53 protein-coding genes and 1 other RNA gene (1 of these 54 running past the window's edge) are annotated in these 57671 nt (G+C 45.8%); 22 read left to right on the top strand and 32 right to left on the bottom strand.

What is annotated here, in order from left to right:
* Window positions 1-401: the 5' end (the start) of a flagellar motor protein MotB gene (locus tag VCHENC03_RS15540; RefSeq protein WP_005440148.1), read on the bottom strand. It extends 544 nt beyond the left edge of the window; 401 of the gene's 945 nt are visible here — the first part of the coding sequence; its start codon is at window positions 399-401; the stop codon falls past the left edge of the window.
* A gap of 15 nt (window positions 402-416) precedes the next feature.
* Window positions 417-1178 (bottom strand): flagellar motor protein PomA, encoded by a 762-nt coding sequence (gene pomA / locus VCHENC03_RS15545; RefSeq protein WP_005440154.1) that lies wholly within the window; start codon window positions 1176-1178, stop codon window positions 417-419.
* Window positions 1179-1443: 265 nt separating this feature from the next.
* Between pomA and xseB the strand changes: the two genes are divergently transcribed.
* The 3 genes from xseB to dxs are packed head-to-tail and all read left to right on the top strand — an operon-like array spanning window position 1444 to window position 4478.
* A complete protein-coding gene (gene xseB / locus VCHENC03_RS15550) occupies window positions 1444-1686 on the top strand; it encodes an exodeoxyribonuclease VII small subunit (RefSeq protein WP_005427560.1) in 243 nt (80 codons plus the stop codon).
* Between the two features lie 21 nt (window positions 1687-1707).
* Window positions 1708-2592 carry a (2E,6E)-farnesyl diphosphate synthase gene (gene ispA / locus VCHENC03_RS15555; protein WP_005440174.1) on the top strand — a complete coding sequence of 295 codons (885 nt, stop codon included), beginning with the start codon at window positions 1708-1710 and terminating at the stop codon, window positions 2590-2592.
* 20 nt (window positions 2593-2612) lie between these two features.
* The gene (dxs, locus tag VCHENC03_RS15560) at window positions 2613-4478 is read left to right on the top strand and encodes a 1-deoxy-D-xylulose-5-phosphate synthase (protein WP_009705625.1); all 1866 of its coding nucleotides are present in this window, start codon (window positions 2613-2615) and stop codon (window positions 4476-4478) included.
* Between the two features lie 91 nt (window positions 4479-4569).
* On the opposite strand, the gene pgpA is transcribed toward dxs, so the two are convergent.
* From pgpA to VCHENC03_RS15630, 14 genes are all read right to left on the bottom strand, one after another.
* Complete coding sequence (gene pgpA / locus VCHENC03_RS15565) at window positions 4570-5073, bottom strand: phosphatidylglycerophosphatase A (RefSeq protein ID WP_009705624.1); 504 nt, start codon at window positions 5071-5073, stop codon at window positions 4570-4572.
* Between the two features lie 58 nt (window positions 5074-5131).
* Window positions 5132-6097, bottom strand: a complete 966-nt coding sequence (gene thiL / locus VCHENC03_RS15570; RefSeq protein WP_009705623.1) for a thiamine-phosphate kinase — start codon at window positions 6095-6097, stop codon at window positions 5132-5134.
* A gap of 78 nt (window positions 6098-6175) precedes the next feature.
* Window positions 6176-6643 carry a transcription antitermination factor NusB gene (nusB, locus tag VCHENC03_RS15575; protein WP_005440182.1) on the bottom strand — a complete coding sequence of 156 codons (468 nt, stop codon included), beginning with the start codon at window positions 6641-6643 and terminating at the stop codon, window positions 6176-6178.
* Entirely contained in the window at window positions 6643-7113 is a 471-nt protein-coding gene (gene ribH, locus VCHENC03_RS15580) for a 6,7-dimethyl-8-ribityllumazine synthase (RefSeq protein WP_005440184.1), read from the bottom strand. Before ribH ends, nusB begins: the two co-directional genes overlap by 1 nt.
* A gap of 169 nt (window positions 7114-7282) precedes the next feature.
* Window positions 7283-8392 carry a bifunctional 3,4-dihydroxy-2-butanone-4-phosphate synthase/GTP cyclohydrolase II gene (ribBA, locus tag VCHENC03_RS15585; RefSeq protein ID WP_005440186.1) on the bottom strand — a complete coding sequence of 370 codons (1110 nt, stop codon included), beginning with the start codon at window positions 8390-8392 and terminating at the stop codon, window positions 7283-7285.
* Window positions 8393-8550: 158 nt separating this feature from the next.
* Window positions 8551-9204, bottom strand: coding sequence for a riboflavin synthase (locus VCHENC03_RS15590; protein ID WP_005440188.1), 654 nt, complete (start codon window positions 9202-9204; stop codon window positions 8551-8553).
* A gap of 11 nt (window positions 9205-9215) precedes the next feature.
* The gene (ribD, locus tag VCHENC03_RS15595) at window positions 9216-10340 is read right to left on the bottom strand and encodes a bifunctional diaminohydroxyphosphoribosylaminopyrimidine deaminase/5-amino-6-(5-phosphoribosylamino)uracil reductase RibD (RefSeq protein ID WP_009705622.1); all 1125 of its coding nucleotides are present in this window, start codon (window positions 10338-10340) and stop codon (window positions 9216-9218) included.
* A gap of 7 nt (window positions 10341-10347) precedes the next feature.
* Complete coding sequence (gene nrdR / locus VCHENC03_RS15600) at window positions 10348-10797, bottom strand: transcriptional regulator NrdR (RefSeq protein ID WP_005424846.1); 450 nt, start codon at window positions 10795-10797, stop codon at window positions 10348-10350.
* Window positions 10798-10923: 126 nt separating this feature from the next.
* Window positions 10924-12174 (bottom strand): glutamate-5-semialdehyde dehydrogenase, encoded by a 1251-nt coding sequence (locus VCHENC03_RS15605; RefSeq protein WP_032802602.1) that lies wholly within the window; start codon window positions 12172-12174, stop codon window positions 10924-10926.
* Window positions 12175-12189: 15 nt separating this feature from the next.
* Window positions 12190-13329, bottom strand: a complete 1140-nt coding sequence (proB, locus tag VCHENC03_RS15610; protein ID WP_005440196.1) for a glutamate 5-kinase — start codon at window positions 13327-13329, stop codon at window positions 12190-12192.
* Window positions 13330-13451: 122 nt separating this feature from the next.
* Window positions 13452-13841 (bottom strand): sigma factor-binding protein Crl, encoded by a 390-nt coding sequence (crl, locus tag VCHENC03_RS15615; RefSeq protein WP_009705620.1) that lies wholly within the window; start codon window positions 13839-13841, stop codon window positions 13452-13454.
* Between the two features lie 118 nt (window positions 13842-13959).
* Window positions 13960-15207 carry an esterase FrsA gene (gene frsA / locus VCHENC03_RS15620; protein WP_009705619.1) on the bottom strand — a complete coding sequence of 416 codons (1248 nt, stop codon included), beginning with the start codon at window positions 15205-15207 and terminating at the stop codon, window positions 13960-13962.
* A gap of 90 nt (window positions 15208-15297) precedes the next feature.
* Entirely contained in the window at window positions 15298-15762 is a 465-nt protein-coding gene (gene tet(34), locus VCHENC03_RS15625) for an oxytetracycline resistance phosphoribosyltransferase domain-containing protein Tet(34) (RefSeq protein ID WP_005440202.1), read from the bottom strand.
* Window positions 15763-16066: 304 nt separating this feature from the next.
* A complete protein-coding gene (locus VCHENC03_RS15630) occupies window positions 16067-17356 on the bottom strand; it encodes an NCS2 family permease (protein ID WP_005440204.1) in 1290 nt (429 codons plus the stop codon).
* A 1033-nt stretch (window positions 17357-18389) separates the two neighbouring features.
* Here VCHENC03_RS15630 and VCHENC03_RS15635 point away from each other — a divergent pair.
* On the top strand, window positions 18390-19862 hold the full coding sequence (locus VCHENC03_RS15635) for an aminoacyl-histidine dipeptidase (protein ID WP_009705618.1): 1473 nt from the start codon (window positions 18390-18392) through the stop codon (window positions 19860-19862).
* Window positions 19863-19938: 76 nt separating this feature from the next.
* Here the strand turns inward: VCHENC03_RS15635 and VCHENC03_RS15640 are convergent, their stop codons facing one another.
* On the bottom strand, window positions 19939-20478 hold the full coding sequence (locus tag VCHENC03_RS15640) for a DUF3332 domain-containing protein (RefSeq protein ID WP_005440209.1): 540 nt from the start codon (window positions 20476-20478) through the stop codon (window positions 19939-19941).
* A gap of 330 nt (window positions 20479-20808) precedes the next feature.
* Between VCHENC03_RS15640 and VCHENC03_RS15645 the strand changes: the two genes are divergently transcribed.
* Both VCHENC03_RS15645 and VCHENC03_RS0125690 read left to right on the top strand, forming a co-directional pair.
* Window positions 20809-21879, top strand: coding sequence for a succinylglutamate desuccinylase/aspartoacylase family protein (locus tag VCHENC03_RS15645; protein WP_005440211.1), 1071 nt, complete (start codon window positions 20809-20811; stop codon window positions 21877-21879).
* A 169-nt stretch (window positions 21880-22048) separates the two neighbouring features.
* Window positions 22049-22456 carry a hypothetical protein gene (locus VCHENC03_RS0125690; protein ID WP_032802601.1) on the top strand — a complete coding sequence of 136 codons (408 nt, stop codon included), beginning with the start codon at window positions 22049-22051 and terminating at the stop codon, window positions 22454-22456.
* An 85-nt stretch (window positions 22457-22541) separates the two neighbouring features.
* Here VCHENC03_RS0125690 and VCHENC03_RS15650 read toward each other — a convergent pair whose 3' ends face one another.
* Window positions 22542-22844, bottom strand: a complete 303-nt coding sequence (locus VCHENC03_RS15650) for a DUF3622 domain-containing protein (RefSeq protein WP_009705616.1) — start codon at window positions 22842-22844, stop codon at window positions 22542-22544.
* A 505-nt stretch (window positions 22845-23349) separates the two neighbouring features.
* The gene (gene purL, locus VCHENC03_RS15655; protein ID WP_009705615.1) at window positions 23350-27246 is read right to left on the bottom strand and encodes a phosphoribosylformylglycinamidine synthase; all 3897 of its coding nucleotides are present in this window, start codon (window positions 27244-27246) and stop codon (window positions 23350-23352) included.
* A gap of 323 nt (window positions 27247-27569) precedes the next feature.
* Between purL and mltF the strand changes: the two genes are divergently transcribed.
* Window positions 27570-29174 (top strand): membrane-bound lytic murein transglycosylase MltF, encoded by a 1605-nt coding sequence (gene mltF, locus VCHENC03_RS15660; protein ID WP_009705614.1) that lies wholly within the window; start codon window positions 27570-27572, stop codon window positions 29172-29174.
* A 287-nt stretch (window positions 29175-29461) separates the two neighbouring features.
* Complete coding sequence (locus tag VCHENC03_RS28100; protein WP_005447629.1) at window positions 29462-29596, top strand: hypothetical protein; 135 nt, start codon at window positions 29462-29464, stop codon at window positions 29594-29596.
* Between the two features lie 100 nt (window positions 29597-29696).
* Here the strand turns inward: VCHENC03_RS28100 and tadA are convergent, their stop codons facing one another.
* From tadA to VCHENC03_RS15690, 6 genes are all read right to left on the bottom strand, one after another.
* Complete coding sequence (tadA, locus tag VCHENC03_RS15665; RefSeq protein WP_009705613.1) at window positions 29697-30230, bottom strand: tRNA adenosine(34) deaminase TadA; 534 nt, start codon at window positions 30228-30230, stop codon at window positions 29697-29699.
* 363 nt (window positions 30231-30593) lie between these two features.
* Window positions 30594-32153 carry an AbgT family transporter gene (locus VCHENC03_RS15670; RefSeq protein ID WP_005440222.1) on the bottom strand — a complete coding sequence of 520 codons (1560 nt, stop codon included), beginning with the start codon at window positions 32151-32153 and terminating at the stop codon, window positions 30594-30596.
* Between the two features lie 289 nt (window positions 32154-32442).
* Entirely contained in the window at window positions 32443-32853 is a 411-nt protein-coding gene (locus VCHENC03_RS15675) for a type IV pilus modification PilV family protein (protein WP_009705612.1), read from the bottom strand.
* Window positions 32843-34147, bottom strand: coding sequence for a hypothetical protein (locus VCHENC03_RS15680; RefSeq protein ID WP_009705611.1), 1305 nt, complete (start codon window positions 34145-34147; stop codon window positions 32843-32845). The genes VCHENC03_RS15675 and VCHENC03_RS15680 overlap by 11 nt, the downstream gene beginning before the upstream one ends.
* Window positions 34147-34773 (bottom strand): PilW family protein, encoded by a 627-nt coding sequence (locus VCHENC03_RS15685; protein ID WP_009705610.1) that lies wholly within the window; start codon window positions 34771-34773, stop codon window positions 34147-34149. Before VCHENC03_RS15685 ends, VCHENC03_RS15680 begins: the two co-directional genes overlap by 1 nt.
* 9 nt (window positions 34774-34782) lie before the next feature.
* Window positions 34783-35298: a GspH/FimT family pseudopilin gene (locus tag VCHENC03_RS15690; protein ID WP_009705609.1), complete on the bottom strand. Its 516-nt coding sequence runs from the start codon at window positions 35296-35298 to the stop codon at window positions 34783-34785.
* Between the two features lie 103 nt (window positions 35299-35401).
* Here VCHENC03_RS15690 and VCHENC03_RS15695 point away from each other — a divergent pair, with 103 nt between their 5' ends.
* Entirely contained in the window at window positions 35402-35839 is a 438-nt protein-coding gene (locus VCHENC03_RS15695; protein WP_009705608.1) for a type IV pilin protein, read from the top strand.
* A 96-nt stretch (window positions 35840-35935) separates the two neighbouring features.
* Here the strand turns inward: VCHENC03_RS15695 and dnaJ are convergent, their stop codons facing one another.
* Together dnaJ and dnaK are read right to left on the bottom strand one after the other, a co-directional pair.
* Window positions 35936-37084, bottom strand: coding sequence for a molecular chaperone DnaJ (gene dnaJ / locus VCHENC03_RS15700; RefSeq protein WP_005440230.1), 1149 nt, complete (start codon window positions 37082-37084; stop codon window positions 35936-35938).
* A 204-nt stretch (window positions 37085-37288) separates the two neighbouring features.
* On the bottom strand, window positions 37289-39205 hold the full coding sequence (dnaK, locus tag VCHENC03_RS15705) for a molecular chaperone DnaK (RefSeq protein WP_005440231.1): 1917 nt from the start codon (window positions 39203-39205) through the stop codon (window positions 37289-37291).
* 331 nt (window positions 39206-39536) lie between these two features.
* Between dnaK and VCHENC03_RS0125685 the strand changes: the two genes are divergently transcribed.
* A complete protein-coding gene (locus VCHENC03_RS0125685) occupies window positions 39537-39884 on the top strand; it encodes a four helix bundle protein (protein ID WP_032802598.1) in 348 nt (115 codons plus the stop codon).
* Between the two features lie 95 nt (window positions 39885-39979).
* Here the strand turns inward: VCHENC03_RS0125685 and VCHENC03_RS15710 are convergent, their stop codons facing one another.
* Together VCHENC03_RS15710 and grpE are read right to left on the bottom strand one after the other, a co-directional pair.
* Complete coding sequence (locus VCHENC03_RS15710; protein ID WP_009705607.1) at window positions 39980-41254, bottom strand: dicarboxylate/amino acid:cation symporter; 1275 nt, start codon at window positions 41252-41254, stop codon at window positions 39980-39982.
* Window positions 41255-41674: 420 nt separating this feature from the next.
* Complete coding sequence (gene grpE, locus VCHENC03_RS15715; RefSeq protein WP_009705606.1) at window positions 41675-42271, bottom strand: nucleotide exchange factor GrpE; 597 nt, start codon at window positions 42269-42271, stop codon at window positions 41675-41677.
* A 145-nt stretch (window positions 42272-42416) separates the two neighbouring features.
* Here grpE and nadK point away from each other — a divergent pair, with 145 nt between their 5' ends.
* The 6 genes from nadK to VCHENC03_RS15745 all read left to right on the top strand — a co-directional run bounded on the left by nadK (window position 42417) and on the right by VCHENC03_RS15745 (window position 49161).
* Window positions 42417-43301: an NAD(+) kinase gene (nadK, locus tag VCHENC03_RS15720; protein WP_005440235.1), complete on the top strand. Its 885-nt coding sequence runs from the start codon at window positions 42417-42419 to the stop codon at window positions 43299-43301.
* Window positions 43302-43537: 236 nt separating this feature from the next.
* A complete protein-coding gene (locus VCHENC03_RS15725; RefSeq protein ID WP_032802594.1) occupies window positions 43538-44725 on the top strand; it encodes a DUF3103 domain-containing protein in 1188 nt (395 codons plus the stop codon).
* Between the two features lie 168 nt (window positions 44726-44893).
* Complete coding sequence (recN, locus tag VCHENC03_RS15730; protein ID WP_009705604.1) at window positions 44894-46558, top strand: DNA repair protein RecN; 1665 nt, start codon at window positions 44894-44896, stop codon at window positions 46556-46558.
* A gap of 28 nt (window positions 46559-46586) precedes the next feature.
* Window positions 46587-47069, top strand: a complete 483-nt coding sequence (locus tag VCHENC03_RS15735; protein WP_009705603.1) for a GNAT family N-acetyltransferase — start codon at window positions 46587-46589, stop codon at window positions 47067-47069.
* A 247-nt stretch (window positions 47070-47316) separates the two neighbouring features.
* Entirely contained in the window at window positions 47317-47676 is a 360-nt protein-coding gene (gene bamE, locus VCHENC03_RS15740; protein ID WP_005440242.1) for an outer membrane protein assembly factor BamE, read from the top strand.
* Between the two features lie 219 nt (window positions 47677-47895).
* Window positions 47896-49161 (top strand): erythromycin esterase family protein, encoded by a 1266-nt coding sequence (locus VCHENC03_RS15745; protein WP_009705602.1) that lies wholly within the window; start codon window positions 47896-47898, stop codon window positions 49159-49161.
* Between the two features lie 56 nt (window positions 49162-49217).
* On the opposite strand, the gene VCHENC03_RS15750 is transcribed toward VCHENC03_RS15745, so the two are convergent.
* Window positions 49218-49574 (bottom strand): RnfH family protein, encoded by a 357-nt coding sequence (locus tag VCHENC03_RS15750; protein ID WP_005440246.1) that lies wholly within the window; start codon window positions 49572-49574, stop codon window positions 49218-49220.
* Complete coding sequence (locus tag VCHENC03_RS15755) at window positions 49564-50007, bottom strand: SRPBCC family protein (RefSeq protein ID WP_005424743.1); 444 nt, start codon at window positions 50005-50007, stop codon at window positions 49564-49566. The genes VCHENC03_RS15750 and VCHENC03_RS15755 overlap by 11 nt, the downstream gene beginning before the upstream one ends.
* Before the next feature lie 118 nt (window positions 50008-50125).
* Here VCHENC03_RS15755 and smpB point away from each other — a divergent pair, with 118 nt between their 5' ends.
* From smpB to VCHENC03_RS15780, 6 genes are all read left to right on the top strand, one after another.
* Complete coding sequence (gene smpB, locus VCHENC03_RS15760) at window positions 50126-50611, top strand: SsrA-binding protein SmpB (RefSeq protein ID WP_005440253.1); 486 nt, start codon at window positions 50126-50128, stop codon at window positions 50609-50611.
* Window positions 50612-50679: 68 nt separating this feature from the next.
* Window positions 50680-51047, top strand: a transfer-messenger RNA (tmRNA) gene (gene ssrA, locus VCHENC03_RS26820).
* A gap of 125 nt (window positions 51048-51172) precedes the next feature.
* Window positions 51173-52066, top strand: a complete 894-nt coding sequence (locus tag VCHENC03_RS15765) for a LysR family transcriptional regulator (RefSeq protein WP_009705601.1) — start codon at window positions 51173-51175, stop codon at window positions 52064-52066.
* A gap of 99 nt (window positions 52067-52165) precedes the next feature.
* Window positions 52166-54208 (top strand): FUSC family protein, encoded by a 2043-nt coding sequence (locus VCHENC03_RS15770; protein WP_009705600.1) that lies wholly within the window; start codon window positions 52166-52168, stop codon window positions 54206-54208.
* Between the two features lie 145 nt (window positions 54209-54353).
* Window positions 54354-54929, top strand: coding sequence for a DedA family protein (locus VCHENC03_RS15775; protein ID WP_032802591.1), 576 nt, complete (start codon window positions 54354-54356; stop codon window positions 54927-54929).
* A gap of 179 nt (window positions 54930-55108) precedes the next feature.
* Window positions 55109-56476, top strand: coding sequence for a Na+/H+ antiporter NhaC family protein (locus tag VCHENC03_RS15780; RefSeq protein WP_009705598.1), 1368 nt, complete (start codon window positions 55109-55111; stop codon window positions 56474-56476).
* Window positions 56477-56904: 428 nt separating this feature from the next.
* Here VCHENC03_RS15780 and VCHENC03_RS15785 read toward each other — a convergent pair whose 3' ends face one another.
* Window positions 56905-57189, bottom strand: coding sequence for a GIY-YIG nuclease family protein (locus VCHENC03_RS15785; RefSeq protein WP_009705597.1), 285 nt, complete (start codon window positions 57187-57189; stop codon window positions 56905-56907).
* Between the last annotated feature and the right edge of the window lie 482 nt (window positions 57190-57671).

The raw sequence follows: 57671 nt of genomic DNA, 5'->3' as shown, positions 1-57671 counted from the left end.
GTTGACGTTTCTGGTGATTGACCACCCGTTAACTTGCCTTGGTCGCGCTTGGTGCCACCCGCTCGGTCAGATTCTCCCTCGTGAAATTCTAACGTCTGCTGGGTGATGTCCATGGTCTGCTGCATGATGACATCAATTGGCGTTGGTTCCGGACGACCCGGTCTAAACTCTTGGGCAATGATGCTGGTGCCTTTTGGAATGTCCTTCACCTCAAGTTGATTCTGAACACCGAAAGCAAACTTCATCGACCCCGCGATCTGTTTGAACTTCAGTACGTCCATTTCCGAAAACGAAAGCAGTAGTACGAAGAAACACATCAGCAATGACATCAAGTCAGCGAACGTCCCCATCCACTGGGGGAGGCCGGGTGGCGGACAATCACATTTATTATCTTCATCCATCAGATGACCTCCAGATTAGTCGTCAATCTCAAGGGCGCGTTTGCCCTCGTTGAGGTAGTTCTTCAGGTAACTATCGATAACTCGCGGGTTTTGACCATCTTGAATGGCAAGCACTCCGTCCATGATCAAACGACGGTTTAACGTTTCTTGATCACGTCGCAGTGATAATTTGTCCGCAATCGGGAAAAACAGCATGTTAGAAAGCACCGCACCGTAAAGCGTGGTCAACAAGGCAACCGCCATCGCAGGACCGATCGCTTTTGGGTCATCCATATTCGAAAGCATGGCAACCAGACCAACTAACGTACCAATCATACCCATCGCTGGCGCTACGTCACCAAATGCGCGAAATACACCAGTACCTTGAGTGTGACGCTCGTCAGTTAACGCGATGTCTTTTTGTAGCGCGGCACGCACTACATCGGCATCATGGCCATCCACCAACAAGTCGATGCCTTTTTGCATAAAACTGTTGTTGATTTCCATCTCTTCTAAAGCAAGGAAGCCGCCTTTACGTGCTGCGTCTGCCATTTCTACAATCTTCGCGATCAAGTCTTCCGGCTCGTCCGCTTTAAACATGAATGCTTTGCCCGCAATTTTGGTTGCGCCGAAGAACTGCCCTATGGTGAACTTCATCAATACTACAAACGTTGAACCACCAACGACGATTAGGATTGAGGTGACGTCGATGAACATGCTGATGCTGCCACCTAGCACCATCGCCATGATGACGAATGCAAAACCACCAATCAAACCTATTAGGGTTGCTAAATCCACAAAGCACTCCTCTCGCTATACTCAAATATTGCCTAGTCAGGCGAATTATTACTTGTATCGACAACTAGAACAGTTTTTTTAGAAAAATCTTGGTCAATACATCACAAAATGATCGTTTAGGCTCGAACTAAATGATCGAGATTGTCTTATCAGACCCGTTGAGCGCTAATTTTGTGACAATTATGTAAGGTTAAATTTGACCAACTTAGTAGGCTAAGGTAACTTGCGTGCATTCTATTAGAGGCTTGATTAAGGCAGATAAAAGATGGCGGTCAAGAAACCAGAAAACATGACCTTCGAAGCGACCATTGAAGAGCTAGATAGCTTGGTTGATCAACTAGAGAATGGCGATCTTGCCCTAGATGATGCTCTACGTAAATTTGAACGTGGCATTGCACTGGCTCGTGCTGGTCAAACTAAACTGAGCGACGCCGAACAGCGCGTAAGCATTCTTCTTAGCGAAGATGATGAAGCACCACTGAGTGACTTCAACCCTGAGTCAGAATAATAATCAGTAGTGAGCAATGTGATGCAAGAGACATTGACGTCTTATCAACAAAGAAATAACCAACAATTAAACCTGTGGCTGGAGCAACTGCCTCATCAAGAACAGCCGCTGATTCAAGCGATGAAATACGGCCTGTTGCTAGGCGGAAAACGTGTTCGTCCATTTCTTGTTTACATCACAGGTCAAATGCTGGGTTGTAAGCCAGAAGATCTCGACACTCCCGCTTCTGCGGTTGAGTGTATTCACGCCTACTCTCTTATCCATGATGACCTGCCTGCGATGGATGATGATGAACTGCGCCGTGGACAACCTACTTGCCACATCAAATTTGATGAAGCGACAGCGATTCTCACTGGCGACGCACTCCAAACTCTTGCCTTTACTATCCTTGCAGAAGGTGAACTGAATCCGAACGCTGAAAGCCAGCGTATAAAAATGGTACAGGCACTGGCGCAAGCGTCTGGCGCGAGTGGCATGTGTCTTGGACAAGCGTTGGATTTAGGTGCAGAAAATCGTCGTGTTTCTCTCGCAGATTTGGAAGAAATTCATCGCAATAAAACCGGAGCGCTGATTAACTGTGCGGTAAAATTAGGTGCTTTAGCCGCTGGTGAAAAAGGCCTAGAAGTTTTGCCACACTTAGAACGTTATTCAAAAGCGATCGGTCTGGCGTTTCAGGTTCAAGACGATATTCTTGATATCATCAGTGACACTGAAACACTGGGTAAGCCTCAAGGTTCAGACCAAGAGCTGAACAAGAGCACTTACCCATCGTTGCTGGGTTTAGAGGGAGCAATGGAGAAAGCTCACACTCTGCTACAGGAAGCGCTTCAAGCATTGGAAGCAATCCCATACAATACTCAGTTACTCGAAGAGTTCGCCCGATATGTCATCGAGCGCAAGAACTAACACAATAAGCGCGCATTTATATGACTCTTGATATTTCAAAGTACCCAACACTGGCGTTAGCAAATACACCGGAGGAATTGCGTCTTCTTCCGAAAGAAACATTGCCGACTTTGTGCGATGAACTACGCACGTATCTGCTAAATTCAGTGAGTCAGTCTAGCGGACACTTAGCGTCTGGCTTAGGCACGGTAGAGCTAACTGTAGCTCTGCACTATGTTTACAACACCCCGGTTGACCAGTTGATCTGGGACGTGGGCCATCAGGCTTACCCACACAAGATTCTCACTGGTCGTCGTGATCAGATGCCAACTATCCGTCAGAAAGACGGTCTTCACCCATTCCCATGGCGTGAAGAGAGCGAATACGACACCCTTTCTGTTGGTCACTCCTCTACTTCTATCAGTGCTGGTCTTGGCATGGCCATCAGTGCGCAAAAAGAAGGTGAAGGTCGTAAAGTCGTGAGTGTGATTGGTGATGGTGCAATCACAGCAGGTATGGCATTCGAAGCCATGAACCATGCTGGTGACGTTCATCCGGACATGCTAGTGATTCTGAACGACAACGAAATGTCGATCTCAGAAAACGTCGGCGCGCTGAACAACCATCTTGCTAAAGTGCTTTCTGGCAGCTTGTACACTTCTATCCGTGAAGGCGGTAAGAAAGTGCTGTCTGGCGTTCCACCAATTAAAGAGTTGGTGCGTCGTACTGAAGAGCATCTAAAAGGCATGGTGGTACCAGGAACTCTATTTGAAGAGCTTGGCTTTAACTACATCGGCCCAATCGACGGCCATGATGTGAATGAGCTCGTCAAAACGCTGAAAAACATGCGTGAGCTAAAAGGACCTCAATTCCTGCACATCATGACCAAGAAAGGTAAAGGTTATGAGCCAGCGGAGAAGGATCCGATCGGCTACCACGGCGTACCAAAATTTGACCCATCACACAGCAGCCTACCTAAGAGCAGCGGCGGTAAGCCGACCTTCTCTAAGATCTTTGGTGATTTCCTATGTGATATGGCAGCTCAAGATCCTAAGCTAATGGCAATCACACCAGCGATGCGTGAAGGCTCTGGCATGGTGCGTTTCTCGAAAGAGTACCCAAGCCAATACTTCGATGTTGCCATCGCAGAGCAACACGCGGTGACGCTTGCTACTGGTATGGCGATCGCAGGTGATAGCCCAATCGTTGCGATCTACTCAACCTTCCTACAGCGTGGTTATGATCAACTGATCCACGATGTTGCGATTATGGACTTGCCGGTGATGTTCGCTATCGACCGTGCTGGTCTGGTTGGTGCAGATGGTCAAACTCACCAAGGTGCGTTCGACTTAAGCTTTATGCGTTGTATTCCGAACATGGTGATCATGGCACCAAGTGACGAAAACGAATGCCGTCAAATGCTGTACACAGGTCATAAGCACACAGGTCCAAGCGCCGTTCGTTACCCACGCGGTAGCGGTATGGGCACAGAAATCGAAAAAGACTTCACTGCACTTGAAATCGGTAAAGGTCGTATCGTTCGTAAAGGTGAAAAAGTGGCGATTCTAAGCTTCGGTACCTTCTTAGGTAACGCGCTAGAAGCGGCTGAAAACCTAAACGCAACGGTAGCAGACATGCGCTTTGTAAAACCACTTGATGAAGCCTTGATTCGTCAACTAGCCGTTGAGCACGATGTTCTGGTTACGCTAGAAGAAAACGCGATTGCAGGTGGTGCTGGCGCGGGTGTGATTGAGTTTATGATGAAAGATAAGATCATCAAGCCAGTACTCAACCTTGGCTTGCCAGATCGCTTCGTTCCTCAAGGCACACAAGACGAGCTACATGAAGAGCTTGGCTTAGATGCAAAAGGCATCGAGAAGTCGATCAACGATTACTTAGCCAAGTAAGCGAACCTAACACAACGAAGTAAACACAGAAAAGGGATGCCGTGGCATCCCTTTTGTTTATCTGTCACTTTTAGATCTTTAAAGATAAGTATTACATCCAACCTGCGTATTTCGCCACTAAGAACAGCGCGATGCCCGCCATAATGCCTGCCACGATATCATCAATCATGATACCTAAGCCGCCATGAACACGTTTGTCTAACCAACCGATTGGCCACGGTTTTACCATGTCAAAGAAGCGGAACAAGATGAAACCGGTGAGTAACCATTTCCACTCTGTTAGCGGAATATTCAATGCAGGTACTAAACTCATGGTGATCCAAAAACCTGCAAATTCATCCCACACGATCGAACCATGGTCGTGCACACCCATATCATCGGATGTCACCTGACAAATTTTAATGCCAACCAAACAAGAGACAAGCACAACAACCACATAAGCAGGGAAAGGCAATTGAGCAAGCAACAAGAACAATGGAACCGCCGCAAGCGTCCCCATAGTGCCGGGAACAACAGGCGATAAGCCGCTACCAAAACCTGTCGCTAATAAGTGCCACGGGTTCTTTAATGAAATCAGAGAGAGAGGGTTGGTCATTTCCTTTAAACCTATACTGCGAGTTTGGTTTCAATCTTAGGCTAGAGCCTAGCTCAGATCATTTGAAGTGGTCAAAGCCACTGAGATCCCAATCAAGAGGTTGATTGTTATCATGCAGCTCAAACGTACCTTTTGGTCGTATCTGGCCAATGCACGTTACTTTACACCCAGTGTGCGACAAAGCACTTTGTAGTGAGCCATGGTTTTGCTCTGGCACGGTAAAGCACAGTTCGTATTCTTCACCACTGGATAAAGCATACTGCTGCGCGCTCACCTTATCATCTAAAAACTGAACCAATTCTGAAGATATTGGCAGTTGGGAAACATCCAAACTGACTCCAACCTCAGAGCGCTTAAGAATGTGCTTAATATCAGATATCAAACCATCAGAGATATCAATCGCCGACGACGCGAGCCCAACCAATGCTTGCCCTGCCAAAACTCGAGGCGTACTGAGATAATGTGCTTTTTCTAACTCTGGCGCAGCAACTCGAGTGCGTAATGTGTTATCGAGCACAACATCGAGCCCCGCTTTCGCATCGCCAAGGTTACCCGTCACGTAAACCCAATCTCCGACTTTTGCCCCTGAGCGAGTCAGTGCTTTACCCTCTGGAACAAAGCCTTGCACCGTCAAGGTTAGGCTTAATGGCCCCTTTGTCGTGTCACCGCCGATTAACTGAATCCCGAAGTAATCAGCTAGGTCAAAAAACGCATCACAGAAAGGCGCTAACCATGCTTCGTCAGGCTCTGGCATCGTCAATGCAAAACTGACCCAAGCCGGCGTTGCTCCCATTGCCGCTAAATCACTGATATTAGAGGCAAGCGCTTTGTGAGCGACCCAAGCAGGATTCGCCTCTGCGAGAAAATGAGTCCCCGCCACCAGCGTATCGGTACTAATAGCTATCTGCACATTCGCAGGCGCCTTTACTAACGCACAATCGTCACCTGCAGCGAGGTGTACGTCTTTACGCTGGCTTTGACGCCCAACAAAATACTTATCGATTAAACTGAATTCACCAGACATTGTTCACTGACTTTTTGATGTAAAAGTTTTTGATACAAAAAAGGTCAGCATGTGCTGACCTTTTTAATGAAGAAATCGTTATTTCTTACGTACGTGTGGCGCCGCTTTATCTAGCACACCATTCACAAATTTGTGGCTGTCTTCTGCCGCGAATACTTTAGCAAGTTCAATCGCTTCGTTGATTACCACTTTGTAAGGAACATCTTCGCGACGAGTCATCTCGTACATAGCAAGGCGAAGAAGAGCAAGTTCCATCATGTCTAGATCCTGCATTGGACGAGACACGTATGGACGGATTTTGCTATCTAGCTCAGAGTGGCTAAGTACAACACCGCTTAGTAGTTCACGGAAGTAAGCTACGTCTGTTTCTGGAGCAGCTAGTGCAGGCTCAGATGCGTGAAGTTCTTCTTCATCGTATTTGTCGCCAGACAAAAACTGTTCTTCGATCGTGGCAACATTATCTTTAGTAATTTGCCATGAATAGATCGCTTGTAGCGCGAATTGACGTGCGTTACGACGTGCGGCTGGTTTCACACTGGCCCCCATTAGGAATCAATTTCAGATAGTACATTAATCATTTCAAGTGCGCTTAGTGCAGCCTCTGCACCTTTATTACCAGCCTTGGTTCCTGCGCGTTCAATCGCTTGATCGATAGTATCAACAGTCAATACGCCAAATGCTACTGGAAGGCTGTATTCCAGAGAAACTTGTGCAAGACCCTTGTTACATTCACTACAAACATAATCAAAGTGTGGAGTACCGCCACGGATTACTGTACCTAGAGATACGATAGCATCGTACTTACCAGTTTTAGCAACACGTTGAGCTACTAGAGGTAGTTCTACGGCACCTGGACAACGAACAACAGTGATGTTGTCTTCGCTTACTTGTCCGTGACGCTTTAGTGTATCGATCGCACCAGAAAGTAGGCTTTCGTTAATAAAACTGTTGAAACGAGAAATAACGATAGCAATTTTTGCATTTGGCGCTGGGAAGCCACCCTCGATCACTTTCATAAGCTTTCCTTTAACTCTATTTATAAGTGAAAATTGTTCATCAAGTGAGAATCGCCGGATTCTATCACAAATTTGTGAGCAATATCTAATGGAAATTGGAGACGAATCACGAGTTCCTAGCCACCACTATGCTAAGTGAGCTGACGACTAGGAACGGATCGCTTGGTAATTATTCGCAGATGTACTCAACGACGTTGAGACCAAATCCGCCAAGTGCGTGGTATTTCTTGTTAGTAGAAGAAAGCAGACGCATATCGTGGATGCCTAGATCAGCAAGGATTTGCGAACCAACACCAACACGACGAGACGTACCTTGCTTCTTCGCTAACGTTGGCGCTTCGCCTTTGTCTTGTGCTTCGAACATTTTCACACGATGGATAAGCAGGTCTGTTGACTCCTCGTTACCAAGGACAACCAATACACCACCTTCTTCGCCGATGCGTTTCATTGCCTTCTCAAGAGTCCAGCTGCGCTCTGCATTACGGTCGCTGCGAAGCACATCCGTAAATACGTCTTGTAGGTGAACACGAACTAGCGGCGCTTCAGACGCTAAATCACCTTTACACATTGCGTAGTGTACTTGGTTGTCGATCGTGTCTTTGTAGGTCACAAGTGTGAATTCGCCAAATTCCGTTGGTAGCGCACACTCAGCAACGCGTTCAATCGTTGTTTCTGTGTTATTGCGGTATTCAATAAGATCCGCAATGGTGCCTAGCTTAAGATCGTGCTTTTCTGCAAACACTTCTAGGTCTGGGCGGCGTGCCATCGTGCCATCGTCATTTAGAATTTCTACGATAACCGATGCAGGCTCAAATCCCGCAAGACGAGCCAAATCACAACCCGCTTCTGTATGACCAGCACGAGTTAGAACGCCACCATCTTGAGCAGCAAGAGGGAAAATATGACCCGGCTGCACTAGGTCAGCCGCTTTCGCGTTTGGCGCAACCGCAGCTTGAACAGTGCGAGCACGGTCAGCAGCAGAAATACCCGTTGTTACACCTTCAGCCGCTTCAATAGAAACGGTAAAGTTCGTGGTGTATTGCGCGTTGTTGTCTTGCACCATCGGCGGAAGACCTAGGCTTTCACAACGAGCTTTAGTCATAGTAAGACAGATCAAGCCACGACCATGCGTAGCCATAAAGTTGATAGCTTCCGGCGTAATGTGCTCGGCAGCCATGATCAAATCACCTTCGTTCTCACGATCTTCATCATCCATTAGGATGACCATTTTGCCCGCGCGAATATCATCAATAATTTCTTGTGGCGTGCTGATAGGCATATTCTGTTTCCCGTTATTCAAAAATTTATTATTGCAGCAGCAATGTGTTTAACGTCTTGGTTAGGCATGAATGCTGGCTTTAGTTAGCAACGAGTTTGAACCTAACCTTTATTAAGTCAATTAACCTGATAACGTTCTGTGATTATGGTCTGCTTCGCTTAAGCAAAACCATTTTGCTGCAAGAATTCCATCGTGATGCGAGATTCTTGCGTCTCTTCCTTTTGACCTTGTAACAAGCGTTCCATGTAGCGAGCTAATACGTCTACTTCTAGGTTCACTTTACGGCCAACTTGGAACTGATCGATGGTCGTTTCTTCACTGGTGTGAGGAACAATCGTCAGTTTAAAACCATTCTTACGTAAGTCATTCACAGTCAGACTAATGCCGTCTACCGTGATAGAGCCTTTCTCTGCCACATACTTAGTGATTTCGGCAGGCATCTCTACCCAGAACTCAATCGCACGACCCACTTGGTTACGTTCAACAATCACACCCACGCCATCAACATGGCCTGAAACAATGTGACCACCAAAACGTGTCGTCGGCAACATGGCCTTTTCTAGGTTCACTTTATCGCCAACTTGGTATGCAGCAAAACCTGTTTTGTTCAGCGTTTCCAGTGATAAGTCAGCACTGTAATAGTTGCTACCGAAGTCTACGACCGTCAAGCAGACACCATTAGTAGCGATACTGTCGCCTAACTTCACGTCAGCCATATCCAACTTGCCAACTTCTACCGTTACGGTGATGTCCTCGCCTTTTGGCGTAATCGCAGTTAGTTTGCCAACTGCTTCTACAATTCCTGTAAACATAATGCTTCTTTCTAGCTTTGGTTGCGTTTGACGGTTGCGGTGATGCGAATATCCACACCCACCATTCGAACGTCGGTAATAGTTAAGTCGATAACGTGCGCCATCTCAGTCAGGCCAAGTGCGCCAATCAAACCTCGTCCATCGCTGCCCATCAACTTAGGCGCAAGATAAACGATAAGTTCATCTACAAGGTTAGCTTTGATTAGTGAGCTCGCGAGTGTCGCCCCTGCTTCAACCCACAAATGATTAATATGAGTTCCGCTTGCGACCGCTTTAAGTGTTGCCGCCAAGTCGACTTGGCCGTTTTTATCTAGCTCAGGTGCAATATCGCCACCTTGGCTAACAATAATACGCTCACCGTCAGTATTGAATAGCTTTAGATCATCGCTAAGTTGAAACTGACGATCCAAAATAACACGAGGAGGCTGGCGAACTTCATCTTGTGGGTAGCGCGCTTTTACACTGTTAGGCAAGTCGTCCCAACGCACGTTCAGTGATGCATTGTCATCAATCACTGTTTTGCTGGTTGAGAGAATACCGCCACTCAATGCACGGTAACGCTGCACATCTTGGCGAGCCTTTGGGGAGGTGATCCATTGGCTCTGGCCATTACTGAGCGCACTTTGTCCGTCTAAACTGGCCGCCATTTTTAACTGAACGTATGGCATGCCCGTTTGCATAAATTTGATGAAGCCTTTGTTCAGCTCAATGGCTTCGTTTTCTAACAAGCCAACCTGAACTTCTACCCCAGCATCACGCAGCATTTGGAAACCACGCCCTGCAACTTTCGGATTTGGGTCTTCCATCGCACAGACAACACGAGCCACTTTGGCTTTGATTAACCCTTCAGCGCAAGGCGGTGTGCGACCATAGTGAGAGCAAGGCTCCAACGTCACATATGCCGTTGCACCTTCAGCTTTATCACCCGCCATACGCATAGCATGAACTTCAGCATGAGGTTCACCCGCTCGGTGATGATGACCTTCGCCAACTATCTCACCGTCACGGACAATAACGCAACCTACGTTGGGGTTAGGTGCTGTGGTGTAAATGCCGCGTTTCGCCAATTTGAGCGCACGCGACATCATTTCGAAATCTTGAGGGGTAAATTCTGAAGAGAGAGATTGTTGAGCCATGATTCAATCAGTCTTCTAGGCGAGCAATTTCTTCGCCGAATTCACGGATATCTTCAAAGCTGCGGTAAACCGATGCGAAACGGATGTAAGCGACTTTATCCAACTCTTTCAATTGATCCATCACTAGATTACCAATCATCTCACTTGGAACTTCACGTTCACCCGTTGCACGCAACTGAGACTTAATCATGCTGATCGCGAGCTCGATTGAATCGGCACTAACCGGGCGCTTTTCTAGTGCGCGTTGAATACCACCAACCATTTTATCTTCGTCGAACGGTTCACGGTTGCCGTTAGACTTAATCACTTTCGGCATCACCAATTCAGCCGTTTCAAACGTGGTAAAACGTTCGCTACACGCCAAACATTGGCGACGGCGACGAACCTGATGGCCGTCAGCAACTAAGCGGGAATCAATTACTTTTGTATCGTTCTCAGAACAAAAAGGACAATGCATATCACCTCCAAATAGCATGCGATTGGGGTAGTCCCAAAAGCAAGACTAGTGTAGCGGAATTGCTATGTTAGAGAAAACAAAAAGGGGCATCTCAGCCCCTTTTCAATCAATAACAGACAGTTTCTGTTAACTGCGTGCTAGGTAGTTTGCTTTACCAACCCATTTGTAGCTGGTTAGCTCTTCTAAACCCATTGGGCCACGTGCGTGCAGCTTCTGAGTAGATACCGCCACTTCAGCACCCAAACCAAACTGCGCACCGTCAGTGAAGCGTGTTGCTGCGTTTACGTAAACCGCTGCAGAACCGACAGAATTGATAAACAATTCAGAGTTCACCAAGCTGTTGGTCATGATCGCATCAGAGTGGCTAGCGTTATGAACACGCATGTGGTCAATCGCTTCTTTCACGTCTGCAACCACTTTCACGCCAAGTGTGTAGCTTAGCCATTCCGTATCAAAGTCACCTTCCGCTGCATCACGAATTTGTGTTGCTTGAGCCATCAGTGCTTTTGCCTTTGGCTCAGCCACGAAAGTCACTTTATCGTTCATGCGCTCTACGATCATTGGTAGGAATTGCGCCGCAACATCTTCATGTACAAGCAAAGTGTCTAGTGAGTTACATGCAGATGGGCGTTGAACTTTCGAGTTTTCAACTACGTTCAAAGATTTCTCTAAATCCGCAGATTCATCAACGAAGATATGGCTGATACCAAAACCACCAATGATCACCGGAATTGTGCTGTTCTCTTTACACATTTTGTGCAGACCAGCACCACCGCGTGGAATGATCATATCAACGTAATCATCAAGCTTAAGCAGTTGAGAAACCAACTCACGGTCTGGCTTTTCAATGTATTGTACAGAAGCTGCTGGCAAGTTCGCTTTAGCCAATGCTGATTGGATAACTTTCACCAACTCCATGTTAGAGAAGAACGTCTCTTTACCACCACGTAGGATGCTTGCATTGCCTGTTTTTAGACACAGTGCTGCGATATCGATGGTTACGTTCGGACGCGCTTCGTAAATCACACCGACCACACCCAGTGGTACGCGACGACGAGACAGAGACATTCCGTTTTCTAGCACTTTACTGTCAATTTCGCTGCCCACAGGATCGTTTAAGCTGATCACGTTACGAACGTCATTAGCAATACCAGTTAAACGCTCTTCGTTCAGTAGAAGACGGTCTAGTAGCGCATCGGTTAGACCCGCTTCACGGCCGAGTTCTATGTCTTTTGCATTTGCAGCCAAAATGGTTGCTGCATTTGCTTCTAGCTCATCAGCGATGATCGCTAGTGCTTGGTTTTTTTGTGCGGTTGACGCTGTCGCCAATTCAAAAGCTGCATCTTTGGCAGCTTTACCCATATTCGTTAAATCCACTTTGCTTCCCTCAATCTATTCTTGAATGACGACAAGATCATCGCGATGAATCACTTCTGAGCCGTAGTCATGACCCAAAATAGAGATGATGTCTTTACTGTGCTTACCGGCAATTTTCGCTAGGTCTTCACTTGAGTAGGCGCTAATACCACGAGCAACCAATTTACCCTGTGCGTTTGTTACACGTGCCACTTCACCACGAGCAAAATCACCACTGACTTTTACAACGCCTTTTGCAAGTAGGCTGCTGCCTTTACCCACAACGGCGTTCACTGCACCATCATCGATAATGATGTCACCCGATGCCGCAGGACCAGCTAAGATCCAACGTTTACGGTTTTCTAGTGCTTCTGAACAAGGTAAGAAACGTGTGCCTTGTGGCTCCGAACTCAATGAATCGAAGATAACATTTGGCGCACTACCCGCAGCGATAATGACCTCAATACCTGCACGACGAGCAATATCTGCCGCTTGAAGTTTGGTTGCCATACCGCCTGTACCTAGCGTGGTGCCACTACCACCTGCAATTTTACGCAAAGTATCATCGATGGTTTTCACTTCTTTGATCAGCTCAGCATTCGGATCTTTGCGCGGGTCTGCGGTAAACAAGCCCTTTTGGTCAGTCAGGAGCAGTAATTTGTCTGCACCACACAAAATCCCCACCAAAGCAGACAAGTTATCGTTGTCACCCACTTTGATTTCGTTTGTCGCAACTGCATCGTTTTCGTTCACGATCGGAATAATGTCGTTTGCTACCAGAGCATTAATGGTGTCACGTGCGTTTAGGAAACGCTCACGATCATCCAAGTCAGCACGAGTTAACAACATCTGACCAATTTTGATGCCATAAATGCCAAACAAAGACTCCCATGTTTGAATCAAGCGGCTTTGACCAACGGCTGCAAGTAACTGTTTGCTCGCCATCGCGTTGGGCAGTGCGGGGTATCCAAGATGCTCACGGCCTGCTGCAATTGCACCAGACGAAACCATTACTACTGAATGGCCTTGTTTCTTTAGTTCAGCACATTGACGAGCCAGCTCTACCATATGAGCACGGTCTAACGCCAAAGTGCCGCCTGTCAGCACACTTGTACCCAGTTTCACAACGACGGTTTGTGGTTGTGAAATAACTGCATTCTGTTGATTCGTTGTCATGATGTCTTCTGAAATGAAAAACAAATAAAGAGTGAACGTTTTAGCAATCAAATGGGGATTTAACAAGCAGAAAAGGTGCGAAAACGCACCTTTTTGTCTTATAGAGGAAGAAAACAGCCAAATTAGGCGAAATCAAACGATTCTGTGTGATATTCCACTTCCAGTTTGAAATGCTCAGCCACTGTATCGATAAGCTTTTGATGGAAGGTACTCTGAGTGAGGTACACTTCTTCTGTCACCTTATCTGGCAATGGTTCTGAGGTCCAATCCCCTTCTTTGTTGTATTTACCGATGTGGTATTTTGCCGTAAAGCCACCTTCAATGGACTCCAAGTCCATCCACCAGCCCCAAAATTCACGTTTTTCTGGTGACTTTTTATCGTCAACACAGACAGATAGGCAGTCAAAATAGTAATGCCCTTCTTGTGATTGTGGTTCGCGCAGGTAAGGACCTATCGCCTTCAACTTTGACATCAAGCGAAAGTGAGTCGGCCCTTGAGTCGTCTCTGACATAAGAATCTCCGTTTCCATAGTAAGGATATTGAGCTATCCAAGAATGATTATTATTTTTAATTATCATGAGCTTATTTTTTGCTCATCTATATCACTCTTAACTAAATTAGGAGATTTGTCATCTTAATAATTCGTCCTCCAACCACTTTATGGCTAAATCGAGGGATTGCTCATAACCTTTTGTAATTGTCTTGGAACTGATTTTCTTTGCTTGTCCGTACTGGCTAAACAGCGCAACCAACTGGTTGTCACTGTGCGGTGAAACAGGGTCGCCTTCCAAACTCAGCGCAAGAATTGGCACCTTCGTTTTGCGGCTGCTTAAAAAGCCTTGTACCTTTAAAGACCACGCCATCATCTGGCCTGCCATGCTATTGATGTCCACGGCGCTCTTACCCAGACGAGACGCCAGCAGATCTAGGTACATCTTCGGCATCTGCTGCAGCTTCTTCGGTGAGGTAAACAGATCGTGTACCGGCGCGCCCAATGCTACACAAGCTTTGATCTTCTCTTGCTCAACGAAAGAAAGACGAATCATCGCATTGCCGCCGAAGCGGAAACCAATCAACCCCACCTTATGATGATCAACCCAAGGCAAAGAGAACAACTCATTGAGTACAGCTTGGTGCAGACAACTTGAGTCTTCCGTTAAAGGCCAATGCGAGCTGTGACCGACCGATGGCATATCAATGGTCAACATCGCAATGTCTTTTGGCGCAAGGTGATTACGGAACAAACGCCACATGTCGGTTTGCAAGCTATCCAGTCCAGCACTGACCATGACAACAGGAAGTTGTTTATCTGTGCGTGGCAGGTGTAAGTTCGCGATGATCTTACGCTTTTGGTAAGGCACTTCGATCTGCTTGATAACGTACTGAGTTTTCTCAGAGCCTTCGGTATAAGCTTTGTTTGCCAGCACTTGAGCTTGAGCCGCTAAGTTGTCGTTCTTTAAATGTGGATAGCCCGCAATACTGAAGCACAGTGATGCCGTAAACAATTCGTCAGCAGCCTCTTCACCTTTCATTTCACCCGCACGGCGCTGGTGTTCCATGCCAAGTTTGATCCATTCAAACGTCCAGTTGCCGCTGTGGTAGCCCATGACAGTGTCGAGCCACTGGTCTTCGGTACGTGAATGCTTGGACGACGCAATCTTAGACAGAACACCTTCCATTTCGATTGGTGACAAACCTTGCCACGCCCATTGAAGGCGCCTTAAGTGGCGATACCAAGCACGGTCGCCATGCTCTTCTCGCTCATCAAGAATCTTTTGGCTGGTCGGCATGTACTGAGTAAGTGCGGAGGTTTCTTTCGCTTGCTTGTGTTTTACAAACAAAGTTTCGGAGAGATTTTTACTGACGTCTTCTGGCATAGGAAGAACTCTAGGCTGGTTGCGATAGCGTAATAATAATAAAAAAAATGCCCCTATAAAGGGGCATTTCTCAATATTCTTAGTGCAAACTTATTTTTGCTTACGGTTCACTGGCTCTGCAAACTGGATAGACATATCCCAAGGTTGCTCGATCCAAGTGTCTTGAGCGATGTCTACGACGTAATCATCTAGTAGCTCAACACCTGCAGGCTTAGCACATACTGCGATAAGTTTCGCTTTCGGGTACATTTCACGTAGCTTGCGTGCTGTGTCACCGCTATCTACTAGGTCTTCAACGATTAGGAAACCTTCGCCGTCACCTTCTGGTGCTTTAACTACTGTCATATCACGCTGGTGATCGTGGTCGTAGCTAGAGATACAAATAGTATCAACGTGACGAATACCCAGTTCACGCGCTAGGATTGCACCAGGAACTAGACCACCACGGCTTACCGCCCAAATACCTTTCCATTGCTCAGCTGGCATTTGTTTCTCAGCCAGTTCACGGCAGTAAGACTGCATCGCATCCCAAGTGATAATGAATTTTTTACTCATTGTAATAACCTAATAATTTCAAAATATGCATCCCTCTATCTAGCTGTTGGCGCTGAAATGGACTCAACAAGCTAAACTTTCCACACCAGAGGAAATGGGGGTTTCAAGCTGCGCAAACGATTATTCTACCGAAACCCATGGCTAATACCAACGCTGATATCAAAATTCTCCGCCAATTCCGCAGAAAAACCGAGTTCGGTGAACAATACAAATTAGAAAAGTGGATGAATTTGAATACAAATCCCCCACAAACAAAAAGCCAGTGCGAACTCAAGCTCGCACTGGCTTTTTTCAATCGTTGGAATTAACCGACCATGTATTTCACGATGAAGATAGCAGACATCACCCACACACTCATCGATACTTCACGGCCTTTACCACTGAACAGTTTGATAGCAGCGTAAGCGATGAAACCTAGCGTGATACCTTCTGCAATCGAGAAAGTAAGAGGCATTACCAAACAAGTAACCACAACTGGCGCAGCTTCTGTTAGGTCACGCCAGTCGATACCAACCAGACCAGAAAGCATTAGGATCGCTACGTAGAACAGCGCACCAGATGTTGCGTAAGCTGGAATCATACCTGCTAGTGGCGAGAACAACAGAGCTAGAAGGAACAATACGCCAACAACCACAGCTGTTAGACCAGTACGACCGCCTGCTGCTACACCAGAAACACTCTCAATGTATGACGTCGTGTTAGATGTACCTAGTAGAGCACCTACTGATGTCGCTGTTGAGTCAGCAAGTAGTGCTTTGTTTAGACGTGGAATGTTGCCATTTTCGTCAGTTAGACCTGCTTTTTGTGAAACGCCAACTAGCGTGCCTGCAGTGTCGAACAAGTCAACGAATAGGAAAGCAAATACTACCGAGATCATGCCAACTTCGAAAAGACCAGAGAAGTCTAGCTGCATGAAGGTTGGTGCAATGCTTGGTGGTGTAGACATGATGCCGCCCCATTGAACGTCACCAAAGATAAGACCAAGAATTGTCACACCCAAAATGGCAATCATAACCGCACCTTTCACACCACGGTGAACCAGCGCGATAGTCATAAAGAAGCCAATAGCCGCAAGTACAGATGGTAGCGAAGTGATGTTACCCATAGAAACTAGCGTTGCTGGGTTATCTACTACGATGCCTGCGTTTTTCAGTGCGATGAACGCAAGGAAAAGACCGATACCTGCAGAGATACCTGTACGAAGAGAAAGTGGAATTGAGTTGATGATCCACTCACGGATCTTGAACACACTCAAGACAATGAATAACAGACCAGAAACAAATACTGCTGCTAGCGCTACTTGCCACGTGTAACCCATACCCAACACAACAGAGTAGGTAAAGAACGCGTTTAGGCCCATACCAGGCGCCTGAGCGATTGGGTAGTTTGCTACTAAGCCCATGATGAAACAGCCAATAGCTGCAGCAAGACACGTCGCAACGAACACGGCACCACGATCCATACCAGTATCTGCAAGGATAGCTGGGTTTACAAAGATGATGTAAGCCATAGTTAGGAAGGTAGTGATACCTGCGATGATCTCAGTGCGCACGTTGGTGCCATTTTCACTAAGTTTAAAGAGCCTTTCGAGCATGATCGAATCCTGTAAAAGGTAAAAAGTAAACGGTTGCGTAATCGATTGGCTCGAATTATAAAGTTATCAAATAACAAATTCCAGATAGAATTTTCACTCTAATGGGATTTTTTTCTTCGGATATGAAACCTATTCGCTAGTGTTTTAAACAGGCTAAAAATTTAGGCCTTAATAAACAACAACTAACAGAGTTATGTTCTGTACAACCCAACGTGTACAAACTGAACAATGTATTAAACTTTCAAACGCAAACCGGAGGTTTTGGACGTAAAACACCCACAGAATTGGTCAGGAAATGAAATATGTGGAAGAAGCTGCAGTAGAATGCGCGCTTGGTGGCGAGAAAGTAGCCGAAGTTTGGAATTGCAGATAAAAAAACGCCACTCAATTTGAGTGGCGGTGAATCATGTCAGCACTATGCACTGAAAAAAAATTCCAATTTATAGGGGTGAACAAATTTGTTCGAGTCACATGCGTTGGCTTCAATTAGTAACCAAAGCTTGTTGGGTATACAAAGTTACCGGTGTAAACAGATTTGCTGTTCCAGAACATTGCACTTGGTAAACCTTTCATAAATATCACCTTCTAAATCAATTAATACTGTTAATTTGGTTGATTTCTCGGTTCCTTGGAGGCGATAAACGGACTCATCCTTTGAGCATTTCATTCTTCTCTCAGAAGCTGGTTACAAATATACCACCAAGAAATTTAATTACAAGCATTTTAGTGACCAAAATCACAAAACATTCATAAATTGATCTTCATCAAGAATTAACTGTAATTAAATTACAGTTTAGTAAATTAAAAAATAGCCAAACTTTCAATTCATACTAAGTGCGTTGCATTAGTGTATTGCATTGTGTTCATAATCTGTGACAGTTCTAGGGCAAATCCTTTTCACCACAACTACTAGAACGGCTTTTGTGGTGGTATGCTGATGGCAATTTCAAGCCAATACCGATTAGCATTTACTGCTAAACACTCATTAAATTTACGGTTTAAATTTGGCAAAGCACATCAAAAGGAGTCTTCCGTGTCTGAATTCCATTCTGAAATCAGTACCTTATCACCTACTCCACTTTGGCAGTTTTTCGATAAGATTTGTTCAATTCCTCACCCTTCAAAGCATGAAGAGGCGCTAGCTCAGTACATTGTTACTTGGGCAACAGAGCAAGGTTTTGACGTACGCCGCGATCCAACTGGCAACGTGTTCATTAAGAAGCCTGCTACTCCTGGCATGGAAAACAAGAAAGGCGTGGTTCTTCAAGCGCACATCGACATGGTGCCGCAAAAGAATGAAGACACTGATCACGACTTCACAAAAGATCCTATCCAGCCATACATCGATGGCGAATGGGTAACCGCAAAAGGCACAACACTTGGTGCGGACAACGGCATCGGTATGGCTTCTTGTCTTGCGGTTCTTGCTTCTACTGAAATCAAACACGGCCCTATTGAAGTGCTGCTAACGATTGATGAAGAAGCTGGCATGACTGGCGCATTTGGCCTTGAAGAAGGTTGGCTAGAAGGCGATATCCTTCTTAACACGGATTCAGAGCAAGAAGGCGAAGTCTACATGGGTTGTGCTGGCGGTATCGACGGCGCAATGACATTCGACATCACTCGCGATGTCATTCCAGCAGGCTTTGTTACTCGTCAGCTAACGCTAAAAGGCCTAAAAGGTGGTCACTCTGGCTGTGATATCCACACAGGTCGTGGCAACGCAAACAAACTGATTGGTCGTTTCCTTGCTGGTCACGCACAAGAGTTGGATCTTCGTCTTGTCGAGTTCCGTGGTGGTAGCCTACGTAACGCTATTCCTCGTGAAGCATTCGTTACGGTTGCTCTACCAGCAGAAAACCAAGATAAGTTAGCGGAATTGTTCAACTACTACACTGAGCTACTAAAAACTGAGCTTGGTAAAGTTGAAACTGACATTGTGACTTTCAACGAAGAGTTCGCGACTGACGCACAAGTATTTGCAGTTGCAGATCAACAACGTTTCATCGCGGCGCTTAACGCGTGTCCAAACGGCGTAATGCGCATGAGTGACGAAGTTGAAGGTGTGGTTGAAACGTCACTTAACGTTGGCGTTATCACAACAGAAGAGAACAAAGTAACCGTACTTTGCCTAATTCGCTCACTGATCGACTCAGGTCGTAGTCAAGTTGAAGGCACGCTTCAGTCTGTGTCTGAACTTGCAGGCGCGCAAATCGAATTCTCTGGTGCTTACCCAGGTTGGAAACCAGATGCGGATTCTGAAATCATGGCAATCTTCCGTGATATGTACGAAGGCATCTACGGTCACAAACCAAACATCATGGTTATTCACGCAGGTCTTGAGTGTGGTCTATTCAAAGAACCTTACCCGAACATGGATATGGTTTCTTTCGGTCCAACCATCAAGTTCCCGCACTCTCCAGATGAGAAAGTGAAGATTGATACCGTTCAACTGTTCTGGGATCAAATGGTTGCACTTCTAGAAGCAATTCCAGAAAAAGCGTAATCCTAACCAGATACAATAAATACGAAAAAGGGTGCCGAGGCACCCTTTTTTATTGCGAGCTCAGAAAAGTCGCAACTTATGCACGAGTTTGCGCGTATGACGCTAGCTCATCCATAGAAGTCTTAGCAACAACTTCACCATCGATGTAGTAAGTAACAAACTCACCTTCACGAACACCCATTAGTGTCGCTTTTTCACCGTTGTTGTAAGTGATGTCCATTTGAACTGTGTTTTCGTCGATCTGTTGCATTTGACCTTGTTCGATAACACGGTTATTCGTAATAGGACCAACAGGAGCTGTCGTTAGAGACTTATCTAACTGGTGGTTTACGTCGATGTAAGTGTCCATCTTCTTGTCAAAGATGTGTGGCTTACCGTTTAGCGGGTTTTTACCAGTCCAGAACTCTAGCGAGTTGAACACAATGTAGTCAGCCGCAATCGCAACACCGTAAACTGGCGCCATTAGCATGTTTAGACCACCACGAGCGTAACGGTTATCAACGGCTTTCAAGTTGAAGCCCATAACGTAACCCGTTACTGCGTTGCTGCCTACACAGCCAGAAAGAGAAACTGCTACTGCAGTCAGTGCGCCAATTTTAGCGATCGCCTTTTTCATTAAAACCTCTAGTTAAATAGTATTAGGTCAAAAATTCGGCGGGGATAGTAGCGGATAAAAACAAGAGGTAAAAGACAGTTTTTCGCCAAAAAAATATTAGTATTAAATTTAACACAGTCTTATTTTTTCTATGAATGTAACGCATCAAAAACCAAGGCAAGGCTACTCAATCGATACTGGATTTCACCCAATAAACTTACACAAGCCATACATTCGGTGAATTTTTGATCTTTTCAATAAAAATTATTGTTCGTCACATCAAGAAGAATGATTAGTGTGATTTTGAACCAGTTGTTACATTGTTGCTAACGTATTTGACAGAGATGGTTTATGGCCAGAAGTAAAAAAAGCAAAGTATTTGAGCTGCTCGGGCACCAAGTACAACCAGGACAACGACTAGAAACCGAATTTGAAGCGGCACAGCTTTACACGCACTCGCCTCTTTCTATTCCTGTGGAAATTATCCACGGTAAACAGGAAGGCCCTGTTTTAATGGTCAATGCAGCGATCCATGGTGATGAGCTTAATGGCGTAGAGATCGTTCGTCAGATGATCAACCAATTGGATCCAGCCAAACTAAAGGGCACGGTGATTGCGGTTCCTATCGTAAACGTGTTCGGCTTTATCCATAAGTCGCGCTACCTTCCAGACCGTCGCGACTTAAACCGCTGCTTCCCGGGTAGTGAGAAAGGCGCATTGGCATCACGCATGGCGCATGGCTTCTTCAATAATATTGCTAAGCGTTGTGACTATATTTTGGATCTTCACACGGGTGCGATTCACCGTACTAACCTACCTCAGATCCGTGCGAACTTGAGCAACCCAGAAACACTGCGCATTGCCAAAGCATTTGCGACACCAGTGATCGTAGACTCTGCTCTACGTGACGGTTCTCTTCGTAGTGAAGCGGAAAAGTGCGATATCCCAGTACTGACTTACGAAGCGGGTGAAGCTCTGCGCTTTGACCCATTGTCGATCAGTGCAGGTGTACTAGGTGTTCAACGTGTGATGCAGGCTATCGGCATGCTACGTGCGAGCCGCAAAAAACTACCAGAGCCAATCATCGCAAAATCCACCAGCTGGGTTCGCGCATCGGGCAACGGTATCCTACGTACGGTTGTCAACTTGGGTGATAAAGTAGAAGAAGGCGAGACTCTCGCTTACATCAGCTCGCCTTTAGGTCATGACGAGCTAGAGCTGTTGGCACCAAAAGGCGGTATCGTAATTGGCCAGCAAACACTGCCACTGGTTAACGAAGGTGATGCTATCTTCCACATCGCTTACTTCAAACAAGATGATGACATGGTTGAGCAAACGGTAGAAAGCTATATTGAAGAGCTGACTGAGTTTGATGTCGACCAAGTGACGACGGGGCAAATCCCACTAGAAACACAACAATAATTCTCAATGAATGCACTAAAGCCCAGATTGTCTATCTGGGCTTTTTTATATCCATACTTTTAAAAACAAAAGGTTGGACCAGAAGCCCATACAGAGCATTCACACAACAAATTAATTGCAATAATTCTCATTCACAACTAGGGTGTCGTCCTTTTGCTTGTAAACCACTATGAATCATACTTATAAACGACTCCTTATTGCGGGATCCACCCTCCCCTGCTTAGCTTACGCTCAACCATCTGGAGAGATTGCTGAATACTTACAAGAACAAAGCAACCATTATCAAATAGAAGATCACTATGCTACAAAGGTCCACGAAGATTTGAATTTGGATGCTAAGCCAGATGTGATTGCGTGGAAGAACGACGAAGCACCCACTGGATGCCAACATGCAAAAGGGGAAATTACCGAGGCAAGAGATTACAACTACGGTGTGGCAAACAATCTATCGGACGGCTTACACAACATTGATTTACAGCCAGTTCACACACCAAAAAAGCTGCGAAAAGATCATATCTACAATACCACTTCATCGGATAGCTCAATGACGTTCTCAGTTTCTTCTGACTGCTTATAACGACGCAAATAAAAATGCCCCGAGATAACCTCGGGGCATTTTCAAATTCATAGTCGATGGTATTCAACCATCAAGCACACTGCGATTATTCTTCGTCAGCGTCTGCTTCACGAGCTTGACGAGCTTCTTCTTTGCGAACTTTTGCCGCTAGTTGCTCTGCTTCACGCTCTTGACGTTGTACTGCTTTACGCTCGTTACGAACTACTTGGTTTTGTACAAAACCCGCTAGTTCCTGCTCAGCCCAAGCTTGTGCTTTCTCTTCGCTGTCAAAACCTGTTTCACGTTTTGATACCACTACTTTACGAGAAGTCACCTGACGAGTGATCTCTGCGCTCCAACCGTTACGTTTTTCAGTTACGCGGATAGCAAATTTTGGATTTTTAGCCATTTCTTTCATTTCCTAAGGGATTAATCAGGGATTCGGTCAACTTGATAACTCCATCTAAGCTGAGCTGTTTAACACCATCCCTTGGTAAGCGCGGTATTAGAGCATAAAAGTTACCGAAACGCTGCAAGTTTTTTACGGGAGACGGGAGACGGGAGACGGGAGACGGGAGACGGGAGACGGGAGACGGGAGACGGGAGACGGGAGACGATTTCATTTTGTCTATGTAGGAATAAATACTGTCAACACCTTATGAGTCCAACGCAATTTAATCGTCATCCTCAAGAACAAGGCACGAGTGAGTTGGGGATCTCTCCCTATTCATTGTTCAAAAGAGATTTCCTACTCCTTCCTTCGTCAGTCTAGGAAATGACGCCGCTATTTTTCCCGACTCTCGAAACGCAGCGTCCTATAGGATGAAGTCCGTTCTCGATTCCCTTAAATAAAGAAAGCGCTGGTCTCTCAACCAGCGCTTTACTATTTTCGTTAACCGTTGACTAAGTCATGGTTAGCCGATGTTCTTGCGTGCGTTTTGGAACATACGCATCCAAGCGCCGTTCTCGCCCCAACCTTCTGGAGACCATGAGTTCGCTACTGTACGGAATACACGCTCTGGGTGTGGCATCATGATAGTTACGCGGCCATCTTGAGTCGTTAGACCCGTGATTGCATTTGGCGAACCGTTCGGGTTGTTCGGGTATTGCTGCGTTGCGTTACCGTGGTTATCTACGTAACGAACTGCAACTGTACCTGAAGCTTCAATCGCCGCTAGGTGGTCAGCGTCACGAACTTCCACGCGACCTTCACCGTGAGACACTGCGATTGGCATGCGAGAACCGGCCATGCCATCGAAGAATAAAGAGTCAGACTTCTGAACTTCAACTAGGCTAAAGCGAGCTTCAAAACGCTCAGACTCGTTACGAACGAAGCGTGGCCACAGGTCTGCACCTGGGATTAGCTCTTTCAGGTTAGATAGCATCTGACAGCCATTACACACACCTAGAGAGAAAGTATCTTCACGTTGGAAGAAACCTTCAAACTGGTTGCGAGCTTGCTCATTGAACAGGATAGACTTAGCCCAACCTTCACCCGCACCAAGTACGTCACCGTAAGAGAAGCCACCACAAGCGACTAAGCCCTGGTACTCTTCTAGAACCGCTTGACCGGTTAGAATGTCGCTCATGTGGATATCTGTTGCTTCAAAGCCTGCACGGTCGAATGCTGCTGCCATCTCAACGTGAGAGTTAACGCCTTGCTCACGCAGAATTGCCATCTTAGGCTTAGCGCCTTTCGCGATATATGGCGCTGCAATGTCTTCGTTCACATCGAAGCTTAGCTTAACGTTCAGACCTGGGTCCGAGTTGTCTTTCTTCGCTTCGTGCTCTTGGTCAGCACATGCTGGGTTGTCACGTAGACCTTGCATCTTATGCGTTGTCTCAGCCCAGATAGTACGTAGTTCAGTGCGGTTACGCTCAAGAACGACTGTCTCACCAGAAGTAATCACTAGCTCATCAGATGCTTCTACAGAGCCGATTACGTGTGAACATGCTTCAAGGCCGTTTACTGCTAGCGTTGAAAGTACAGCGTCTAGGTCATCATTCTTAACCTGAAGTACCGCACCTAGTTCTTCGTTGAATAGTGCAGCTAGAGCATCGTCGCCTAGGTCAGCGATGTCAGCTTTAACGCCACAGTGACCTGCGAATGCCATCTCAGCAAGAGTAACGAATAGGCCACCGTCACCCTTATCGTGATAAGCCACAACTTGGTCGTTCGCTACTAGAGTTTGAACGCCCTCGTAGAAACCTTTTAGCTGCGCTGCGTTGTCTACGTCTGCTGGCTTATCACCAAGCTGCTTGTAAACCTGTGCTAGAGCCGTTGCACCTAGACGGTTTTGACCGTTACCTAGGTCGATTAGAACAAGGCTAGTATTGCCTTTATCTGTGCGAAGCTGAGGTGTGACTGTCTTACGCACATCTTCAACACGAGCAAACGCAGTGATGATTAGAGATAGCGGAGACGTTACTTCTTTCTGCTCACCGTTCTCTTCCCACTTGGTCTTCATCGACATTGAGTCTTTACCAACTGGGATAGTTAAACCAAGTGCTGGACATAGCTCTTCACCCACGGCTTTCACTGCTTCGTAAAGACCTGCGTCTTCACCCGGGTGGCCAGCTGGAGACATCCAGTTTGCAGACAGTTTAATGTGTTTGATATCACCGATGTTTGTCGCAGCGATGTTTGTGATTGCTTCACCAACCGCTAGACGAGCTGAAGCTCCGAAGTCTAGTAGAGCAACTGGTGTACGCTCACCCATCGACATAGCTTCACCGTGGTAAGTGTCGTAACTTGCTGCAGTTACTGCGCAGTTAGCAACAGGAACCTGCCACGGGCCAACCATCTGGTCACGCGCAACAAGACCAGTCACCGTGCGGTCACCGATCGTGATTAGGAATGTTTTTTCTGCAACCGTTGGAAGACGTAAAACGCGATCCACGGCTTCGTTTAGCTCGATACCGTCACGATTAACCGCTGGGTTGTTCGCTTTAAGCGTTTTCGCATCACGGTGCATCTTAGGCGTCTTACCAAGAAGCACATCCATTGGCATGTCGATTGGCGTATTCTCGAAGTGTGAATCTTCAAGTTTAAGCTCACGCTCTTCTGTTGCGATACCAACAACGGCGTATGGTGCGCGCTCACGCTTACAGATTGCGTCGAATACTTCCATATTCTCTGGCGCAACAGCCATTACGTAACGCTCTTGAGATTCGTTACACCAGATCTCAAGTGGGCTCATGCCTGGTTCATCATTTGGTACATCACGCAGTTGGAAGATACCACCACGCTCGCCATCATCTACAAGCTCTGGAAGTGCGTTCGAGATACCGCCCGCGCCCACATCGTGGATAAATGCAATTGGGTTAGCATCGCCAAGTTGCCAACAACGGTCGATCACTTCCTGACAGCGGCGTTCCATCTCTGGGTTTTCACGCTGTACTGAAGCGAAATCTAGGTCTTCTGCTGATTGACCAGATGCCATTGAAGAAGCAGCACCACCGCCAAGACCAATGTTCATTGCAGGACCACCAAGTACGATTAGGCTTGCACCTACCGGGATCTCTTTCTTCTGAACGTGCTCGTCACGAATGTTACCCATACCACCAGCAATCATGATTGGCTTGTGGTAACCACGAACCTCTTCACCTGCGTGCGAGTTAACTTTCTCTTCGTAAGTACGGAAGTAACCAAGTAGGTTTGGACGACCAAATTCGTTGTTGAACGCCGCGCCACCAAGTGGGCCTTCTAGCATGATGTCTAGAGCGTTAACGATGCGACCCGGCTTACCGAAGTCTGTTTCCCATGGCTGTTCAAAACCAGGAATACGTAGGTTAGATGTTGTGAAACCAACAAGACCGGCTTTTGGCTTACCACCGATACCAGTCGCGCCTTCATCACGGATTTCACCGCCTGAACCAGTAGAAGCTCCCGGCCAAGGAGAGATAGCAGTTGGGTGGTTGTGCGTTTCCACCTTCATTAGGATGTGCGCTTTCTCTTGGCTGTAACCGTACTGGCGAGTTTCTGGGTTCGGGAAGAAACGACCTACATCTGAACCTACCATTACCGCTGCGTTATCTTTGTATGCAGACAGTACGTTTTCTGGTGTCGTTTCAAATGTGTTTTTGATCATTTTGAACAGAGACTTCTCTTGCTTAACGCCGTCGATAGTCCAATCTGCATTGAAGATCTTGTGACGACAGTGCTCTGAGTTCGCTTGTGCAAACATCATTAGCTCAATGTCAGTCGGGTTGCGTTCTAGCTTATTTACGAACGCATCGTAAAGGTATTCGATTTCATCATCTGCAAGTGCAAGACCTAGGGTAACGTTTGCGTTTTCAAGTGCAGCACGACCGCCTTTTAATAGGTCAACGTCTGCTACAGGAGCAGGTTCTGCCGCTTGGAATAACGCATTTGCTGCATCAAAATCAGTAAATGTCACTTCCATCATGCGATCATGGATGAGTGCTTTTACATCAGCAATTTGAGCATCGTTAAGAGGAGTTGATGTCTCGACGTAATAGGCAGTGCCGCGCTCAAGACGTTTTACTTTGTCTAGACCACAGTTGATTGCGATATCAGTAGATTTAGAAGACCAAGGCGAAATAGTGCCCGGACGAGGCGTAACAAGAAGTAGAAGACCTTCTGGCTCATGCTCTTCGATCGTTGGACCGTAAGTCAGCAATTTTTCCAGTTTTTCCAACTCTTGAGCATCAAGGTCAGACTTTAGATCCGCAAAGTGCATGAACTCAGCGTAAATGCCAGTGACAGGCAGATCTTGTTCACGACAAAGTTCCAGTAGTTTATTAACACGAAACTCAGAAAGAGCTGGGGAGCCACGCAAAATTCTCATGTGCTTAGGTCTCTTATTGCAAGTGATTAAGGTGATATTGGAATAAATTCAGTGGGTTATACTGTTTTCTTCGAAGCTATTCCCGAAGGTTTTTCAAACCTATGCCGATGCCACCTCTTCGTTGCGAGCGCATTATATAGCAATTGTTTTTGTGATGTAACACCAAAAGCAACCGTTTGCGTCATTTTTTTCATCAAATTTGAATTACGACTAAAATGTCGATAAATCACACAATGTCGCACTCTATCTGTCTGATTCACTTTGCCCCACCAGCTCGCTTTGATATAAAGGCAACTAGAAATTTATCGAGACGTACCGAATTAATGCAAATAAGTCAGTTCAACCGACTCAAGCGCAGCGCCCTACTTTTCGCTTCTGTGCTTTTACTTTCTGCCTGTCAGATTGAGTCGGAACCCAAAAGTGAATTCGAGCAAATCCAAGAGCGCGGTGTCCTACGTGTTGGCACGCTAAACAATCAACTCTCCTACTACATCGGTCCTGATGGCCCTGCTGGCTTGGATTATGAACTGGCGCGTAAATTTGCAGAACAGCTCGGCGTTAAGCTCGAGATCAGACCCGCTTTTCGTCAGGCAGAGTTATTCCCTGCCCTTAAAAAAGGCGATATCGATATTATCGCAACCGGTCTAAATCAAACCTCTCAAGCGGTGCAACGCTTCCGTCCTGGGCCTGCTTACTACTATGTGAGTCAGCAAGTGGTGTACAAAAAAGGCCAACTTCGTCCTCGTGATATCAATCAACTCATCAACTACCAAGAGTCGAAAGATGAGAAAGCGGGCGATGAAGACACGAACGCCGGAGCAGAGACGCTACAAATCGTTGAACAGTCTCAATTTGTTCCAACACTAACGGCACTACAAAAAGAGCACCCAGAACTGCAATTTGAAATTGTTGGTGACGCAGATACTCGAGATCTACTGAAACACGTGTCGACGGGTGAACTGCGTTTTACCGTTACAGACTCTGTGGAACTGTCTTTGGCTCAGCGCCTTTACCCAGATCTAGCTTTGGCTTTTGAGCTAACCGAAGACCAACCCGTTTCTTGGTTCACCCGTCGTTCTGAAGATGAAAGCTTGTATGCCATGTTGATCGAGTTCTTTGGCAACATTAAGCAGTCCGGTGAACTCGCGACGCTAGAAGAGAAATACATCGGCCACATTGAAGCTTTCGACTACGTAGACACGCGTGCCTTTATTCGCGCCTTGGATAACACCTTGCCGAAATGGTCACCACTGTTCCAAAAATACAGTGAAGAGTTTGATTGGCGCTTGATTGCAGCCTTGGCATACCAAGAGTCTCACTGGAAACCAAAAGCGAAATCGCCAACAGGCGTGCGCGGAATGATGATGTTAACGCTGCCAACAGCGAAGAGCGTTGGGGTAACAGATCGCCTAGATCCAGAGCAGTCTGTGCGTGGTGGTGTGGAATACCTTCGCCGTATCGTGGCTCGAGTGCCAGACTCAATCAATGAGCATGAGAAGATTTGGTTTGCATTGGCCTCTTATAACGTGGGTTATGGCCATATGATGGATGCAAGACGCTTAACGAAAGCACAAGGTGGCGATCCAAACGCATGGGCAGATGTGAAAGAACGCCTACCATTGCTGCGTCAGAAACGCTTCTACAGCCAAACTCGATATGGTTATGCTCGTGGTGATGAAGCTCGTAACTACGTCGAAAATATTCGTCGTTACTACCAGTCGATCATTGGTCACGTCAGTCAGAAACCAGCGATTGATGAAGACACAGAAGACCTACAAGTGATCCCGCCACTCAGTCCAGACTTGTTAATTTCTGGAGCAGTGGAAACCTTGGCGGAGCAGACTTCTGGAGCGGTGGAAACTATCTCCAGTACTGAGGAAAGTTCACCTCCAGAGGCGGAACAAACACCCGAACCCAAAGCAGAATAAACCTTTCGAAAATAGCGAGCTCACAGCTCGCTATTTTTTTATTGAGTCAACAGATAAAGTTATCTAGAATCCATTCTTTCGGGCTAATCTAGCTTGTGCTGCTCCTTGGTGCCTTACCAAGGTTGGGCTCGCATAGCAGAGAGGCTCTTTTGGTCACCTCTCCTCGAACTGATGCCACCTTCGTCCGTAAGCGTGCCTCATCAGAATGTCATCGATTGATAATAAATCAGACACTTTGCCATGCGAGTGTCGGAGAGAGTGTTCGTTGTCTGCAAGAGGTTCTGATAATGAGAAAACGCAGAGTGCAGTCAAAACGTTTGAATAAGACGGTGGCTGCTAACCGCCGTAAGCGCAAGCTTACGTGTATGAAAAAGAAAGTCAGTGCACGTAACCGTGTTTTCGTTCACCTAGTGAATCACTGAGAACTTAAAGCAAACATCTGCTGCAAAGTAGGTGTTTGCTAAAGGCAACCAGTAACTAAAAGCCCAAGTCCCCCACCTTTAAGAAGCCCTTTTCCTTAAACTATTCGCCTTTTATTTCCTGTTCATCATCGTTCGCTCTTTGCGCTTGCTTCTTCGCTTTAATCTCTTTGCGACGACGCTTGAAAAACGCTTGTAACTGCGAGCGACATTCATCCTCTAGCAACCCACTTTCAACTGTCGCGTAATGATACGCCGCTTGGCTTTCGAACAAGTTCAATACCGTCCCTGCCGCACCTGCTTTTAAATCAGGCGCACCGTAAACGACTCGTTTCACTCGGCTATGTAGCAACGCACCAGCACACATTGGGCAAGGCTCCAACGTGACATACAAAGTCGTATCAAGCAGTCGATAGTTTCCTAAAGCCTCTCCTGCTTTGCGTAATGTCTGGATCTCGGCATGAGCAGTCGCATCATGAGCACAAATAGAACGGTTCCAACCTTCCGCAACGATCTCTCCGTCTTTCACTAAAACAGCACCAACCGGCACTTCCCCTTCAGCTTCTGCTTGCTCTGCAAGCTCCATCGCACGGCGCATAAATAGTTCGTCTTGAGGGGAAAACTGAGAATCTGACAAAAGGAGGCTCCGGTATTTTGGATAGGTCGTAATTTAAAGTGGATTTTAACCTTCAAAGAGGGGAAGGGAAAGAGACGAGAGACGAGAGACGAGAGACGAGAGACGAGAGACGAGAGACGAGAGACGAGAGACGAGAGACGATTTCATTTTGTCTATTTAGGGCAAACACTGTCAACGCCTTTTGAGTCATTGTATTTACCTCTAATATCCCAGCACATACCTCTCGATTCCTAGAGCGAAGCGTTCCCGGCTCTCGAAGCGCAGCGTCCTGTAAGACAAAGCCCGTTCTTCGATTCCCGAAAACAAAAAAGCGCCAGTCTCTCGACCAGCGCTTTTTAAATTTACTTAGTAACTTCAGCGTTCTTACATTGTGTAAGTGTATGGCGCTTGGATACCTAGAGGAATACCTAGCATCCAGTAAGCAACTAGGAAGATAGACCAGCCGATTAGCATAGCAATCGAGAATGGCATCATTAGAGATGCTAGCGTACCGATACCTGTCGACTTCACGTAACGTTGACAGTAAACCACTACTAGAGGGAAGAATACCATCAGAGGTGAAATGATGTTCGATACAGAGTCACCTACACGGTAAGCCGCTTGAGATAGCTCAGGAGAGATACCTACAGCCATTAGCATAGGTACTAGGATTGGACCGATAAGAGCCCATTTCGCTGATGCAGAACCGATTAGAAGGTTTACAGAAGCTGTTAGAAGAATCATACCGATGATAGTTGCTTCACCTGGTAGGTTCATCGCTTTCAGGCCTTCCGCACCGTATAGCGCTAGCATCGTACCGATGTTTGATTGCGCGAATGCAGATAGGAACTGCGCACAGAAGAACGACATTACAATGTATGCGCCCATCGTAGACATCGTATCCGCCATCGCTTTGATGATGTCGTTGCTTGTCTTGAACGTGCCAGAAACGCGACCGTAAACGTAACCCGGAATGATAAACAGGATGAAGATCAACGGAACGATAGACTTCATGATTGGCGCAGAGAACGCTGTGATTTCACCTTCAGGCGAACGCAGTGCAGAGTTTTCTGGGATAAGCGCCACAACAAGAAGTGCGATACCTGCCATCATAGCCCAACCAGCGTAACGGAACGCTTTTGATTCAGTTTCAGTGAAAGAACCAAGATCTGGTGCTTTTTCTGCATCTTCATCAACAGGCGTGTTCGCTAGACGAGGTTCGATGATTTTCTCAGTTACGTACCAACCAATAGCAACGATGATTACTGAAGATAGACCAGTAAAGAAGATGTTCGCTAGAGGGTTTACTACGTATTCAGGGTCTAGAACCTGTGCCGCTGTTTGCGTAAAGCCAGCTAGTAGAGGGTCGATACCTGAAGGGATGAAGTTTGCAGAGAAACCACCTGATACACCTGCGAACGCTGCCGCGATACCCGCTAGAGGGTGACGACCTGCTGCGTGGAAGATGATACCACCAAGAGGAATAACTAGAACGTAGCCCGCATCTGCCGCAGTGTGCGATACGATTGCCACAAGAATTAGCATTGGAGTAAGAAGTTTTGCTGGCGTGAAGTTCAGCATCTTCTTAAGGCCAGTTGTGATGAAGCCAGAAGAATCGGCAACACCTACACCCAACATCGCTACAAGAACGATACCAAGTGGCGCAAAGCCAGTGAACGTTGTCACCATATTAGCAAGGAAACTTGCTAGTGCTTCACCTGTTAGAAGGTTAGTAATAGTAAGAGCTTCGCCAGTTCGAGGGTTTAGAAGGTCGAAAGAAACATTCGACAAAAGTGCAGACGCAGCCCAAGTAATGATTAGTGCCCAGAAGAACAGAATCGCTGGATCAGGGATTTTGTTACCCGCTCGCTCGATAAAGTTCAGAAAGCGATCCATACCGCTCGGCTTCGGTGACGGTGCTTTATTTACTGCTTGGTTACTCATGGTAACTCCATATGAATGATGTTGGTGCCATGGCCTATTTGAATAATTATAACGGCCTATTTTCAACCGAGCATTCTATTAAATAGTCATTAAGAAAGCACAAGGTTCTACGTTTTTTTCCATATTTGGAGACATATTTTGCAAAAAAGCCATATCAATTAAACATAAAAAAAACAGTAGCACACCATTCGCGTTAACAGTTGCAAAACCACCTGTTAACCACCGAAATTAGTAATAAAAAGCGTCAATATTAACGATAAAAGTAATTATAAGCGGAATAGAAAACACCTCAGTTTTCGAACTCACTGTACTGCGAAATCATAGTTTTCAATTCAACAGATTGTGTTTCCCCCATCCGGTCTTGCCAGCTAGAAGTAATGGTAATGGTTTTGAGTGAACCAGAGACGGTTGCCGCTGGAACTTCCCATTCCACAATGTAAGCTCCCGCAGTAGAAGATCCTGTCACGATCGAAGCAAAAGAGGCACTAGAAATCGTAGAAAGCGCATCAGAAGCGCCACGAGTCCGAAACCACTCGAGTTGATTTTCCGCTAAGCGTAGCGCCTCAATACTGTGAATCGCATATTCTGATTTGCGTTCCATATAGATTTGTAGCTTTGTCAGGCCAAGTGCTCCAATGCCGAGTAGTAGGAATGAAATGAGCACCTCAATTAAACTAAAACCTTGTTGTTTAGAGATCATTCCAAGAGCCCTTTTTCCATTCTAGTTTCTTAATATATTTACTGCTTTTTTCACCATTGTAAGCAGGAACTAAAGAGCCATTTAGGATAACCGTTCGCTCTTCAGCATCTAACCCTAAGCCTCCATCGAACTTTAAGGCGCCATCTATCCGAAACGCATATTTATTGAATTCATCATCTATATCATGCTTTTGAAAGCTCAATGGCGTAACACCTATGTGAGTGCTGGAGTCAAATAGGTCAATCCATGCCTCTTTTGCATTGAAACTAGAACTCTTAGGCACATACTGATAAAGCAAACCATCAAAGAAACTCATATCGTTAGTGTACAGAAGGCCATTGTGAACAATTAATTGGTTGGCATTTTCCACTGACTGAGTACTGGTTCCAAAAATGCTCCCCGAAATGGCACAACTACCTTCAACCCAAAAACGACGCTTTCCTGATGAGTAAGCATTTGAGAGTTTTGTATGACACCCATAAACCCAACCTTTTGGCGTATAAAGAGTATTTGAGGCATCCAATACAAAACCTTTACTATCTTCTCTTATTTCTTGTTTTAGCTTCGCTACATTCGCCGCAGAGTATTCCATAGAGAATAGATCTTCAAATACAGAGATATCTGTTACATCCTCTTGAATATCTTCATTTTTAACTGAACCTGTCCCAGGGTGACTTGGAGGCCGACTCGTATCATATAAATTAGACCTGTGAGTTGGCTTGCAAGTAAAACTAGGAGCTCCTACAGGCCCTGAAGCATGACTGCTATTAGAGCTATCTACCGTTAAAAAGTGTTCATCGGATCCACTAGGACTTGAAATAAAGTTAACTGAGCCCCCCGAGATAATTGAGGTACACGTGCTTTCTGTGAGCTCTCCAACAGCGTGGGGAACAAAGTGCATGGAGCCAGTAAGTTCAACGGAAGCACTGGTTTTTATTGTTGCACCAAGGCCAGAGCCCGAAGCCAAAATTGTCTTAAATGCAGTCAAGTTCGAGTCAGTTGAAGATACGAGGTAATCCGTTCCACTTTGCTTTTCAACAGAAACACTAGCCAGGCACCCCATAACAGAAATAGCACCAGAGACAGGCAGGGAAATTTGCTTAGTTTTCACATTTGAATAAGCACACTCCAATCCCCCTTCAGCACGCCAATGCTCTTGCCGTGCTTCAATTTGGTTATTGGCACGTTTGATCTGATAAAAAAGAGACTTGTAGCTACCAAGCAACATCATTAACGCTGCGACAAGTAATACACTGACAACCAGTAACGCTGCTGCACCTTGTTGTTTATTCATTATTGCCAGTTCCTTTGTTTCACCGTAAAGGACTGCTCGGTACGAGTACCCGTCGCATCTTTTAACTCTGTCCCCAATGTAACCGTCACCAGAGCACTCTTAGCATCCGTGTTTTCTAATACCTCACTCACAAGGTCAAACCGATTAACATGAATCGCTTTTTTGTCGAAGAGTGTGTTACATGTCCCTGTACCGGAGAGGTTAGCCACATCATTGATATCCCAGATAGTGGCTTGCTTCTTTTCACACACAAAGAGCGACTCTGGCGTACCATCTCGCTGTTCATACACCACGTTTTTATAAAGAGACGTGGCACCAGAAACCCCCACGTTATAAACGTATGCAATAAGCGCAGAATCAGCACCACTAATGGTGTAAAGCGTGTTGCTAGCACCAGAGATCTTGACCGAATTCTCATCGCTACCATCAAACCCTGCACGCTGAATATCGCTTTTCATCATCTGTAAAACACTGGCCGTATTTTGCAATAGCATCAGCTGCTTTGAGCGTTCCATCGCTACCTTCTGACCACTGATATAAAGCGAACCGACGATACCCAAAGAGATCAGCCCTAAAGAAGAAGCAATCATGAACTCAACCAGGCTGGCACCTTTTTGGTTAAACATATTCACCTCTTAAGAACACGTTGAGTAACCGAAGAACTCGGTATTATTGTTATCGCTGCATACACGAACTCGAGCAGAGAGCGTGTGGGAGATGAGTTTGAGTGCTTTTGTAGATTCTCCTACCGGATAAAATTTGATATTGCCGGAGGAAGGGCGACCATGAACGTCGTCGAAACTGATTTGGTCGGAAGCGTAGTTAGGTGTAACGACGATCCCTTCATAAGGCGATCCTGAAAAAGAGAACAAAACCGTCCCTGCGCCCTCCGTTCCGTTATCAGTAAGATCGATGCGCCAGTGACCATCATTAGATGAACTACCGGGCATGATAAAGTGCGCCCACAGCCTCTCTCGGCGTAAAACAGCTTCTGATTTTCCCTGAATAACAAAACCATGCAGTTCATCGGCTAGGCGCTGCATTTTGTTGGTTTCAAAAACATTTTGGAAAGATGGTGCTGCCGCCGCCAGTAAAACACTCATTACTGCGATGGTGATCAGAAGCTCCAACAACGTAAACCCGCGAGGCATTTCCCAAATTCCTATGCAAACGGCAAAAGCACCGTAATTCATCTTGCGCAGATGCTATCACCTGAGAAAAATAGGCGGAAAAGTGAAAAGGAAACTACTCGTCATGATTCGAATTTCTCGTTGTAACGGATACAACAGACGATTAAGAGGGATGACATTGGTCGAATTACTGATTGCTGTAGTGATTGTAGGAATCATTGCAGCTATCGCCTATCCGTCTTATTCCAACCACGCGATCACTGCACATCGCACTGTTGCGTTGAGTGACATCAGTCGTATTCAGTTAGAGCTCGAAACCACTTACAACGGTGGCTATGACTGGAGCGGGATTATATCTGGGGGGAGTTGTACAATTTGTGATTCGGACGCAGACCGCTTCTCTTTTGATATTGTTAGTTCAGCAAGCTTTGCCTATAAGATTGAAGCGAGTGCATTAAGCACTCTAGGGCAAGATAACGACAGCTGCTTCGCTAGCGACCAAGAAAAAAAATTAACCTTAACTTCGACAAATATTGAATCACCAAGCGCTTGTTGGGATTAGGGAAAACTCCGTTCACGGATAACTCATCACCTATTCACAGGCACAAAAAAGCCTGCATCACTGCAGGCTTTTTATTAGATTCATCTAACTCTGTTATTAGCTAGTTAGGTCATCAAAGAATTTTTTCACACCGTTGAAGAAGCCTTCAGATTTTGGCTTGTGCTTAGTTGCAGCATCGCCACCACAAGACTCATCAAACTCTTTCAGCAATTCTTTTTGACGAGAACTTAGGTTAACTGGAGTCTCAACCACTAGCTTAACGATTAGGTCACCCACACCGCCGCCACGAACGCCTTTCACACCTTTACCACGCATACGGAACATACGACCTGTTTGCGTTTCTGTAGGTACTTTAAGGTTCACACGACCATCTAGCGTCGGAACTTCAACTTCACCACCTAAAGCTGCCATAGCAAAGCTTACAGGCACTTCACAGTATAGGTTGTTGCCTTCACGTTCAAAGATATGATGCTCTCTCACGTGAACTTGCACGTATAGGTCACCTGCTGGTGCACCCATCTCTCCCGCTTCACCTTCGCCAGATAGACGAATACGGTCGCCAGTATCAACACCAGCTGGGATCTTAACGTTAAGTGTCTTAGTTTTCTGCTTACGGCCTTGACCATGACATTCGTTACATGGGTCTTTGATGATCTTGCCTTTACCGTGACAGGTAGGACAGGTCTGCTGTACGGCAAAGAAGCCTTGACGCATCTGAACTTGACCGTGACCATGACAGGTACCACACGTTTCAGCTGAAGAGCCTTTCTTCGCGCCGCTACCATCACAGGTATCACAGTGAACAAGCGTAGGTACTTCGATCTCTTTTGATACACCACGAACTGCTTCTTCTAGCGACAGTTCCATGTTGTAACGTAGGTCTGCGCCACGTTGCGCGCGCTGCTGACCACCGCCACGACGGCCGCCACCAAAGATATCACCGAACACATCACCAAAGATGTCGCCGAAGTCAGCGCCACCGCCACCAAAACCGCCGCCGCCGAAGCCGCCACCGCCTTGTTCAAAAGCAGCATGGCCGTACTGATCGTACGCCGCTTTCTTTTGAGGGTCAGTGAGAATTTCGTACGCTTCTTTTACTTCTTTAAACTTGTCCGCAGCAGACTCATCACCCTGGTTACGGTCTGGGTGGAATTTCATCGCTAGACGCTTGTACGCCTTTTTGATATCGCGCTCAGAGGCATCACGGCCTACGCCTAATACTTCGTAAAAATCACGTTTTGACATGTTCTTCGTCACCAATTAATTACTGCAAACGGCATGATTTACCGCTTGGTGTTTGTATCGTTCTAGGTAAGTGCACTCATTGCAAAATACTTAACTAGAAAGACAGCTTTGACAAACAGACGGGCGTAAGAGTTACCCCAAACGCCCGCGCACAAAAGTCTTATCGACTCTAGGCGACCATAGGCCGCCTAGTTAGAAATAATATTATTTCTTGTCGTCTTTAACTTCTTCGAACTCAGCATCAACTACGTCGTCTTCTTTAGACTGTTGAGCGTCAGCGTCAGCACCTTGTGCTTGTTGCGCTTGAGCTTGTTGTTGAGCGATTTCCATTAGCTTTTGAGCTGCCGTCATTAGCGCTTGAACTTTAGCGTCGATCGCTTCTTTGTCATCGCCTTTACGTGCAGTTTCTAGCTCAGAGATAGCTGCTTCAATCTTCTCTTTCTCTTCTGCAGGTAGCGCTTCACCAGCTTCTTCTACTTGCTTACGAGTACCGTGAATCATTTGGTCAGCTTGGTTACGTGCAGTCGCTAGCTCTTCGAACTTCTTGTCCGCTTCTTTGTTAGCTTCTGCTTCTTGAACCATTTTCTCGATGTCTTCGTCGCTTAGACCGCCAGAAGCTTGGATAGTGATCTTCTGCTCTTTACCAGTCTGCTTGTCTTTCGCTGAAACGTGTAGGATACCATCCGCATCTAGGTCGAAAGTAACTTCGATTTGTGGCATACCACGTGGTGCAGCTTGGATACCTTCTAGGTTGAATTGACCTAGAGATTTGTTGAAAGACGCTTGCTTACGCTCACCTTGAAGAACGTGGATAGTTACCGCGCTCTGGTTGTCTTCTGCTGTAGAAAAAACTTGGTTCGCTTTAGTTGGGATAGTTGTGTTTTTCTCAACTAGCTTAGTCATTACGCCACCCATTGTCTCGATACCTAGAGACAGTGGAGTAACGTCTAGTAGAAGTACGTCTTTAACGTCACCCGCAAGTACACCACCTTGAACTGCAGCACCCATTGCTACTGCTTCATCAGGGTTTACGTCGCGGCGAGCTTCTTTACCGAAGAACTCAGCAACTTTCGCTTGAACCATAGGCATACGAGTCTGACCACCAACTAGGATTACGTCAGTGATGTCGTTTACAGATAGGTCAGCATCAGCTAGAGCAACTTTTAGTGGCTCAAGAGAACGTTGTACTAGGTCTTCAACTAGAGATTCTAGTTTCGCACGAGTCACTTTCACGTTCATGTGCTTAGGACCAGTCGCGTCTGCAGTTACGTAAGGTAGGTTTACGTCAGTTTGAGAAGTAGAAGAAAGCTCGATTTTCGCTTTTTCTGCTGCTTCTTTAACACGTTGCATCGCTAGTGGATCGTTCTTAAGGTTGATACCTTGCTCTTTGTTGAACTCGTCTACTAGGTAGTTGATTAGACGCGTATCAAAGTCTTCACCACCAAGGTGAGTGTCACCGTTAGTTGCTAGAACTTCGAACGTTTTCTCGCCTTCAACTTCATCGATTTCGATGATAGAGATATCGAATGTACCACCACCAAGGTCGTATACCGCGATAGTGCGGTCGCCGCCTGACTTGTCTAGACCGTATGCTAGAGCAGCCGCTGTTGGTTCGTTGATGATACGTTTAACTTCTAGACCTGCGATACGGCCAGCGTCTTTTGTAGCTTGACGTTGAGCATCGTTAAAGTAAGCAGGAACTGTGATAACTGCGCCAGTTACTTCCTCACCTAGGAAGTCTTCAGCAGTTTTCTTCATTTTCTTCAGGATTTCAGCTGAAACTTGAGGAGCCGCCATTTTTTGGCCTTGCGCTTCTACCCAAGCATCACCGTTGTCAGCCTTAACGATTTTGTAAGGCATGATTTCGATGTCACGTTGAACTTCTTCGTCTTCAAAACGACGACCAATTAGACGCTTAATTGCAAATAGCGTGTTAGTTGGGTTTGTTACTGCTTGACGTTTAGCAGGTTGGCCTACTAGCGTTTCGCCGTCTGTGTATGCAACAACAGATGCGGTTGTACGCTCGCCTTCTGCGTTTTCAATTACGCGTGGCTTGTCACCGTCTAGAACAGCAACACAAGAGTTAGTAGTACCTAAGTCAATACCAATGATTTTACCCATCAGGCTATCTCCGAATAAATTCTATTTTCGTTTTGCTATATCCCCTATGTGGGGACGTAGAATCGGGTTTCAACCCTTGCTCACAAACAAAAATAATGTTGTTTGCTTCTCTTATGCCCAATAGATAAGGGCTGCAAATAGCTTTTCAAGGGAGAGAACAAAAAAAATTGAAAAAAGTTGCGCAAAAAGCGAGAGGCGAGAGGCGAGAGGCGAGAGGCGAGAAAGTTTAACTTCTTTTGGTTAAATAAAGTCAACTCTCATTTGTTCATACTTTTTCTAAACGTACCAACAGAACAAAAGAATGAAACTAATGCTTTAACGAGGAGTTAAAGTGAAATATGAAAAACTAAACGTCTGGAAAACAAGTTTCGACTTGTGTAAACGCACTTATATCAGCGTTCAACACATTCAAGACTACTCCTTCAGGGATCAGATTCGCCGTTCAAGTATATCCATCCCAAGCAATATTGCTGAAGGTGTGGAGCGAAATAGCCCGAAAGAAACCGCTTACTTTTTCAATGTTGCAAAAGGTTCGGTCGGAGAACTCAAAACTCAGTTAATGCTGGCTAGAGAACTAGACTATCTTCCAAAAAGTTTTTGCGATGAGTTATGTGCATCATGTGAGGACACTGGACGGATTTTAGGGGCTCTTATCGCCAAGCATAGAGCACAACTCTAATACCTCTATTCTTCAATCTCGATTCTCGTTTCTATGAAAAACAAAGCGAGGCCCTGGGACCTCGCTTTGAATTCAGTTAAATGTGTAGTTATGAATTACGCACTTGCTTGTGCTGGCTCAGCATCTACGATTTCTTCTTTACCAATCTCGCCTTCAGACTTAGCAACAATAGTGTTTACTGCTGTATCGCCGACTACGTTAGATGATGTACAGAACATATCGTTAATACGGTCAACCGCTGCAACGATTGCTAGACCTTCTGGTGGCAGACCCAATTGGTGAAGGATAACGCCAACCATTACTACACCACCGCCAGGAACACCGCCAGCACCGATAGACAGTAGCAGAACCGTGAAGCCTAGAGTCACTAGGTCAGATACCGCGATAGGCTGACCAAACGCGTTTGCACAGAATACCGCTGCGATTGCGATGTAGATAGAAGCACCCGCCATGTTCATAGTTGCACCAAGTGGTACACCAAAACCAGCTACCGACTTAGACACACCAATCTTGTCAGTAAGAGTGCGCATCGTAACTGGAATCGTCGCATTTGAACTTGCGGTAGATAGAGAGAACAACACTTGCTCACGCGTCTTACGAGAGAATTCACGCGCAGAAATACCTGTGAACATTTGAACCGCTAGTGGGTACACCACGAAGATCCAAAGCACTAGCATTGAAACCACAAGAGCAACATAACCAGCTACCGATGCAAGCGTGCCGGCATCCAAGGTTGCGCCAAGTTGAATCATCAGAGCAAACACACCGTATGGCGCTAGGCTCATCACTAAGCCAATCAGCTTCATCATGATTTCGTTCGCCATCTTAAAAGTACGAACCGCTGGGCCGCCTTTTGAATCAAGCGCTTGAATTGCAAGACCTGTCAGAATTGCCATAAAGATAATTTGTAGCATGTCACCATTTGCAAACGCCTGAACTGGGTTGCTTGGGACAATGTTCACAACCATAGAGAAGATGTCTGGCGTTTCTGTTGACTTGAGTGCCACAGAATCAGAGATCGTACCCGCAAGGTTTGCACCTGCACCAGGCTGAACAATCATAGCAACAGTAAGAGCAGCAACGATCGCGACGACGGTATTCAAAATGTAAAGAGTAAAGGTTTTACCACCTAAGCGACCAAAAGAACGAATGTCTTTAAGCTCCACGATGCCACATACAATTGATACATAAACCAGAGGAACAACCAGAAGTTTAATCAGCGAAACGAACATGCCGCCCGCACCTTCTGCTGTACCTAAGATATAGGTATCAAAAATCGCAATACCGCTAAATAAGTACTGAATAGCTGTACCCAGCACGAGGCCGGCGAACAAGCCGATAAAAATCTTACTAGAAAGCGATTTATCCATCATAAATCTCCGAAATGTTGTGTTTGCTATTTATATTTTTATAGTTACATCTGCTGATTTTTACGGCAGACCTCGCGAATAATACACATCAGAGTTACAAAATAAAGACTTTCTTTACAAGAATGTTAATAAATCACATTAAAAGTAAATCACCAGATTCACATTCATATTCAGAATTTAATTTTGAAGGCAAGTCATAACAGACACTTATAGACACAGCATTCCATAAGTACGCAAGATAAAGAAAGGATATCCCCTATAGGAAAATTATTTCCCAATAAGAAAAACTTTGAAGGGGATCAAATTTCAAATTTATCGCATATTCAGAGGGGTGAATATGGTTGAAGGGATGTTTGAAACAAAAACGCCCGCTGTTTAAGAGCGGGCGTTTTAATATATTTATATCAATGAGTTAACTGATTACTTAGCAACCATAACCATTGCAGGGCGAATAACTCGACCGTTTAGCTCGTAGCCTTTTTGCATCACAAATATTACTGTGTTTGATTCATGGTCAGGGCTTTCTTGAATAGACATCGCTTGGTGGAATTCAGGGTTGAATGCTTCACCTTCTGGGTTGATCTCTTTCAAACCGAATTTCGATACTGCATCTACAAATGTCTTGTGTGTTAGCTCAACACCTTCAAGAATTGGCTTAACCACTTCGTGCTCTGCATCCACAGCTTGGATAGCACGCTCTAGGTTATCGATAACTGGAAGTAGTTCTTCAGCGAATTTGTTCAGAGCGTACTTACGAGCTTTATCGATTTCTTGCTCAGTACGACGACGCATGTTTTCTACTTCAGCTTTAGCGCGAAGAACCGCATCTTGCTGGTCTTTCACTTTTGTCTCGCTAGACAGTAGTGCTGCTTCTAGTTGAGCAATCTTAGCGTCTTTCTCATCACCAATGTCTTCAAGTTCTGCTTCAGCTTCTTGCGCTGCCGCTTCTACTTTCTCAGCCTCTTCGATGATTTGATCAAGCTCTTCTTCTGTAACTTTGTTTTCTTCGTTGCTCATGATATCTCCAGAATTCAACTTAATGTCCTTAAAGCCACTCACGTTTTGTGGGCTTTAACCACATAAAAATTCGCATATTTAGGTAACTTGCCATTATTATGGGGATGAAGATTCCTGATTCAAGCCTCTTTAATGCGGAAATGCTATGAAAAACCCATGTAACGTGATCGCGATTATCGGAAAACCACGAGATCAGCAGGCAATTCAAACTCATAGAGAGTTATACGAATGGCTGACCTCTGAAGGTTACCAAGTCTTTATCGATGATCGCCTTGCTGCAATTTTAGACGAAATCCCGCAAAACCAGTTTGCTAGCCTTGTTGAACTGGGTAAAAACGCCGATCTCGCTATTGTCGTTGGCGGTGATGGCAACATGTTAGGCGCAGCTCGTATCTTGTCTCGTTTTGATGTGGCTGTCATTGGGGTAAACCGAGGAAACTTGGGCTTCCTGACTGACCTAGATCCTGATGACTTTAAAGAAGCACTGAAGGCCGTATTGAAGGGCGAATATATTGAGGAAGAGCGATTTTTATTGGAAGCAGAAATCCATCGTCACGGTCAAATCAAGAGCCACAACGCAGCATTGAACGAAGCGGTCTTGCACCCTGGTCAAGTCGCGCACATGATTGAGTTCGAAGTCTATATTGATAACAGCTTCGCGTTCTCACTGCGTGCCGATGGGTTAATTGTTTCTACTCCAACGGGCTCTACGGCTTACTCTTTGTCAGGTGGCGGCCCAATTTTGTCACCAAGCCTAAACGCGATTTCTCTGGTGCCAATGTTCCCGCATACATTGTCTAGTCGACCGCTAGTTGTGGATGGAAAACGTCGTATCAAACTGGTCGTTTCTCCAGAAAACCGCGGCACGCAAGAAGTAAGTTGCGACGGGCAAGTCTCTCTACCAGTGTCTCCAGGCGATGAAATCCATATCTATCAGAGCCCGAACGTTCTAAAGCTGATCCATCCGAAGGACTACAGCTACTATCACGTACTAAGAAATAAGCTTGGTTGGTCAAGCAAACTGTTTTAGCAATAAAGGTTGGTGTGAGAGCATCAACCTTTTTTCTTCTCTGCCATAAAAGCCTCTCGTAAAAGCCAAACGACATTCAATCAAGCAACGTTAAAATTAATTTTATAAATTTAGATCTTGTGTGCAAAATTTATACAAACCTTAACGCTCGAATTGAATGCTCGATGTCCGGTGATATTCTCGCCATGAATAGAATATAAACTCTATTTCATACCAGTTATCTCAAAGGACGCATTATGAAAAAAACAATTATATTGTCCGCTCTCAGTACGTTAGCGCTTATGGGCTGCCAATCTGAGGAGGCAAAGGTTACCGATATTTCAAACGCAAAAGCCGAGGACATCACCAACACCAAACGAGCGTTGGCACAACAACTCAGTGAGAGCTACACCGACATAGAACCGATGCTGCGCCGAGACATCACCGCAGAACACATCAATGTCCCTGTTTCTTCTTTTGTTGAACAAACTCCCCTATCGGCTTTCAGTAAACAACTTGTACAAGCCGATACACAAATTCGCTCATGGAAAGGCATTTCAGAATACTCAGAACAGCTTCTCGAAGTTCGCCTTGCAAATGAAGAGATGCTAGATGTATGGCAAGAAGGCAAAATTAGCCCCCTATTTGCTTTTGAACCAAGTGGCGATGATGAGCAATGGCAATACATCGAAGCGTACGATGTCTATGGTCAAATCCACCAGTTAGACGTTTATCAACTTCCTGACGTACCGGTTTTGGTTATTGATAACAATAGCTCTGCAGAACTCAAAGCTGGCCTGCAAGCCATGCAAGCAGAGATGAAAAGCTTAGGCCAAGCAACCATAGTCCAGCCATATCTATCCGATAACCAGCGAGCTAATGCCCCTCTTCTGGCCAGTGCAGCAAGCTCCACTCAACCAATTCAAACCACGCAACTTAAGAAGATTCGTCTTTCAGATGATCAAGAACCTTGGATCTCGGGCAAAGCAGAAATCTACGCCATCGTTACTGGCGTCAATCCAAGCCGTGACGAGCCAGCGTTAGATTTGGTCGAACTTCCATATTTGGATTACGACAATCAAGATTACTATCCGAACCAAATCATCATTCACTGGTCTCGTTACCGTTGGGGGGCGGCGGATATCGTCTTGATGGAGCAAGATGACGGCACCGATTACAAACAGTTAGCCAAGCTGCTTGTCCAGGTTGCAGAAGAAGTCCTGAAGGCAATTCCAGATCCAGAAGTACAGGCATACGCCATTATTCCTCAAATCACGAACAAAATTATCGATGCGATCCCTGATGGAGCACTCACCAACGATGATGATTTTGTCGATGTTTACTACACGCTGATGCAAGACACTTCTTATGTTGACCATCCAGGTGCTGGCGTCAACGCAGTGGTTACTTTAGAGCCGCTCACAATTAACCCAACTCGCCCGTAACTTGTTCAATTTAAATAGGTCGTTGCATTTTCTGCGACCTATTTTTCCCTTCTCACTCACAAAAAATCGCTTCTTTGAGAAAAAATACCTAACCCACCTTTACTGTATAAAGAAACAGTATATACTGTTTTCTTATACAGTATTGTTCAGTTATACAGGTAAATAAAAATGCTGGCTCATCTAAGTGTTAATAATTTTGCGATTGTTAAATCTTTACAGCTCGAGCTTTCAAAGGGCATGACCACCATCACTGGTGAAACAGGCGCAGGTAAATCTATTGCAATTGATGCATTAGGTCTTTGTTTAGGCGGGCGTGCCGATGCAGGCATGGTGCGACAAGGCGAAGAGAAAACAGAAGTCAGCGCTGCCTTTTTATTGGACAACAATCTACACGCAACGCGTTGGCTAGAAGATAACGACCTGCTGGATGGCAGCGAATGTATCTTGCGTCGCATCATCACTAAAGAGGGCCGCTCTAGAGCCTTCATCAACGGCAGCCCAGTCCCACTTTCACAACTCAAATCTCTTGGGCAGTTGTTGATCAACATCCATGGACAGCACGCCCATCATCAACTGATGAAAAGCGAGCATCAAATGGCCATGCTTGACCAATATGCAGGACATTTAAACTTATTAAAAAGCACACGCAGTGCTTACCAGCATTGGCGTCAGGCAGACAATAATCTTAAGCAACTAAAAGAGAACAGCCAGCAAAATCAGGCGCAAAAACAGTTGCTTGAATACCAAATCAAAGAACTGAATGAGTTATCGCTAGGTGAAGAAGAATTTGCAGAGCTCGAGCAAGAGCACAAACGACTGTCCAACAGCGGTGAACTTGCCGCTACCTGCCAGCAAGCCATCGAACTTATTTACGAAGGTGAAGAAGTCAATGCGCTTGGTATTTTGCAATCGGCCAATCACTCCCTAATCCAATTAGCGGAATTAGATGAGAAATTAGCTGAACTACCAAACATGCTGTCAGAGGCAATGATCCAGCTAGAAGAAACCAAAAACGAACTTCGCAGCTACCTTGACGGCATTGATGTCGATCCGGGTCGCATGGCTTATGTCGAAGAACGTTTTTCTAAAGTGATGTCGATGGCTCGCAAACACCATGTGATGCCTGATGAGTTATACCAACATCACCAAGATCTGTTAGCACAAATCGAAGCACTAGATTGCTCTGATGAACGCTTGGATGAATTAGCACAAGAAGTGGAACAGAAATACCAAAGCTTCTTAACTCAAGCAGAAAAACTGCACAAATCACGCAGCCGTTATGCTAAAGAATTGAACAAGCTGATCACGCAAAGCATGCACGAGTTGAGCATGGAAAAAGCCGTGTTCAGCATCGAAGTGAACAACGAAAACGCGCATCCATCTCCACTAGGCATGGACAGCGTATGCTTCTTGGTTTCAACCAACCCAGGACAGCCATTACAACCTATCGCTAAAGTTGCGTCTGGTGGTGAGCTATCGCGTATCTCCTTGGCGATCCAAGTGATCACTGCTCAGAAAGTCGACACACCAAGCTTGATCTTCGATGAAGTGGACGTAGGTATCAGTGGCCCAACAGCGGCCGTAGTTGGCAAGATGCTGCGCAAGTTAGGTGAATCGACCCAAGTCATGTGTGTGACCCACTTGCCGCAAGTTGCTGGTTGTGGCCACCAGCAGATGTTTGTCGCGAAACACACCAAAAGTGGCCAAACTGAAACACAAATGCGCTCACTGGATGAAGAGCAACGTGTGGCAGAACTCGCTCGCTTACTTGGTGGCAGCCAAATCACTGACTCTACACTGGCAAACGCAAAAGAACTGCTTATTGCAGCTTAACGACTTAGCCTTAATAAGGGGATGAAATATGGATATCAGGACAGTCGACCATGAAAGCTGCTTAGATCTCATCCCCATTTTTACCGAATTAGAGCAGTACTACTTCAAAGAACAAGCTGCCACTGAGAAAGAGTTGGCACATTATCTCAAGTACAAAGTCTTTTCAGAGTACTCTGGCGTCAAAGTTATTGCTGCATACAACAACGACACCATAATGGGGTTTGCGACTTACACCGTGATGTTTCCTGCACCGAAACTCTCCGGGCAAATGTATTTGAAGGACCTATTCGTGTCCTCTTCTGCGCGAGGAAAAGGCGTAGGACTTAAGTTGATGAAATATCTCGCGTCTCTTGCTGTCAATCATGGTTGTCATCGATTAGATTGGACAGCAGAAAGCACAAATCCTACCGCAGGTCGGTTTTACCAATCGATTGGTGCTGAGCGAGTCACCGAGAAAGAGTACTATCGCTTTTCCGGCGATACTCTACTTGAGTTTTCACAAGCCAAATAACCAATGAACTTTCTCCTTCATTGGCCTGACAAACATGCCATTATTGTGCGTGACAAACTGTTCAGTTCTCGGTTTAAGCGAATTTGTGAGTGATGTTCTGTCATTTAGCGTGCAATATCAGCGAATAAATGCAACTCAACTCAAAATTCGTTGTCAGATTTCCTACCATACGACGCATAGCTTTTTACATCTGCGTCGAGCTTGTTTATTATCAGCGCAGTATTTTAAAGGTTACTAAGAAATTATTATGCAATTAAAGAAGTGGTTAGTTGCCGTACCATTAGCAATGACATTGCTGACAGGATGTTCGGTATTGGAAAGACTGGTTTATCGTATTGATATCAACCAAGGCAACTATGTAGAACAAAGTGCGGTTGATAAATTAAAGTTTGGGATGACTAAAGCACAGGTTCGCTACGTTCTTGGTTCACCTATGTTGGTTGAAAATGGCTACCCGAACACGTGGTACTACATTTACCATCACACACCAGGTCACGGTGATTCCGTGCAGAAAGATCTGATCGTTCAATTTAACGATCAAGGTACGTTGGCTGATCTCACTGGCGACTACCCAAAAAGCGATGCGTTTTACGAGAAGATTCAGTAAACAACCTTTATTTTCGCAGTATTCCTAAAGCCTCCTCATGGAGGCTTTTTTATTGCTTGTCACTCGCTCTAACTCCCTAATTCACAGCTTTATTTTCCCTCTTACTCTCCCTTCATCGCTTTGTTTGAATGGACTCGCAAATCTTCTTGCTGAGCATTTTTTATGCAATCGCTCACATTTAATCTGAATGGAGTAATGGTTCATGCAAGGAACACGAAAATGAAAGCAATGTCTTATGGTCTACTCGCCATCTCTTCACTCCTTTTGCTTGGCTGTGATGATGACGATTCGAAAGAACAAATCGCTATCACGTCTCATATCAACAGTTTAGAGTTTAATCATGCGGATGACTCAGACCTCGAACCCATCAGGCAAGCTGTAGCGGGTAAATCATTTATTGGCCTCGGTGAAGCAACTCACGGTGGCGCACAAGGCTACAAGTTGAAATCTCGTATTACTAAATACTTGCATCAATCTGGTGAAATCGACGTTCTTGCAATGGAAAGTGGCCTGTATGACGGACTTCGCTTGTGGCAACGCTTGATGGATGGAGAAATCACCGATGTCCGAGACGCCATGCTCTACTCTTTCATGTTCCTCTACTCAGAAACTCCAGAAATTTACCCATTATACGAGTACGTTGAGCAACAAGCGTTTACTGACAAGCCTTTGTATTATGTTGCATTTGATGGCAGACACAGCAGTGACCCTGCTTGCAGTACCATGCTCCCAGAAATGCAAACATTCGCAGAGAAGCACCAACTGATCAACCTAGATTGGGCAAGCTTTATCACCAACGGCGAGGCAATGATGTGCCCTTGGTATTTTGCCGAGCCAGACCACAGCGCGAAGCAAGCATTTATCAATCAACTTGCGTCTCTTAACTCTGTGATGTCTCAAATGAAAGCCGAACAACTCCTACCTCCATTGGAGCAAAGGCAAGATTTTCGCGAATACGCCACCTTCTGGTTGCAGATAGTCAAAAGCATGCAAGCGCATGTGCAAAGTCGTTGGTTTGATACCTACAACCCTGATGAAGTCATGCAAGCCGACAACTTACGATGGCTACAAAAAGAGTGGTTACCAGGTAAGAGCATTCTCGCTTGGGGCCACAACGTCCACATCAGTAACTACGTTGGTGCATGGCATGACAGCACCGGTGCATTTTGGCATCTGCGCCAACAAGTAGACCCAAATGAAGTGTACAGCTTGATTCATACCTTCGAAGATGGATACATCACGCCAATGGAATCCGATCCAGAGCTACGGGCAATTCCTCATTTTTCAACTCGTGAGATGGGAAGTGTGGAGAAACTCTTGGCACAAAATGGCGTCGAAAATGCCTTTATTAAAATGGAAGATATTGCCGGGTTAAAACACCCAGATAGCATCATTTATCAACCTCTAAGCTACGCCAACGACCTAGCGGAAGGAATTATCTACACCAGAACAGAAACCCCGAGTTCGATAGATTCGCCAAGATAAGCGCCAGAAACGACAAAACCTCCCAGTTGGGAGGTTTTGTTTTATATTTACGAGCGTTATTCCGCTGATTTTCTCAAGGAGTTTGGCTTCCCGCCCGTCACAGGGTCTGCATTGCCTGCCACTTTTGCTTGCTCAGCTCGTTTACGGCGAATCTCTTTTGGATCCGCCAGTAGTGGACGGTAGATTTCGATTCGGTCTTTGTCTCGAACCGTCGCATCTAGTCGAACGTTGCGGCTGTAAACACCGACTTTATTCTTCTTCAAATCAATCTCTGGGTACAATTCAAGCACACCAGACTGACGAATAATTTCTTCAACCGTTGCTTGGTTATTCACAACCAAATTGAACACACGCTGCTCCTGAGGAAGTGCATACACCACCTCAACATGAATCATATCCGACTCAATACTCATAGCACTCGTACACCTGTTTCGCACGTTTAGTAAAAGCGTTTACCATGTTGCTGGTCAGCTCATTAAAGATTTTGCCAAAAGCCATCTCAATCATTTTGCTTGAGAATTCAAACTCAAGTTTCAGCTCAACTTTACAAGCCTGCTCATCAAGTGCGGTAAAGATCCATCCACCACGAAGGGTCTTAAAAGGACCATCCACCAGATTCATCATGATTGCTTGGCCAGGAATAAGTTCATTAGAAGTTGTAAACGTCTTGCTGATACCTGCTTTCGCCACGTCGACAGAAGCCACCATACCTTCGCCCGAAGACTCAATGATTCGTGAACCTGAACAACCAGGTAGAAACTCAGGATACTTCGAAACATCATTGACCAGATCGAACATCTGCTCTGCACTAAAAGACACCAAAGCAGAACGGCTGATTTGCTTCATACACACTCCTATCGATACGCGTACAAGTTTAAGACTTGTGCCAATTTTACTTTTATTCGACGATAGCGCAAATAAAAGGATTTCCTAACGTATACCCAACCCGTATAATGAGGCCATTATGGTAAAGAAAAAATCAAAACAAAAAGCGGGTAGCAACACTATCGCGCTTAATAAAAAAGCTCGCCACGAATACTTCATTGACGATGAAATTGAAGCAGGCTTGGAGCTACAAGGCTGGGAAGTGAAAGCACTTCGCCAAGGTAAAGCCAATATCGCTGAAAGCTACGTTTTCATGCGTGACGGAGAGGCTTTTGTCAGCGGAATGACCATCACTCCTCTTAATCAAGCATCAACTCACGTTGTCGCAAACCCTACGCGTGTGCGCAAACTACTAATGAGTCGTCGTGAACTCGACAACCTTCTTGGTCGCATCAACCGTGAAGGTATGACACTAGCCGCGTTGTCACTGTACTGGTCTCGCTCTTGGGTGAAGATCAAGATCGGTGTAGCGAAAGGTAAGAAGCTTCACGACAAACGTACCGATCTTAAAGAAAAAGATTGGGCTCGTGAAAAAGCACGCGTGATGAAGAGTTCACTGCGTTAAACTTGACCACTTAGACGCATAGTACTGGACAGCCTAGGCTTTTCTGTTACTATGCCGATATTACCTCTGGGGCTGATTTAGGATTCGACGGGAATTCAGAAGTCTGAGGTGCATGCCGAGGTGCGGTAGGCCTCGTTAACAAACCGCAAAAAAATAGTCGCAAACGACGAAAACTACGCACTAGCAGCTTAATAACCTGCTCAGAGCTCTCTCGCCCTAGCTTCCGCACGTAAGACGGGGACCAACGAGGGATCAAACCCAAACGCGCTAGCCCGGATTCTCCCGCCTGAGAGATGAACGGCGAATTTTAATTCAGGATAGTCATTTACTAGCGTGTCGGTTCGCAGGTGGATGGTGAATTTAAAGATCGACTAAGCATGTAGTACCAATGATGAAAGGTTTTCGGACGCGGGTTCAACTCCCGCCAGCTCCACCAAACGTTTGGAAAGGGCCAACTCGAAAGGGTTGGCCCTTTTTGTATCTCCCCCTCAACTCATTGCTTTGATTCCTAGCCAAAATCTCTTAGTCTGTGGTTAAGCATTCATCAATGGACATGAGATCATGCTAAAAGGCAGTGAATACCCTTCTATTCGTGCGCTGCGAACCTTTGTTGCGGTTGCTAACCAACTGAGTTTTTCTAAAGCGGCAGAGAGTTTGTGCGTAACTCAAGGTGCCGTGAGTAAACAGATTGCGACGCTAGAGCAACTGGTTGGGCTGCCTTTAATTCAGCGTGGTATCAATGGTATTGAGCTCACCGAAGAAGGAAAACGTTACTTACCCAAGGTAACCGAAGCGTTGGAGATCATCCAACATGCGACGGCAAGCTTGATTCAAACCGACACAGAGCAAGAGTTACTGGTAGTCGATGTCACGCCTTCTTTCGCCAGTTTGTGGTTGGTGCCAAACATTGATGCATTCCATCAAATCCATCCTGATATCCGCGTTAAAGTTCGCACCAGTGATGGTCCAATAAATCAGTTAGACGTAGACTGTGACATCACCATCCGCTGCCTTCCTCTCTCCAGTCACTACGAACATGGTCGATTGTTGCGTCAAGAAACGCTACTGCTAACGGGCTCATCAAGTTCTTCAACGTGTAACGACAAACAGTCCATTACGGATTTCGCTTTTATTCCTCAAACGACACGCCCGCAGTTGTGGGAGCAGTTCAAACTAGAGCAATCTCTGCAAAGCGCGATTCATTATCACCCCGTCGGTCATGAGCATTTCTATCTTTCTTATGAAGCGGTAAAGCTTGGCAAAGGGCTTGCTCTTCTGCCTGATTTTATGGTGCAACAGGCGATGTCGAGAGATGAGGTCCACCACATTCAACAGCTGAGTATGCTGAGCCATTATGGCTATTACGTATTTGTGCCGAACTACCGTTTAGCAGCGCGAAAAGTCTCGCTGTTCAATGATTGGTTATTTGCTCAGCTTGGAGAAGGCGTCGGTTAGATAACGACTCCGCTTCAATTTTTCAATCTGTGGTTGAAGCCAGCACATCTAAAGATATTCGCGTTACACTGAAGGGGTTGCCAACTGTAATGAGGGTTTATGACGTTATCTCCTGCCTTTCTGCGTAAAATCTGGTACTCCCCTTCTGTCAATCTTGGTTTGCGTGCCACCAGCGCGATTGTCCTGTTCATGGGGTTGGGTGTGCTATTCAACCAAATCAATCTCGCCATGACGGCTTTAATGACCATGCCCGCAGCATTGATCAGTGGTTTAGACACTGCCGGCCCTAGACGCTGGACACGCTTTGCGATTACCGCTTTCACGTGGAGCATTACGCTCATCATCACTTATGTTCTGCTGAATATCGGCTTACCACTGTGGCTGACTTACGGCGCGATGGGAGCAGTATTGGCGAGTACCGCAGTGAATGGTCCGTTTTGGGGACGTCTTGGCATGTCGAGCTTACTGATCGCGGTCGTGAGCTTGTCGCTACATAACTCCAACGCGGTACTTGGTCTCTATCCTATGTTGGTGTTGGGGCCACTCACTTTTGCGCTGTTCAGTTGGCTTTGGTTTGCCTTATGGAAACATTACGCGCTGCGTGTTTGTCTTTCTGCGATTTACGAGACGCTAGCGGACTACATTCAATATCGCCAAGCTTTCTTGCTTGGAAGCGAAAACGATGCCCCGAAACGACGCATCAAATATCAGTTGATTGAACTATTCCAACAAGCGCTGCAATCGGAATCTTTTCGCTCGAAACATGAAGACGCCAACTCATTACGTCAGGCTTTGTTTTTGGCGCTCGATACATTTGAAGTCATCTTGAGCAGCCATACAAGCAACCCTGATCTGCTCAAGCAATTTCAATCCAGTAAACCGAAACGAGATCTGCTCTTGGTTTGGAGCCAACACTGTCAGCAAAGATTAAGGCACAAAGCCAAGCAGCTTTTGCATAACACGCGTAAAGAAATGGAACACTTGAGCTCACTAGAACAGGAAGCTCATGATTTGATTGAGGCGGTGAAGCTAGAAGACCAACCTCGCTTTCGCTACTGGGCATACGCGGTCAAACATATTTCTCGTCGTATTGAGCTCAATGAACCCGCTTATGAACGTTCCTTTGAAGTGCAACCATTCGAACTATCTTTCCGTTTACCAAGTCGAGGCAACCCGATTTGGCGCCACGTGACTCGCGTTGGTTTGATGTTCGCTCTTGGAGCTGGGATTGCTGAATACTTTGAATTGATTCGCCCGGATTGGGTGTTGATTTCCATGTTGATGGTGATCCAGCCAAGTTTCTTGGCCACCCGAAGTAAAACTTGGCAACGCTGTTTAGGTACGGCGCTTGGGGTACTGTTCGCCACCTCATTGATTCAACTTGGTGTTCCGACGACCATTCTGCTTGCATTGATCGCAGTTCTATTACCTGTCGCAATGCTCAATATTATGCGTCATTACTCGCTGGCGATTGGCTGTATTACCGCACTGTTAATTTTGGTTTATCAGACCATGGCACACCAAGGGCTCGACTTTGCCGCACCACGCCTGATCGACAATGTCGTCGGTGGCGCAATAGTCCTACTCGGTTATGGCTTATTGTGGCCGCAGTGGCGAGGTAAGGAGATTCATACCCAAGCATTAAAAGCACTCGATAGTTCAAAAAGCTTATTTGTGTATTGCTATGAGCAGTTACAAGTCGACACAGAGCAACGTGATCATATGGCGCTCACTAAGCAACGTGCGGCTATGCTCACTGCTGAAAGCGACCTTGAACTGATTTACAACGAGATGCAGCAAGAGCCAAGGCACACTCGCGCCGATCCGCATTATTACGAAGATATGTTGAGCCATTATCGCTTGTTGAGTCACTACCTCTGCTTGCTTATTCCTCTAGTGAGAACGGGCACCCACTACCAAGGCTCACTCCAAGTCGAACGCCTGATTCATGATGCGATGGATGCGTTGATCGGTACGATTCGTGACAATCGCGTGCATGAGCTGCCAGTGCTGAGCAATAAAACCGATGCCGATCACCCCTCCTCAACAGCTGGTCAACGGTCTGTCGAAGAGATCATCTGGTTAGCATTGATGACCATTAAGCAAATGCACGACTTAGTAAGGCGTAACCTAAAAGACTAAATACGCAGCACTATTATCAACGGCGTGTCAGATTTTACTGACTGAGAACAACGTCGATTGACCAAGCTAACTAACAGGAGTATCACTCCAGCTTCGTTCCACTTTTGTTAGAGGAAAGCGTTTGGAACACATAAATGAATTATTGATGGCGATGAAGCCGCTGCTTGAGCAATATGGCTATCTCGCCCTTATCGTCAGCATCTTTCTTGAAGGCATTGGTATTCCGATGCCGGGGCAATCGCTGATGATTGCGGCGTCTATCATCTCATCTGAGCATGTCATGAACCTTAGCCTAGTGATGATAGTCTCTTGGTTGAGTTGCTTTTTTGGCAACACGTGCGGCTACCTGATTGGCTATTACTTTGAAGGTTGGTTAGACAAGAAAGGCTATATTTCTGGTCCCAAAATGCAGAAGCTACAAAGTACAATTCAGAAGTATGGTCCTGCTTGTTTGGTTGTTAGCCGATTCGTGGAAGGGATGAAGCAGTTCATGCCGCTTGCTTGCGGTATTGCTAAGATGCCGCGCAAAGAGTTCTTATTAGGTAACGCGCTTGCAACCACCATTTGGGTTGCCGTGTTCAGTTTGCTCACCAACTTCGCGTTTGAGCATTTGAGCGTCCTTAGCCAGTTCTATACCGATCATCGCTACGTGGTTTGGTATAGCGCAGCACTGCTGTTCTCACTGATGATCTTCGCGCTTCTCAAACGAAAAAAAGCGTAAATGCTCTAAACCAATATAATTCCACAAAGGCTCACGGTATCAATAAGATATGTTATGTGAGCCTTTTTTATTGGTCTTTTCGATTAAAAATAACCAGCCATTTAGACGTCTAGACGTTGACAAGTCTTTAGTGTCAGATTAGTCTGCTCGCCTTATTTATTGATTATGTTGTCGTTCACATGTCTGGTTCTAAAAATTCTAATAAAGCAATCGCACCATCAGCGGTCGCACTTTTACCTTTAGTGCTATTCCTTGCGCTGTTTATTGGCGTGGGCACTTACTTATCTTTGCAAGGCGTTGATTTCGCGTTCTACCAATTGCCAGCGCCTATCGCGGTATTGCCTGCGGTGATCCTTGCGCTCATCTTAAGCAAAGACAAACTCAATCGTTCTATCGAACACTTCATGCGTGGCGTTGGTCATCAAGACATCATCGCGATGTGTATGATCTACCTGCTTGCTGGTGCCTTTGCTGCGGTAGCGAAAGCGTCTGGCGGCGTAGATGCGACCGTTAACCTTGGTCTTTCTGCGATTCCAACCAGCATGATCTTGCCGGGTATCTTCCTGATTTCTGCGTTTATCGCGACGGCAATGGGCACCTCAATGGGCACCATCGCAGCAGTTGCGCCTGTTGCTCTGGGCATTGCTCAATCAGCAGGTATGAGCCTTCCATTGACTGCTGGTGTAGTACTTAGCGGCGCAATGTTTGGTGATAACCTTTCGATCATCTCAGACACAACGATTGCGGCAACACGCTCTCAAGGCTGTGAGATGAAGGACAAATTCAAAGAGAACATCCGTATCGCACTACCAGCAGCACTGGTGGCGCTTGTGATCTTCGCCTTCAACAGCACAGCGACTCAAGTACCAGAAACTGGTCCTATTGAATGGTTGAAGGTGCTGCCATATGTGACGATTCTTATCCTTGCTGTATCAGGCATGAATGTGTTTGTCGTGCTTACTATTGGTATCGTTTTAGCGGGTGGCGTGAGCTTGTCTTCTATCGATGATTACGGTCTAACCAACTTCGCGCAAGACATCTACTCAGGCTTTGGCAACATGCAAGAGATCTTCTTGCTGTCTATGCTGATTGGTGGTTTGAGCGAGCTTATGCGCCGCCAAGGTGGCCTCGCATTTCTGACCAACCTAGTGAGCGGCATCATCCGTACGTTTGGCTCTAGCCACTCGAAAGAAGCAAATGGTCGAGCAAGTGAACTCGGTATTGCTGGTCTGGTATCGATGGTGAATACCTGTACCGCTAACAACACGGTTGCTATCATCGTATCAGGTAGCGTGGCTCGTCAGCTGGCAGAAGAGAACAACGTATCACCGCGTCGCTCTGCAAGTTTGTTGGATATCTTCTCGTGTGTTATCCAAGGTGTATTGCCATACGGTGCGCAGGTTCTACTATTGGGCTCGGTATTTAACCTTTCTCCACTAGAAGTTGTTGCAAACTCTTACTACTGTTTCGCGCTTGCAATTGCAGCAATCGTGGCGGTGTTTATCAAGCACCCAACACGTCAGCCTGTCCCTCAGACTGAAAGCTAAAATTAAATTTGAAGAAGGCTCCGATTGGAGCCTTTTTTGTGTCTTAAGAAAAGAAGAGATTCCCTACTCGCTCCTTCGTCGCTCTAGGGAATGACGTGGCGGGGGACTAAACATCTAACTGGCAGAAGGAAACACTGAACCGAACAAATCCCCAGTTAGAAGAGTAACTCGTAAACAGAGGTGTCCTAATTGCTCCTTCGTTACATTAGGAAGTGACGCTGTTAGGGACTGAGTATCTATCTAACTGAAGCAAACGCTGAACGGAACAAACTCCTACCATGATAGCGTAGGTTGCTAATATGGAGCCGCTCTCTCCGCCGCTCTAGATAATGAGGCTATGTAAAACCAAGCATCAACCGAGGCTAATTCCGTCATTCTCGAGAAGGAGGAACGACTGAGTCGGGAATCTCTCTCACGCGCGTAATTATTTAAATCTGCTCGTACAAATCATCCCACTTGGGATTCGTTTCATTGATTAACCTTTCTTTCCAACTCCGATTCCATTTCTTCAATTGTTTTTCTCTACTTATCGCAGTGTAGAAATCATCAAAAAGCTCAAAATACACCAGCTTGTTTGTCTTGTACTTCCTAGAAAATCCCTTCTCAACCGCATTTTTATGCTGCCAGATACGTTTTTTTAGATTTCCTGTAACACCGATATATAAAGCACTTTTCGTTTTGCATGTAACTATATAAACCGCAGGTTGCTTCATGCTTTTAGTCCTCAGCCTTTTTATCGACCTAAGGCTACAACAATAAATAAAACTCAAGGTGTGAGAAAAGAGTGGCGAATTATGAGTTTGAAAGAGATTCCCTACTCGCTCCTTCGTCGCTCTAGGGAATGACGTGGTCAGGAACTGAACATCTAACTGGCTGAGGTAAACGCTGAACGGAAAATTTTTAGTTAGAAGAGTAACCCGTAAACAGAGGTGTCCTAATTGCTCCTTCGTTACATTAGGAATATGACGCTGTTAAGGACTGAGTATCTATCTAGCAGAAGCAAACGCTGAACGGAACAAACTCCTACCATGATAGCGTAGGTTGATAATATGGAGCCGCTCTCTCCGCCGATCTAGAGAATGAGGTGGTGCAAGTCCTAGTTTCAATTGGGACTCACCTCGTCATTCTCGTATATGGACTCCCAATTAATTACAACCGATTTTTAAACAGTGAAAGGTAGATAGGATGCGTGCGT

Source organism: Vibrio sp. HENC-03 (genome assembly GCF_000305755.2).
In the GTDB taxonomy this organism is placed as follows: domain Bacteria; phylum Pseudomonadota; class Gammaproteobacteria; order Enterobacterales; family Vibrionaceae; genus Vibrio; species Vibrio owensii.
Note: the sequence above shows the minus strand (reverse complement) of the source record. Positions and strands in the feature narration are given on the sequence as shown.

Bases quoted from the DNA above. Each gene is read 5' to 3' on its own strand.
- xseB (WP_005427560.1), top strand. From the start codon at position 1,444: ATGGCGGTCAAGAAACCAGAAAACATGACCTTCGAAGCGACCATTGAA.
- ispA (WP_005440174.1), top strand. From the start codon at position 1,708: ATGCAAGAGACATTGACGTCTTATCAACAAAGAAATAACCAACAATTA.
- dxs (WP_009705625.1), top strand. From the start codon at position 2,613: ATGACTCTTGATATTTCAAAGTACCCAACACTGGCGTTAGCAAATACA.
- pgpA (WP_009705624.1), bottom strand. From the start codon at position 5,073: ATGACCAACCCTCTCTCTCTGATTTCATTAAAGAACCCGTGGCACTTA.
- thiL (WP_009705623.1), bottom strand. From the start codon at position 6,097: ATGTCTGGTGAATTCAGTTTAATCGATAAGTATTTTGTTGGGCGTCAA.
- nusB (WP_005440182.1), bottom strand. From the start codon at position 6,643: ATGGGGGCCAGTGTGAAACCAGCCGCACGTCGTAACGCACGTCAATTC.
- ribH (WP_005440184.1), bottom strand. From the start codon at position 7,113: ATGAAAGTGATCGAGGGTGGCTTCCCAGCGCCAAATGCAAAAATTGCT.
- ribBA (WP_005440186.1), bottom strand. From the start codon at position 8,392: ATGCCTATCAGCACGCCACAAGAAATTATTGATGATATTCGCGCGGGC.
- VCHENC03_RS15590 (WP_005440188.1), bottom strand. From the start codon at position 9,204: ATGTTTACAGGAATTGTAGAAGCAGTTGGCAAACTAACTGCGATTACG.
- ribD (WP_009705622.1), bottom strand. From the start codon at position 10,340: ATGGCTCAACAATCTCTCTCTTCAGAATTTACCCCTCAAGATTTCGAA.
- nrdR (WP_005424846.1), bottom strand. From the start codon at position 10,797: ATGCATTGTCCTTTTTGTTCTGAGAACGATACAAAAGTAATTGATTCC.
- proB (WP_005440196.1), bottom strand. From the start codon at position 13,329: ATGACAACGAATCAACAGAATGCAGTTATTTCACAACCACAAACCGTC.
- crl (WP_009705620.1), bottom strand. From the start codon at position 13,841: ATGTCAGAGACGACTCAAGGGCCGACTCACTTTCGCTTGATGTCAAAG.
- frsA (WP_009705619.1), bottom strand. From the start codon at position 15,207: ATGCCAGAAGACGTCAGTAAAAATCTCTCCGAAACTTTGTTTGTAAAA.
- VCHENC03_RS15630 (WP_005440204.1), bottom strand. From the start codon at position 17,356: ATGCTCGAAAGGCTCTTTAAACTTAGTGAAAATGGCACCAACGTGCGC.
- VCHENC03_RS15640 (WP_005440209.1), bottom strand. From the start codon at position 20,478: ATGAAAAAGGCGATCGCTAAAATTGGCGCACTGACTGCAGTAGCAGTT.
- VCHENC03_RS15645 (WP_005440211.1), top strand. From the start codon at position 20,809: ATGGCCAGAAGTAAAAAAAGCAAAGTATTTGAGCTGCTCGGGCACCAA.
- VCHENC03_RS0125690 (WP_032802601.1), top strand. From the start codon at position 22,049: ATGAATCATACTTATAAACGACTCCTTATTGCGGGATCCACCCTCCCC.
- VCHENC03_RS15650 (WP_009705616.1), bottom strand. From the start codon at position 22,844: ATGGCTAAAAATCCAAAATTTGCTATCCGCGTAACTGAAAAACGTAAC.
- purL (WP_009705615.1), bottom strand. From the start codon at position 27,246: ATGAGAATTTTGCGTGGCTCCCCAGCTCTTTCTGAGTTTCGTGTTAAT.
- mltF (WP_009705614.1), top strand. From the start codon at position 27,570: ATGCAAATAAGTCAGTTCAACCGACTCAAGCGCAGCGCCCTACTTTTC.
- VCHENC03_RS28100 (WP_005447629.1), top strand. From the start codon at position 29,462: ATGAGAAAACGCAGAGTGCAGTCAAAACGTTTGAATAAGACGGTGGCT.
- VCHENC03_RS15670 (WP_005440222.1), bottom strand. From the start codon at position 32,153: ATGAGTAACCAAGCAGTAAATAAAGCACCGTCACCGAAGCCGAGCGGT.
- VCHENC03_RS15675 (WP_009705612.1), bottom strand. From the start codon at position 32,853: ATGATCTCTAAACAACAAGGTTTTAGTTTAATTGAGGTGCTCATTTCA.
- VCHENC03_RS15680 (WP_009705611.1), bottom strand. From the start codon at position 34,147: ATGAATAAACAACAAGGTGCAGCAGCGTTACTGGTTGTCAGTGTATTA.
- VCHENC03_RS15685 (WP_009705610.1), bottom strand. From the start codon at position 34,773: ATGTTTAACCAAAAAGGTGCCAGCCTGGTTGAGTTCATGATTGCTTCT.
- VCHENC03_RS15690 (WP_009705609.1), bottom strand. From the start codon at position 35,298: ATGCCTCGCGGGTTTACGTTGTTGGAGCTTCTGATCACCATCGCAGTA.
- VCHENC03_RS15695 (WP_009705608.1), top strand. From the start codon at position 35,402: ATGATTCGAATTTCTCGTTGTAACGGATACAACAGACGATTAAGAGGG.
- dnaJ (WP_005440230.1), bottom strand. From the start codon at position 37,084: ATGTCAAAACGTGATTTTTACGAAGTATTAGGCGTAGGCCGTGATGCC.
- dnaK (WP_005440231.1), bottom strand. From the start codon at position 39,205: ATGGGTAAAATCATTGGTATTGACTTAGGTACTACTAACTCTTGTGTT.
- VCHENC03_RS15710 (WP_009705607.1), bottom strand. From the start codon at position 41,254: ATGGATAAATCGCTTTCTAGTAAGATTTTTATCGGCTTGTTCGCCGGC.
- grpE (WP_009705606.1), bottom strand. From the start codon at position 42,271: ATGAGCAACGAAGAAAACAAAGTTACAGAAGAAGAGCTTGATCAAATC.
- nadK (WP_005440235.1), top strand. From the start codon at position 42,417: ATGAAAAACCCATGTAACGTGATCGCGATTATCGGAAAACCACGAGAT.
- VCHENC03_RS15725 (WP_032802594.1), top strand. From the start codon at position 43,538: ATGAAAAAAACAATTATATTGTCCGCTCTCAGTACGTTAGCGCTTATG.
- recN (WP_009705604.1), top strand. From the start codon at position 44,894: ATGCTGGCTCATCTAAGTGTTAATAATTTTGCGATTGTTAAATCTTTA.
- VCHENC03_RS15735 (WP_009705603.1), top strand. From the start codon at position 46,587: ATGGATATCAGGACAGTCGACCATGAAAGCTGCTTAGATCTCATCCCC.
- bamE (WP_005440242.1), top strand. From the start codon at position 47,317: ATGCAATTAAAGAAGTGGTTAGTTGCCGTACCATTAGCAATGACATTG.
- VCHENC03_RS15745 (WP_009705602.1), top strand. From the start codon at position 47,896: ATGAAAGCAATGTCTTATGGTCTACTCGCCATCTCTTCACTCCTTTTG.
- VCHENC03_RS15750 (WP_005440246.1), bottom strand. From the start codon at position 49,574: ATGAGTATTGAGTCGGATATGATTCATGTTGAGGTGGTGTATGCACTT.
- VCHENC03_RS15755 (WP_005424743.1), bottom strand. From the start codon at position 50,007: ATGAAGCAAATCAGCCGTTCTGCTTTGGTGTCTTTTAGTGCAGAGCAG.
- smpB (WP_005440253.1), top strand. From the start codon at position 50,126: ATGGTAAAGAAAAAATCAAAACAAAAAGCGGGTAGCAACACTATCGCG.
- VCHENC03_RS15765 (WP_009705601.1), top strand. From the start codon at position 51,173: ATGCTAAAAGGCAGTGAATACCCTTCTATTCGTGCGCTGCGAACCTTT.
- VCHENC03_RS15770 (WP_009705600.1), top strand. From the start codon at position 52,166: ATGACGTTATCTCCTGCCTTTCTGCGTAAAATCTGGTACTCCCCTTCT.
- VCHENC03_RS15775 (WP_032802591.1), top strand. From the start codon at position 54,354: ATGGCGATGAAGCCGCTGCTTGAGCAATATGGCTATCTCGCCCTTATC.
- VCHENC03_RS15780 (WP_009705598.1), top strand. From the start codon at position 55,109: ATGTCTGGTTCTAAAAATTCTAATAAAGCAATCGCACCATCAGCGGTC.
- VCHENC03_RS15785 (WP_009705597.1), bottom strand. From the start codon at position 57,189: ATGAAGCAACCTGCGGTTTATATAGTTACATGCAAAACGAAAAGTGCT.